We start from the raw sequence: 57,671 nt of genomic DNA, 5'->3' as shown, positions 1-57,671 counted from the left end.
CAGCAAAAATGAAAGCGGAATCAAAGACGTAATCACCCCCATCTTGGTCGCAGTCGTGCTATGCGCTACGTAATAAGCAAGGCACTGAAACAGCACCATCCCTAACAGGGCCAATACAAGAAATTTACCTAAATAAGGCCTAATAGCGCGCCGTTGTTACCAGAGAGTCTTAAAACAAAAAGGTGTTAACACTAGGGCCGCCAGAAGCCAGCGATAAAAAGAAATGGCGCCAGGATCAAGCACACCTGCTGCTTTAGAAACCACGGTATTAGTGGCCCAGATCATGACCGCAAGCAGGGGAAAAAGGATGGGCATAACGCTTTCTTTCTAAAAAAGATAAATGGCCGCCAGTATAAACTTGTCTTTTTGAATGCAAGCACAGCAAACCAGATATTACATCTTTGAAAGCAGGCAAGTTAAAGTGAAAACACCCAACACAGATTTAAGCCCGCCCACACAAATCCACGATATTTTCGCTACCAGCAGACCTTTCAAGAATCTTGTCTGGTCAGCCCCCCATCAGCGATCATACGATGAATCAGTTTGCCTCCCGAAACACAGCCGCCAGCAAAAACAAGGTGCCATTTTTATTCCTAAAGCATAAAAATCAACCGGACCTGCAATTAAAAACACCATTTTTTTCAATTACCCCATTATATGCATTACCCATGTACAGAAGATGGGGGAATTCATACAACCGGCATCAATAAGAAACGGCAATTGGCATTTGTAATTCATGCAGAAATAGGATAAAAACGAGGCTCAAGCGCTCATCGCCTGAATATAAAGAAGGAATGCTCATAAATGACGATGATTCACCTTGCCACCAGCCTTGCCTTGCTGTGGCTGCATCTGGCCGGGCTAACTTTAGTATTGGGCCACTGGCTGCCCTATCCGATAGCCAGAGCATCAGGCGTGCTCCTGATTACGCTTATGATGTTTTTTATTGAGCATTTTATAGGCCTGGGTAATCTAAATAGTATTTGGCCAATCACGACAATTCTTGCCACATCATCCCTTTATTTATTTAAACAAGAAGCCACAGGCAGCCGTTTTAAAGCGGCAGAAATTGCTTTTCTATTTGCACTGGCCTATGGGCTTATCTGGAAATTTATATTCCCGGCTATTTATCCTACATCCGAGCGTGTTACTGATCTTTATTTTATGGCCAATTATTATTCAGGCAGCCTTTTACCGCCGCCCGATCATTGGTTTGCAGGTCATCGCTTTGATTTTTACTATGCCTTTCAGCATTACGGTGCAGCGCTGATGGGGCGACTGTTTGGCTGGGATATTGGCTTTGCCTATAACCTCGCCTTTGTACTTCTAATGGCACTGGGCCTCAGCCTTGCCTGGGAGTTCACTACCCGCTTTGTTAGCGGCCACCTGCATCGCCTTGTCCTGATTATTGCCCTTGCTTTGGGAGGAACCGGCGTTTCACCCTTTTTAAATTTATTTGTTTCCCCCGCCAGTGATACCCCTGTCAGCTGGCAAGCCAATGATCAGATGTGGGCCAGTGCGCGTTTTATCGGCAGCTACGATGCACGGGTAAATACAGATCTTGGCCAGCGGCTTTTCCCCTTACTGACCCCAGAAACCAAGCCTGCACCAGATTTTGAAGCGCGCGATTTACCGCTGGAAAACTTTGGTTATCAGTTTTTCCTTGGCGATTATCATCCACCGCTGGGTGGCTTTTTTCTACTGTTTTTAGCACTGACACTGATTGCATGGCTGGAACAAAAACGCGGCGATCAGCCCGAAGAAATCCTCCATGCCCGCTTCGCCCAAGGCCTGCTGGCCCTTACGCTGCCGGTTATGCTGATCACCAATACCTGGATCACCCCCATGCTGGCCGTGCTGCTGTTTACATGGGCAGGCTGGCGGCATTACAACAAAAACCCGCCAGACTGGAGCGCCATTTTTACAGGCGGCATACTCGGATTTTTACTGATTTACCCTTTCCTCTCAGGCTTTGCCAGCCAGGCTATCGGCACGCCAATCCGTCTTGTGCACAGCATTGACCGAACACCGGTTAGCCGGTTTATATTACTACTCTGGCCGCTATTTACACTATTTGCCCTCGCCCTTACCGAAAAACGCCAGCGCCCGCTTGCCCTCGCCCTCGTCATTGCCTTTACCAGCATGCTGCTTCTGGGGGAATTTATCTTTGTTGACGACCCCAGTGCAGCTAAATTCGAGCGCACCAACACCACGATGAAATGGTGGGGCTGGATGTGGAGCGGAGCACTTCTGAGCACAGGTGCAATAGCTTTAGGATCAGGCAGACGCTGGGTACGCAATACCGCCGCCGCTGTTTTGCTACTGACCTGCAGCTATGCCATCAACACGGCACAATATATCTGGCATACGCCTAAGGGTGATCTGGGCAAGCTCGCTGGCACACATTGGTTTAGTAATGATGCACCGGTAAAAGACACCATCCGCTATCTAAGCCAGGCCCCCCAGGGCATCGTGCTGGAAAACTGGCTGGGCGATGCTTATACCAATCAAACATTATTCTCGCTGTATTCGCGGCAACCTTCTTTGCTCGGCTGGCCTAATCATGTCAGCTTGTGGCACGGCGCACCTCAGCAAGTCTGGCTGCTTAATCAGCAAATTAAAGATTTCTATTCAGGCGTGCAAAGCAATCCGCTCGCCTGGCTGCAACAAAACAAAGTGCAGTACGTGATCTGGGGCAGGCCTGAAAGTTCGTCGCCTGCCTGGCAAACAATTAATGCGGCCATTGCCCCTGGATATGACTGGCGGCCGTTCCTGGAAACACCCGAAGCCCGCATAGGGCTTTGGGTTAAGCGACAAAAATAATAATGAGCCCACATAAGCACGGCCCCAATGACCGAGGATAACGAGATGCTACTGTCAATTATCGTGCCCTGTTATAACGAGGAAGCAGTCATTGCTGAAACGCTCAAGCGGCTTAGCACCTTCAGCGAAGAAGTAAATGATCTGGATATAGAGTTTATTTTTATCGATGATGGCAGCAAAGACGCCACACGCAGTATCTTAAAACAGCACGCCGCCTACGATCATCGTATTCGCCTGATTGGTTTTTCACGTAATTTTGGCCACCAGATTGCAGTCACCGCAGGTATTGACGCTGCACGCGGTGATGCCGTTGTGCTAATTGATGCCGATCTACAAGACCCGCCCGAAGCCATCCACGGCATGCTGGAAAAATGGCAGGAAGGCTACGATGTGGTTTACGGCACCCGCACCGACAGACCCGGCGAAACAGCATTTAAACGCACCACGGCCAAAAAATTCTACCGGCTGCTAAATCGCCTCTCGGATGTTGCTATCCCGCTGGACACCGGTGATTTCAGGCTAATGAGCCGTGCCGTGGTTAACACACTCAAAGCCATGCCCGAGCGAGATCGTTTCGTGCGCGGCATGGTCAGCTGGGCAGGCTTTAAACAGGTTGCACTACCTTATCAGCGCTCCAAACGCTTTGCAGGCAAAAGTAAATATTCGCTGCCCAAAATGATTCGTTTTGCCAGCGATGGCATTATGTCTTTCTCTGCCAAACCTTTACAGCTGGCCATGGCAATGGGAATGGGAGCATCACTGCTGGCGCTGATTGGTATTTTTTATGCGCTCTTTTTGCGCATCTTCACCAATATCTGGGTAGAAGGCTGGACAGCCTTAATGATCGCCGTGTTGTTTCTGGGCGGGGTTCAACTGATTTGCATCGGCATTTTAGGCGAGTACATTGGGCGTATTTATAAAGAATCAAAACAAAGGCCACTCTATGTTGTGCAAGAGTATTGTGGCTTTAGTGAAGAAATCGCTTTTTCACGCAGCCCCATCGTTGATAGAAAATAACTGATGAATAACCATAAGCAGCAAGATTGCAGCCGCACCTTTTAAAGAACCTTTATGAAACGCCATATCCGTACCGTGATTGGACTCATCATTGCCATTATTTTGACTGGGCTGATTTTTCGGAAAACTGATGGCACCCAGCTTATCGCAGCCATAAAAAGCAGCAATCCGCTGTGGCTGCTTGCCGGATTAATCATTTTTTCGCTCGGGCTTATCGGCCGGGCAGCACGCTGGAGCAGCATGCTGCGTACCAGCAGCCCGAACGCCACACCGCGCGCCTGCTTACAACCCTTTTTAAGCAGCCTTGCACTCAACAATGTTTTACCTTTTCGAGCGGGTGATCTGGCCCGCGTTTTTGTATTTAACAAGACGCTCGGTACCGGCCCGGGCCAGATACTCGCTTCCTTATTTGTAGAAAGACTGCTCGATCTGGCCAGCCTGCTCTTATTTCTGGCACTCGGCCTGTGGGCCTTTGATATCCATAACCTGCCAACTTTGGGCAAAGTAGGCGCAAGTGGTACCGCGCTCATCGCCCTGCTGATTTTTGTGTTACTGGCTTTCCCCCGCTGGCTACAAATCTGTATTGATGGCGGCCTGCGGCTCATCCACAGGCTAACGCCCAATAGAGGACATCATCTGGCTGACGAAGCGGCAGACGCCATCAAACTGCTATCTGCCCTTGGCGGGAAACGCATTTTGCCGCTAATTACCATCAGCCTGATTGTATGGGGGTTAGAGGGAATCACTTTGTGGTGCGTCGCGCAAAGCATGCCGGGGCTAATCAATAGTGCGGGCGCATGGTTTGCCCTGCCGCTGGCCACACTGGCCACATTAATCCCAAGCACCCCCGGCTATGTGGGCACGTTTGATTACTTTGCCATCCTTGCCATGACACTAACGCAAAACGATACCGTACCTGCTACAGCTTTTGCCCTTATTGCCCACTTACTGATCTGGCTGCCCCCGACCTTAGCGGGTGGTATCTGGCTACTGATCACACGGAACAAAACATGACAAACCCGCCTACCCGAACTGCTATACAAACCCAGAACTTAACCCATCTTGCGGCTACCAGCGGACAGATTAATTCATGGAGTAAAATATGACGACCCCGCATACCCAAGTCGCCATCATCGGCGCAGGCTTTACCGGCCTCGCTGCTGCTTATGAATTAAGCCAGGCAGGCATCAGTGTTGTTGTTTTGGAAGCAGAAGCAGATATTGGCGGGCTGGCAGCCGCATTTGATATTGGCGAGCAATCGGAAAAGCTGGATCGCTTTTATCATCACTGGTTTACCAATGATCTGGAAGTTATACAGCTAATTAAAGAGCTTAACCTTTGCGACAAAGTAAAAATAAACCCTAGCAATACCGGTATGTATTTTGCCAACCAGTTTTTCAAGCTTTCCACCCCCTGGGATTTACTTAGATTTAAACCACTCGCATTCCCGGACCGAATTCATCTGGGACTACTCGCCTTAAAAGCCCGCAAAGTCGAAAACTGGCAGGAGCTGGAAAACAAAACTGCTGCTGAATGGTTACAGGAGTTAGGCGGAGAAAACGTTTATAAAATCGTTTGGGAACCATTATTACGCGGAAAATTTGGAGCAGTAGCCGATCAGGTTTCAGCGGTCTGGTTCTGGAACAAACTCAAACTGCGCGGCAGCAGCCGGGGTAAAGGCGGAGAAGAGCGGCTGGCTTACTTTAAAGGTGGATTTGTTGCTCTGGTTGAGGCACTTGCAGCCAAAGTTAAACAGCTTGGCGGCAAAATTCAAACCGGCAGCCCTGTTATCTCTATTGCACCGGCTAACGGCGGCTGGCTGATTAAAACAGCAAGCGGGGATATTCAGGCCGACAGAGTGATCTCTACGCCAGCCCTGCCACTATTAGCCAATATGATCGAAAACTGGGCAAGCCCGGAATATTTGACCAAGCTACGCCGCATTAACTACCTGGCCAATGTTTGTCTTGTGCTGGAGCTGGATCATTCCTTATCTGACACCTATTGGCTCAATGTAAACGACCCGAGCTTTCCCTTTGTAGGCGTAATTGAGCATACCAATTTCCAGAGCACTAAAGATTACGATGGCAAACACATTGTCTATCTCTCCAAATACCTGCCACACACCGATAAGCTTTATTTAATGAGTGATGACGAGCTGCTCGCCTTTGCCCTACCCCACCTAAAACGGATGTTCCCCAAATTTAAAGAGGCATGGATTAAAAAGCACCATGTATGGCATGCACGCTGGGCGCAGCCTGTAGTTGAAAAACACTACAGCCAGCTGATCCCGGCTTGCGAAAGCCCTAAACGCGGGCTGTTTTTAGCTTCAATGGCACAAATTTACCCGGAAGACCGGGGCACCAATTACGCGATTCGTGAAGGCCGCAGAATGGGACGACATTTAAGTGACTTAATCCAGCCCTGATTCAACCAAGATAAGCAGCCATTACAAAAGCCCTGAAAACTACACAGACCCAAATAAGTTGAACAGCATAAAAGTTAGGCACTCAAGGGCTGAGCTCTGCGCAGGGCTTAGCTCTTTTAATTTCAGCTTGATTCGGTCATGGTTGTAGTAGTGGATATACTCCACAATCCCTTTTTCCAGTTACTTAATGCTGCAAAATGTCTTCATTTCAACAAATCAGCCAATGAAGGCTGTGACCTTAATTCAAACACTATTTTTATGGCTTCTGCTACGCCGATTGGGCCTTGGCTTGAACTAAGGCATTGTGCTTTTTTATGTAGGCCACCTCTCTAAACGAAGGCGTTTGACTTATGCAATGAGTTTTTCACTACTGCGGGTTTCATCATCAATCGGCAGGGACTCAGTGTTATTCTTGGCGACGGGCATAGGTGATTTCTTTCGGCCTTTAGGCGCGGGTTCAAGGGCAACAATCCCGCCAGCGCGATACTGTGTAGTCCATTGGCTTAAGCAACCGGAGCCGCGGATATCAAAATAAGCGGCAGTTTCTTCCTTAGCAAGATGATTCTCTCACATGAGCTGGAACAGAGAGCTTGAATACGGCGTCGTAAGACTATGTTTGGGAGCTAAACCCGGTTCACCATGCTGGCAAAACGACATGACCCACCGGCAAAATAGGCTCGACCCAATGCCATATTACTTGGCCTGAACTACAAAAAGCTTGAATTGCGTTGTGTACCTGAATATAAAAACACCCCAAAAGTGCGGACGGGAATCCAACTTTTGGGGTGTAGTTCAGCATCCAACTCTTAGCCAAATAACTTGCCCTTTAGCATATCAAGTCCGGCCGCCAAAACATTATTACCTTCCGGCATTTCACCATTAGGTGTAAGTTTATCCACCAGCTGAGGCAGATATTCAGAAATTTTTCCGGCGGCATCAGTAGGATCAATTCCCAGCTTTTCTGCAACCGAAGCTACCATTTCGTTTCCAAGCACAGACTGAATTTGCTCACTGCTCACCTGTAAATTATCCCCAGTTCCTACCCAGGACTGAACCAGCTCGGATAAACCACCACTCTGAAATTTTTCCAGTAAACCGGAAACTCCACCCTGCTGCTCCAGAAGGCCTGATAAGGACTGCGCGAAGCCTTCCGGCAATTCTTTTCCACCTAATAATTGCCCAGCCAGCTGATCTATAAGTCCCATATGATTTACTCCATAAAATGTATAAACAGCTATTTTGCCCTAAAAAGGAAATAAGCAGTCAGGCCATAGTGAATCAAAACACCATTTTATCTAGAAGCCACAAGATCTAAGAAGTTTGTCCGGACAAATGTAAACACCCTACATTCATGTAAAAGCACTAATCACAGCGCCCTGACTCCGCAGACGGTGCAATAATCAACATTATCCCCTCTGTTGGTCCGACATTTTTACAGCAGCGTTGTCGTAGCAGGGCAGAACATGGGACAATTTGCGCATCTATTTTTTATTGCATTACCAAGGATTTAGCATCATGGCCCTAATCATTACCGATGAATGTATTAATTGCGACGTTTGCGAGCCGGAATGCCCGAACAGCGCCATCAGCCAAGGCGATGAAATTTATGTCATCGACCCCAACCTCTGTACCGAATGCGTCGGCCACTACGATGAGCCGCAGTGCCAGCAGGTATGCCCTGTAGACTGTATACCACTGGACCCTGAACACCAGGAAACCAAGGAAGAGTTACACAAAAAGTACCTGATTATCAGCGCATAAAGCATATTTCAAAGCGAAATGCACTGCTCCCGCTCCCGATAGCCTGGGGCTTGCGTTTCGCAAATATTGGCATCAACAGCAGCTTTTACATCTGCTCAAACCCTCCGAACGGCTTGGAGTCATTTAACCCACTGTCCCATTCCAGAGAATATTCAAATGAATCACCGCATTCTTTTTGTTGAAGATGATGCTGAACTGGCGGAACTGATTGGTAGTTATTTACGCTCGTTTGAATTTAATATTGAAGTATTGCCCGACGGCAGTAGCCTGGTTGAAGCAGTACGTGATAATCCGCCCTCCCTGGTTCTGCTCGATATTATGCTACCCGGTAAAGATGGCCTGACTCTTTGCCGCGAGCTGCGCGAATTCTGGACAGGGCCAGTTATTTTGCTCACCTCGCTCAATAGCGATATGAATCAGATTCTGGGCTTTGAAATTGGCGCTACTGATTATGTGGTAAAAACCACCCCTCCCTCGGTGCTGCTTGCCCGAATCCGGGCCCATCTGCGCAAAACGGCAGGCGGAACACCAATCGTATCGAATACCGCACCTGCCCCGGATCGCTCCACACTCAATTTTGGCCAGCTTTTAGTCGATTTGCGTAACCGTACGGCCAGTTATCGTGGTGAGGCGCTGGGCTTATCAACCGGTGATTTTGATTTACTCTGGGCTTTGGCCAGCCAGGCAGGTGATATTTTGTCGCGCGATCACTTGTTAAAGGTACTACGCGGGATTGAATATGACGGGATGGACAGAAGTATTGATGTAGCTATTTCCCGTTTACGCAAAAAACTGGATGACGATCCTAACGAGCCTCGCAAAATTAAAACAATTCGTCACAAAGGCTATTTATTTGCCACCGATATCTGGTGGCAGGAATAAACTTTTAGCCATCAAGCAAAGCACTTTTAACCTTTGATTTAGCCCGGATGCAGATCAAAGATCAAAAGTGCCAGATCCCCTTCCGCTCGCTAACAAACCCGATAGCTAAATATGCGCCAACTCTTTTTACGTTTTTATCTCACGGTGGTGGTTTGCTTTTTAGCCTCGTCCCTCGTTATTGATGAGATTTACACCAATGTGCTCGAAAGCAGTAATGAGCACTATCTCTCCGATATTTTCCAAACAACAATCAGCGTGATTGAATCCACCCTCGGAGATTTACCCCCGTCCATCTGGCATGATGAAGTAAAACGCCTCAAAAACAAGCTACCGCTGCCCGTAGAAATTGAAACACTCAACACCTACACGCTCAGCCCCAGTAATCAACAATCACTGGTAAATGGCGATATTATTTTTTTACAGAACCAGGATGTCTATCTGCACCGCATTCCCGGTACTGGCCTGATGGTTGTTCTCGGTCCTGTGCCCTATTTACAACGCCTGGATAGCTTTGCCTGGGCCGATCTAGTCGCCCTGCTTCTGATGTGCGCCGCCCTCGCCTTACCAACATGGCTATGGCTACGTCCACTCTGGCGCGATCTGCAGCACATGGCCAACAAAAGCCGTCAACTGGGAGAAGGTGACTTCACCACCCGTGTCACCTTAAATGAAAGCTCCACACTTAATTCGCTGGGAGTCACCTTTAACCGGATGGCTCACGATGTGGAAGAACTCACCGCTAGCCGTAAAGCCCTGATTGATGCGGTATCGCATGATTTACGCACTCCGCTGGCAAGACTGCGCTACCGGCTGGAAGCCATCAAAGGCGGGGCAGAAAGTGGCCAGCAAATCGTAGCGATCGAACGTGATTTAGGGCAGATCGACGAATTGATTGAAGAGTGGCTGACCATGTCGACACTGGATAAACCCCAGCTCAAGCTTGAAACCCAGCCCATTGAAATTCTGCCATGGCTTAAGCGCCAGATCAGTGAATTCAGCAGCCAGAACAAGATGACGCCCGAGCTGATTAATCTGTTACCCGGGAAAACACCTTTTCTAGAAGCAGATAATCACTACCTCACCCGGGCACTTGCTAATTTAATGAGCAATGCAAAGCGCTACGGCGGAACAAGCATCGTACTCACCATCGAATGGGTTAATGGTTTAGCCAAACTACATGTAGATGACAATGGTCAGGGAATCCCGGAATCCGAGCGGCAACGCCTCCTGCAGCCGTTCGAGCGGCTGGAAGTCAGCCGCAACCGCCAGACTGGCGGTTTTGGTCTGGGGCTAGCCATTGTGTCCATGATTATGCGTGGACATAACGGTGCCACCGTCATTAGCGACTCACCTTCTGGTGGGGCACGAGTCACACTATGCTGGCCATCTCCGCTCAGAAACACACCGTAAAACGGCACCTCGCCGTAAGACACGTACATAGTGTTACAGACTGCTACCAAGGGCTTATCGAGTTTTAAAGAAGAAGTGTTGATAATCTGTTTCATAGCAACGCCAATCACATACTTCCTCTAAGGACTAAACAAATGAACAAGCTTCTTGCCGTATTGCTCGCTACAGTTTTCGCTTCAGCTACTTCATTCGCTGCTGACGCTGCCGCTTCTACAGCGTCTACCGTTAAAACAGTTAAAGTAGAAAAGCACGCTAAGAAAGCTAAAGTAGCTCCAGCATCTGCTGCTTCAACCGTTCAAAAAGCTCAAGCCAAGAAAGTAGCTGCTTCTGCTGCTTCTACAGTACAAAAAGCTCAAGCGAAGAAAGCCGCTGCTTCTGCTGCTTCTACAGTACAAAAAGCTCAAGCTAAGAAAATGGCTGCTTCTGCCGCTTCTACCGTTCAAAAAGCTCAAGCTAAGAAAATGGCTGCTTCTGCCGCTTCTACCGTTCAAAAAGCTCAAGCGAAGAAAGCCGCTGCTTCTGCCGCTTCTACAGTACAAAAAGCTCAAGCTAAGAAAATGGCTGCTTCTGCCGCTTCTACAGTACAAAAAGCTCAAGCTAAGAAAATGGCTGCTTCTGCCGCTTCTACCGTTCAAAAAGCTCAAGCTAAGAAAATGGCTGCTTCTGCTGCTTCTACCGTTCAGAAAGCTCAAGCTAAGAAAATGGCTGCTTCTGCCGCTTCTACCGTTCAAAAAGCTCAAGCGAAGAAAATGGCTGCTTCTGCTGCTTCTACCGTTCAGAAAGCTCAAGCTAAGAAAATGGCTGCTTCTGCTGCTTCTACCGTTCAAAAAGCTCAAGCTAAAAAAGTTGCTGCTTCTGCCGCTTCTGCTGCTAAGTAATAGTACTTGCTGTACCAAAAACGGGGACCTAGGTCCCCGTTTTTGTTTTTCTGCAAAAGATTGATTTCGATAGGGAACAGATCATTTTATTTCCTATCCAAATCAACCTTCTCTCTTTTTAGAAAAAAAATTAATGAAACATATCCTCCTGATAGCCCTGGCGCTTGGCTTAGCTAATCATGCTTTTGCACTAAACAATACAGAAAAAAAAGCCCTATTCTTTGGTGCTGATAACCGTGTTTTTGTTGAAGCCCCCTACGCTGCGCCTTTTGCCGCCATTGGCCAACTGGAAACAATAGCAGCCAGCACCTGTACGGCCACCTTAGTTGCACCTGATTTAGCCATTACCGCTGCTCATTGTTTTTTAATGGAAGCAAAAAAGCTAGATGCAGGCCGCTGGTTTAAAACAGGCTTTCATAAGAGCGAATATCAGGCTCGCTATCAGGTCCTATCACAATCGTTTCATCCTCGCTTTAAAAAAGGCCTGGTTTATAAAGGCGAGGATGTTTATATCCAGGACTCTGCCGCCGCCTATGATATTGCCTGGCTAAAATTAAAATTAATCGATGGAAAAGCACCTCCCCCCCTGCCTTTATTTAAGGGCAGTAAAGCAGAATTAAAAGCCATTATCACAGCCAGCAAGTCCTTGGCAAACCAAGCCGGCTTTGCTGAAGATCACGACACCGAGTTAACTACACACACAGATTGTAAGATCACTCGCTTACGCCCAAACAATACAATTTATCATCGCTGCGACACATTATCCGGTGATTCAGGATCTCCCATTTGGCTTAATACCAGCGCTGGCCCACAGATTATTGCAGTTCAAAGCTCGGCTCCTGACTGGTTTAATCGTAAAAAAGCCGATAACGTCGGTGTAACAGTCTTGCAACTACCGCCTAAACCCTGATAATTACGACTCAAAGGCAAAAAGGTAGAGAAATGGATATCAAAGCTTATATGCAGCAAGTGGGCCGCGAGGCCCGTGCAGCCAGCCGCCATATGGCAAAAGCGGATACGCAGATTAAGAATCAGGCATTAAATGCAATTGCCGATGCACTGCTGCGCGATGCGAATGCTTTGCTCGCTGCTAATAATCGCGATATGGAGCAAGCCAAGCAAGATGGTTTAGAGCCCGCCATGCTGGATCGACTGCTGATTACGGCTAAGACAATTGAAAGTATGGCCGATGGCCTGCGTCAGATTGCCAGCCTGCCCGACCCGGTTGGCGAGATGGGCGATTTCAAATTTCGCCCATCCGGTATCCAGCTGGGCAAAATGCGCGTGCCTTTGGGTGTAATTGGCATTATTTACGAGGCCCGCCCAAATGTGACCGCTGATGCTGCCGGTCTCTGTATTAAATCGGGCAATGCCACTATTTTGCGCGGTGGCCGTGAAGCCTTTCATTGCAATCAAGCCATCGCTCTCTGTGTAAGCGAAGGCCTGAAAGTCGCAGGTTTACCAGGCACTGCCGTACAAATTATTGAAACACCCGATCGCGCCGCCGTAGGCGAGCTGATCACTATGAGCGAATTTGTTGATGTGATCGTGCCGCGCGGTGGTAAGGGCCTGATTGCCCGTATTGCTGCAGATGCCCGCGTGCCTGTTATTAAGCATTTAGACGGCATTTGCCATGTGTATATCGATGAGGAAGCCGACCCGGTAAAGGCAATTGCCATCAGCGACAATGCCAAAACACATCGTTATGGCACTTGCAATACCATGGAAACACTGCTGGTACATGAAACCGTTGCCGAACTGATTTTGCCGCCACTGGCCGAAATCTATGCAGCTAAAGGCGTTGAGCTGCGTGGCTGCGCCAAAACGCTGGCCGTATTGCCACAAATTAATGAGGCGACGGTTGAGGACTGGGCCACCGAATATCTCGCGCCTATTCTAGCCATTAAAATCGTCAGTAATTTAGACGAAGCCATTGAGCACATCAATACCTGGGGTAGCCATCATACCGATGCGATTGTTACCGAAAATTACACTAAATCACGGCAATTCTTGCGTGAAGTTGATTCATCCAGTGTAATGATTAATGCCTCCACCCGCTTTGCGGATGGCTTTGAATATGGCTTGGGGGCAGAAATTGGCATATCTACCGATAAAATTCATGCGCGTGGTCCGGTTGGACTTAATGGCTTAACCAGCGAAAAATGGATTGTTTTCGGCAACGGCGAAATTCGTAGCTGATGCAGCAGACGCTGGGCATTTATGGCGGCACTTTTAACCCGGTGCACTTTGGGCATTTAGCCTTAGCTCATACCTTGCAAGATACCTTTGCTTTGGGCGAAGTCCGGCTTATTCCAACGGGCGTACCACCACACCGGGCACCAGATGTAAGCGCTACGCAGCGTCTGGAATGGCTAAAGCTTTCTTTAATAGGCAAGAAAAACCTGGTTACTGATGACAGGGAAGTAAAAAAAGGGAAAGTTAGCTTTACTTTTGACACCCTGACAGAATTACAACAAGAGCAACCGCATAGCCTGTTGGTCTGGCTGATAGGAGGCGATTCATTCGCTCATCTGCCAAGCTGGTACCGATGGCAAGAGCTGCTGGAAATAGGGCATCTAGTCGTTGCCAATCGCCCCGGTTTTAACAAGCTTCCGGTAGAAATCGCAGGGGAATTTGCCAAACGCCAGGTAGAAGCTTCGCCACAGGCCCTGGCTCAGGGTAAAATCAGCGTTTTGCCTCTGCCACTAATGTCCGCGTCATCCACTTTGATTCGTGAGAAGCTTGCGCGCGGCGAAGATGTAAGCGATCTAAGCCCGATTGCCGCGATACTGCAACAATCGGGCCTTTACTATAAAAACACTTAATGTGTTTTTATACTTTGAAATGCCGTCTCGCCCCGCTGTTTATCAGCAAGGCAAAACAACACTGCTATTGCGGTATCTTGGCAATAGCCACTTTTTACTTTGGAAGCACATAATAATGGCAATGAACGAATACACTCAAGCAATGCGCGCACTTGCGATCACGGCACTGGAAGACATCAAGGGCAAAGACATTGTTGATATGGACACCACAGAGCTAACCGATCTGTTTGATTGCATGATTGTTTGTACTGGCGACTCAAACCGCCAAGTTCGCGCACTGGCTAATAATGTAGCCGTTGATCTGAAAGCAAAGGGCTTTGAGATCATGAGTACCGAAGGCCACGAGTCAGGTGAATGGGTACTGGTTGATGCAGGCTCCCTGATTGTTCACGTGATGTTACCTCCGGTACGTGATTACTACGATCTGGAACAACTCTGGGGAGGCCAGAAACCTACATTCAGTCCGCTCGGCAAGCCTTGGAGCGCTGTATAAAAAGGATATTTTCAGCCTTGGGGCCCTGTTTTAAGGGCCCTTCCCCTTGGCAATGGAGCCGCTTAAATGATTGTTTTATCGCTCTTGCGCCGCTATCCTGTGGCACTGCGAACGTTCCTTGCAGGGGTAGTGCTCACCGCTTGTGTACAGGTCTGGCTCAATTTCCAGCATCAGAACCATGCACAAACTCAGCTCAATCATCTTGCCCTCATTTATGCAGAGCGAATTGAATCCAAATTAGATGCAGAAATTAATATTCTGCGAGGAATACAAAACGCCTTTATTGCAAACACTAACCTAAATAAAAAAACGTTCTCCACCATTTTAAAACAGCAGAATATTCAAGGACGTTTCCCTGACTTTATCTCTGTACAGTTTATACGGGAAATTGCCTCATCCGATATAGATGTCTATATTCATCACCGCAAACTTGATAACCCTGCTTTTAATATCAGCCTCTCCTCCCCGCGTGCTGTTTACCAAATCATCGATTTTATTTTTCCAGAGCATGCTGTATTGCACGAGCCTGAAGGTTTTGAAATCAGCCATCAAACAGCCAATTTAATTGCAATAGAATATGCCAGAGATCAGGGCCGTGGCGTAGCATCACCGGCCTATGCCTTGCAGGGATATAAGAATGCCTCGCTTGGCTTTGCCATTCGCTTCCCCATTTACTCTCCCAACAAACCGCTCAATAATCAAAAAGAAAGGCGTTCAGCATTTATTGGCTCATTGGGTGCGACATTTACAATTGATAAAATGATTGCATGGCTTGGAAATGATGTAGAAAAAAATATTCGCCTTCAGCTGCAAGACACCGGAACGACATCCGGTTTAAATAAGACAGAAAAAAGTAAAATTATTTATAAAACAAAATCCCTTTCCAACCGCAATAATGAACTGAATGCAAATGCTTTAATTCAATTTCCCGGCAGGCAATGGAAACTAAGTCTATTTGCCCCTGCAAGTATTTTTCCAAGGTACAATGCTTTAGATTACTTTATCTGGATCCTTGGTTTTACACTGTCCATATTTATTGCAGTTCTCCTGCAAAGGCAACGTAACAACCGTGCATCAGCACTCGATCTGGCAGAACAAATCACTCAGGATTTACGCAAAAATAAACAACATTACCAACAAGTTGCCCAGCTTACTGAAGACGCTCATGATTTAATCATCAGCCGGGATTTAAACGGCAAAATTATTTATGCAAACCGTGCTGCCCGTATTTATTTTTCAGAAAGCACACCTGTTTTGCTGGGGAAAAACAAGCCACTTTTACTTTCTGCAGAATTGGCAATTAATGAAATACCAATCCGGCAAGAATGCCAGCACAGACATACGGATGGTGAATTGCATTTTCTGGAGTTAACACTTTTCCCACTTTACAACCAGGAAGCTGTCCATTCTGGATCGGCCATGTTTGTGCACAATATTACCCAGCACAAAGAACTCATGATCGAGTTACAAAAAAGCCGGGAACGTTTCTCGGCATTGCTAGAACTGGCTGCAGACTGGTATTGGGAGCAGGATAAAAATTTCCGATTTACTCAAGTATCAACCGGATTCTTTAATTTATACTCTCTGAATCAAACATCAGTCATTGGTCATCAGCGCTGGGAGTTAAGCGATGGTTGCCTGTCCGCAGAAGAATGGCGTGCTCACCAATCATTGCTAAAGACCCTCCGAAGCTTTCGTGATTTTATTTACACCTTAAAAGTGGGAGCCAGCAACATGATTGTCCGTGTTTCCGGACAACCTTTTTTTGACGAGCAAGGAGAGCTGCAGGGTTACCGTGGAATTGGTTATGACATTACTGCTAGCAAAAACAATGAACAGGCTATTCAGCTGGAACAGCAAAGAATTGCCTCAATATTAAACTCAATGGCTGATGGCGTCATTACTACTGCATTAAATGGTGATGTTGAATTCATTAATCCATCCGCCATTCAATTGCTCAATTGCCGCACAGCAACCAGTATAGGAAAGCACATCAATCATATTTATCAGGTTATTTCTCCAAAAGACCAGAATCCATTGATTCCACTTTTTTCAATGGCTTTAGATTCAATAGAAAAAAACACCCCATCAAGAACAGTATTGCTCAATACCCATAAGCAATCTTTGCTTATTCAAGAATCAATCATCCATTTAAAAAATAGCACAGGTACCCTTATCGGGTTTGCTTTAATTATCAGACAAATTTAAAACCGGATAATAGCTATAACAGCATATAGATAGAATAATTTTTAAATTTACTCATTTATCATTATAAAAGCAAGAAAGCATATGCCAAGGAATAAAAAATCACCGAATATATTTGAAATATTTTATAACCGGATTCGTGGGCATTTACACTTTAAAGACAAAGCATCAAGCCATATTTACAGCAATTTAAGCTGGTAGAATACATAAAGGATCCCCTGATTGATGCAGCCATCGCACCGGACAATATAAGCACCCAAAAACAGATAATCTCATATAAAAAAACCGCCCCCCAAGGCTTCTTACATATACCGGGGGTAAAATAAAGAGGGCAGCTACTCACTGGGATCTTGCAATAAATCCAAAGGCAGTAAGCCATCAGCCACAACATCATCCAAAGCTGCCACAATCTGCGGATCAAACTGAGTGCCAGAGCGCTCTCTTACGTAGGCCATCGTCTCGTCCAAGGTCCATGGCTCTTTATAAGGCCGCTTATGCAGCAACGCATCGAACACATCAACCAAGGCCACAATCCGGGCCGAAAGCGGAATCTCATCCCCTTTAATCCCTAAGGGGTAACCGTTACCATCAAAGTGCTCATGATGCCCGCCTGCTATTTCAGCACCCAGCGACAAATAGGTTGTCCCCTCAACCAGAGCAACGGTTCTGGCCAAAATCCCAGCGCCCATTGGGGAGTGCTGGTTCATAATTGCCCGCTCTTCCTCTGTCAGCCTGCCAGGCTTAAATAAAATATGATCCGGTGTGCCCACCTTACCTACATCGTGCAAAATACTGGCCATACCCACCATTTCTATGAATGCATTATCCATTTGTTCTGGAAAAGCATTTTTAATCTTTAATCTGCCGACAATAGCGTCGGTTAGCCTTTGTACTCGCTGCACATGATCACCAGTAGTCTGGTCTCGAAACTCACCTAAATCAGCCAATGCCATCACGGTGGCTTCCTGAGAGCGACGCAATTGCTGATACAGATAAATATTATCCATTGCAGCAGAAATACGCTCACAGAAGATGTCCAGTAAATTTCTATCTACAACTTCCAAAGGCCAGGGAGGCGAGAAATGCACAACAAAATCATAACTATTTCGGCCTGCAATATATAAAACTTCATAGGGGTAATCTGATTGACTGCATTTATTTTTTAATGCGGTATTCATAGCAAGTAATAAACGGCTGTCTTCCGGCAAGCCATTTCCATCTAAAAGCGGTGTAAACGGGCCAGTGGCAGCAAGCACTTCAAAATTTTGCTGATTATTTCTGGACTGGGCGCAAAGCATGCCGTATTCGCCCAAATTTAAAATAGCCCCCACCTGTTTTAATACTCCAGAGGCGAACTCTTTTAAAGACTGTAATTGATAAAGATTAGCTGCGCCTTCTAATATTTTAGCTAAGCCCTGGCTGCTTTTTTCTAAAGCATGCAAGCTTTCAAAACTGCGCAATGAAGCAATAACTGTTGTGAAGACTTTATTAGCAACCAGTTCAGTCTTGGTTTTGTAATCATTGATATCGTACTCAAGTACAACCTGTTGTTCCGGCGCGTGCCCGGGCTGGCCTGTACGTAAAACAATCCTTACTAGCTGATTGCCCAATTCACCCCGAATACGCCGTACTAAACGTAGGCCGGCATCATCGGTTTCCATCACCACATCCAATATTGCCAAAGCAATATCTGGATGCGCAGAAAAAGCATCAAAGCCCTCCTGTCCTGAATAGGCATGTAGTATCTCCAGGCTGCGCCCTTTAAATACTATGTTTTTTAAAGCCAAAAGAGTAGCGCGATGCACATCGGGCTCATCATCCACAATAAGCAGCTTCCACGACTGCCGGCCAAACGAACCAGCAGGCAATGAGTCTTGCTCATCATCTTCGAGCATCCAGTCTTCATCATTATCCAGTGCCATTTCTTTTCCCAGAGTTCAAACAACTGCATACGCGACGACACCACAAACTCAAACCGGTCTAACTTATTGTTCAATTTAAGAATAGAGCCCTTAACAAGCATTGCCAAGCCTTGATCATCACCATAATCCATTATTTCAATAAACATACATTTCACTGAATCAGCAGATAATGACAAAACGACGATTCACCTGAAAAACGGCGGATTAAATCATCATTCCCAAGTATTTTTCCTGCAGATACCGGGTTACTGCGTGCGCGAAAATACCGAAAAGCAATAAACCGAAGCCGCCCAATAAAATCTTTTACAAGAAATAAAACGCCAGTCACGCACCAGCAGTCACAAATTTTAATAAATCAAATCGTGGCAATCATGACATCTACGTCCGCCAACTTTTAGATTACGATTACAATAGAGGCTAAATTCATACCGAGTCTCTATCATGGCTGTTTACCAATTACTCACTTCCCGCTTTGCTGCTGCACTGGCCCAGGTTGGCGCTCCCGATGCCTCTCCTAATATTCAAGTGGCCTCCAAACCAGAATTTGGTGACTACCAGGCTAATGGAATTATGGGTGCTGCAAAGGCCCTAAAGACCAACCCACGCGCCCTGGCGGAGCAAGTGCTGGCCTGTGTTGATCTGGCAGGCATTGCTGATAAGCTGGAAATTGCAGGCCCCGGCTTTATTAATATCACGCTTAGTAATGAATTTCTGGCGCAAACCCTAAGCAGCCAGCAGGCCGATGCCCGGCTGGGCACGGGCGCCGCCCAAACAGAAACCGTGGTGATCGATTATTCCTCACCCAATTTAGCCAAAGAAATGCACGTAGGCCATTTGCGCTCCAGCATTATTGGCGATTCGCTGACACGTATTTACAGCTATCTGGGCCATAAAGTGATTCGCCAGAATCACGTTGGCGATTGGGGCACGCAATTTGGCATGCTGACTGCCTATATGCTGGAAAATGAAAACCAGGATAACGAACTAGCGCTGGGTGATCTGGAAAGCTTTTACCGCGCTGCCAAAGTACGCTTTGATGCCGATCCTGCCTTTGCCGATTTGTCCCGTGAATATGTAGTAAAACTACAATCGGGCGACGCTCAGGTGCGCGAACTATGGCAACGCTTCCTGAATATTTCCATGCAGCATTGCGAAGATGTTTACCAAAAACTAGGCCTGTTGCTGACCCGTGCAGATGTAAAAGGTGAATCCTCGTATAACGACGATTTGCCAGTGGTGATCAATGATCTACGTGCCCAAGGCTTACTCGTCGAGAGTCAGGGTGCACAAGTCGTATTCCTGGATGAATTCCGTAATAAAGACGGCGATGCGGCAGCCTTTATTGTACAAAAACAAGGCGGTGGTTTTCTTTACTCCACCTCTGACTTAGCCACCGCGCGCTATCGCACCGGCGTGCTGGGTGCCAGCCGCATTCTGTATGTGGTTGATGCCCGTCAGGGCCTGCATTTTCAGCAGCTGTTTACCGTGGCCCGCAAAGCAGGCTTTGTACCGGCCGACACGCATTTGGAACACGTCGCCTTCGGCACCATGATGGGCGACGACGGCAAGCCGTTTAAAACCCGCAGTGGCGAGCTGATCAAGCTGGTGGATTTACTCACCGAAGCAGAAAGCCGTGCTTTTGATCTGGTGAGCAGCAAAAATCCGACGATGGACGAAGCCACTCGTAAGCATATCGCCCATGCGGTCGGCATTGCGGCAGTGAAATACTCTGATCTATCCAAGCATCGCACCAGTGATTATGTATTCGATTGGAACAGCATGCTGAGCTTTGAAGGCAATACCGCGCCGTATCTGCAATATGCTTACACCCGTATCGCCAGCATCTTCCGTCAGGCTGGAACAGTTGATGCCAACGCCAAAATCGATTTAATCGAGCCAGCCGAGCACGCACTTGCGCTTACCCTGGTGCAATTCCCAGATATCTTGCAACAAGCCGCAAGCGACACCTGCCCGCATGTTTTATGCAGCTATCTGTACACCCTTGCCACCCGCTTCTCACGCTTTTACGACGCCTGCCCGGTACTTAAAGCCGAGGGTGAGATCCGCAGCAGCCGCTTAGCCCTTTGCCAGGCCGCAGCAAAAACCATGCAGACGGGTCTGGATTTACTGGGGATTGAAGTACTGCAAGAGATGTAAAATTTGCGGCACATCATCAGGACGCAGGAAAGAGAATCCTTCCGTGCAAAAAAAAAGCACAACTCAAATGAGTTGCGCTTTTTTTATATTCAAAACAGTAAAATCAACCGCGGCTATTTACAATCAAAAGGTGATAGCCAAATTGTGTTTTTACCGGGCCTTGCACTTCGTTCAATGGCGCACTGAAAACCACTTTATCAAATTCTGGCACCATCATGCCTGGACCAAACGAGCCCAGATCACCGCCTTGAGCAGATGAAGGGCAGCTTGAGTGCTTTTTAGCGACGGCAGCAAAATCAGCACCGGCCAGAATTTCTTGTTTTAATTCTTCGCATTTGGCTTCGCTGCTAACTAAAAGGTGGCTTGCTGTCGCTTGTACCATATCTAAAACTCCAAAAAAGATGACGCCACTTCAGGCATCATAAAAAAGCGCTAAGCGCGTAGGTTAGAGGCAGATATGATGCCTTTATGGTCAATTTCAAGTAAAAACATAAAGAAACATCGCAAAAAGTTATCATAACAAGGCTTTTACAAGATAAAAAACCAAGTGTCATAAAATAGCTTGCCCTTCCCCTCAATACACCGTGGCACCCCGATGAATAGCCAAAAAATCCGTTTTTTTCCGCCAAAAAATTCCCTCATTCGAATGCCTGCCCGATTGCCACGATTGCTGCGGCCCTGTCACGACATCCAGCGAAGAAATGGCCCGCCTGCCGCGTAAAAGTGTGGCAGAACAAACCCATGCACTAGAAAACCTAAGCTGCCCGCACCTCGCCGATAAAGGTTGCACAGTCTATTTAGAACGCCCGTTAATTTGCAGACTGTTTGGCACAACCCCAGCCCTTGCCTGCCCTCATGGCAAACAGCCAGAAATGATGATTGATAAGGCGATAGAACAACAGATTTATCAATTTTTCAAAGAAACCCGCCAAGTTCTTGTTTAGATAGATAAACAGTGGTAACTCACAGCAAAATCCACACCCAGGAACTATGCTGACATAGGCCCTGTACGAGGATTTTCCTTTTGATTAGCAAACTAAAAATCAAAGTCTTACGCCTTCTCGGCATCTCGCTATTAGTGGCCGTTGGCTTTGGCTCGTATTTTTCCTACCAGATACTCTCTGAAAAATTTACGCAATTTGAAAAAAGAAGCATTCGCAGCGACTTAGATGTCGCTAATTTATTGATCAACGAGCAATTAATCACCCATAAAAAATTTGTGAATGATTATTCCGTCTGGGATGATACCTATACTTTTATGGGCAATGGCAATACAAATTATATTACTTCGAATTACACATATGAAGCAATCAGCAACATGGGAAATGATTTCATATTATTAATTCACCCCGATGGAAAAGTTGCGCTTAGCGCAATTCTTAGTGATTTTCTCGGTCTTCCCCCTGGGCAATCAATCATTAACTCAGGCAGCAATGCAACCAACACGCTTTTAAAAAAATTAAATCTCAAGAAAGAAATGGCGGTTAACAAATCACGATCAGCAATATACTTTATAAATAATCAAGCTTTTATTATGGCATTTGCACCTATTATAAAAAGCAATGGCAGCGGCCCACCAGTAGGCATGAGTATTATGGGCAGGCATATTAATGCCAGCAGGCTGGCTCATATGCAGGAACTTAGCCGGACCCCGTTTAAAATCCTGCCGCCAAACGGCAGTGGAGAAAACATCATATTTGACCATCAAAGATACAGTGCAACACGGTTAACTAAAGATGCTATCCCATTTACTATCAGCATAGACAGCACACGCCCCTTATATAAAGAAGGACAATTTGCATATATCCTGCTACTCATTAATTTAATTTCCGTGTGGGCTATATCTTTAGTTCTGGTCATGCTTGGCCTGGGTTATTTAGTAATTAAACGTATTACGTTATACAGCCAGAAACTGCATAGAATTCGTTTGGGAGATTTCTCGGACGGACGCCTGCCACATTCAGGTATTGATGAAATAGATTTTCTTGCGCTCTCTGTTAATGAGTTACTTGATGAAATAGAAAACCAACATCATAAATTAATCAGAGACGCATTAAATGATCCGCTCACCTCGCTAGGCAACCGCAACCGTTTAAATGAGCAATTAAAATTATCACTAAGCTTATTACGCAGAAAATCAGTAAAATCCATTTGCCTATTATTAATTGATTTAGATGGCTTTAAAATGATTAATGATGTGCATGGACACCCTGCCGGAGATCAATTACTCATTGTACTTTCAAAAAGAATCATGGATACCATCCGTGAAAGTGACTGTGCAGTACGACTGGGGGGGGATGAATTTGCAATTCTGCTCACAAATCCACAAAACATCACACTTGCAGAACAAATCACCGAACGCATTCGCATACAGCTTTCTTTACCGGTTGAATTTGGTAATAAATTATTGCATGTATCTGCCAGTATTGGTCTGGTTTATTTAGAAGAAGATATTAGCCCGGATATGCTTCCTGAAAATTTATTAAAAAAAGCAGATATTGCGATGTACCAGGCCAAGCAGGCTGGCCGAGACAGAGTGGTTATTTTCGATCAGCAAATGGAATTTTTACTTGCCGAATACGAGAAAATAGAAAATGATTTGCGATCAAGTGTAAATGATGAATTAATTGACGTCTCATTTCAACCTATACTCTCTGCAGATGGAAAGAAGCTTGAATCCCTGGAAGTGCTAGGTCGCTGGTTTCACCCACAACTCGGGCTTATTAGCCCGGATCGCTTTATCCCTATTGCAGAAAATTCACGATTAATTCGGCGATATACTTTGGGGGTATTAAAAAAAGCCTGCATGGTTACAAAAATGGAATATGCTGTTTATCCTGATTTGCATTTATCGGTTAATATCAGCGTACAAGAAATACTGGAAAATGGTTTTTTTGATGATTTACATGCCATCCTGCTAGAAACAGACTATCCACCACACTTACTGAATCTAGAAGTAACCGAATCCCTGTTTGCTAAAAACGAAGCTGAATTAATAATACCTATGCAGCAGTGCTGCGAATTAGGAATTAAATTTCATATTGATGATTTTGGCACAGGTTATTCTTCTTTGGCTCGTTTACATACATTGCCAATAGATATGCTAAAAATAGACAGAACCTTTGTAAAAAGAATTGGTGAAGGTGGAGAAACACTCATCAGGGCTGTAATAGAAATGGCGCATGGTTTGAATATGAAAGTCATCTGCGAGGGCGTAGAAACTATCGAGCAAGCTCATTGCATTACCGAGCTGGGAGGAGATTATATTCAGGGTTATCTTTATTCAAGGCCGATGGCTATTGCGGAACTCTCAATGTGGCTATATAAATTTACACATAAAAAAACAGACCTAAAGAATCTTCCTTAAGTAAATGGCTAAATAGGTGGCAATTAAATAAAAAAACGGGCATAAATGCCCGTTTTTTTATGCCAAAACAATCAATCAGGCGATAATTGCTTTTGCCTTTGCCACTGCGTTTTCTACCGTAAAGCCAAAGTGTTTAAACAATTGGCCGGCAGGTGCAGATTCACCAAAAGTATCCATACCTATTACATCACCTTCCAGGCCCACGTATTTGCGCCAGAAATCAGATGTACCCGCTTCAATCGCCAGACGCGCAACGCCACGCGGCAAGACTGCAGCTTTATACGCTGCGTCCTGGGCATCAAACACATTAGTTGATGGCATAGACACCACACGGGCAGCGATGCCCTCTGCTGCCAATGCTTCGGCCGCTTTCACTGCCAGCTCCACTTCAGAGCCCGTTGCAATCAGAATGACAGCAGGATTAGCCACATCTTTTAAGATATAACCGCCTTTCCTGATATTGGCGATAGCGGCTTCATCACGCACCATAAACATCAAGTTTTGGCGGCTGAAAATCAGAGATGACGGTGTTGCCTTTTGCTCAATGGCGTGAGCCCAGGCCACCATCGATTCTACGGTATCGCATGGACGCCATACATGGTGATTAGGGATGCAGCGCAGGGTTTGCAGTTGCTCTACCGGCTGATGCGTTGGGCCATCTTCACCCAGACCAATCGAATCGTGGGTGTAAACGAAGAGATTGTTGGTCTTCATTAGGGAGGCCATACGCAGCGCGTTGAGCGCGTATTCGCAGAACATCAGGAAAGTTGCGCCATAGGGGCGGAAGCCGCCATGCAGCACCATACCGTTCATGATGGCGCTCATACCAAATTCACGCACGCCATAGCTGATATGGTTACCGATCAGCTCATTGCCTTCACGCTTCAGTGAAACGCAGCCTTTCCAGTTAGTCAGGTTGGAGCCGGTCAAATCAGCCGAGCCACCCAGTAATTCCGGCACTTGCGGCGCATAGGCATTCAGCGCGTTTTGGGATGCTTTACGTGAGGCGATTGTTTCTGCCTTGGTATTGGCATCGCTCACCGCAGCTTTCACCACATCTTGCCAATTTGCTGGCAATTCATTGCTCATACGGCGTTTGAATTCTGCAGCTTCCGCTGGGTAGGCTGCTGCGTACTTAGCAAACAGGGCATCCCAATCGGATTCTAAACGCGCGCCAGATTCTTTTTTGTCCCAGCCTGCGTACACATCGGCAGGGATTTCGAACGGGCCGTGGTTCCAGCCAATGGCAGCACGGGTTGCAGCGATTTCAGCATCGCCAAGTGGCGCGCCGTGGCAATCGTGGCTGGCCGCTTTATTTGGCGAGCCTTTACCAATAATGGTTTTGCAGCAAATCAGTGTTGGTTTGTCCGTTACCGCTTTAGCCGCAACAATAGCTGCATCCAGCGCATCTACATCGTGGCCGTCTACTGATAACACATGCCAGTTGTAAGCTTCGAAACGCTTAGGGGTATCGTCGGTAAACCAGCCTTCTACATGGCCATCGATAGAAATACCGTTGTCATCCCAGAATGCAATCAGCTTACCCAAGCCCCATGTACCAGCCAGTGCGCAGGCTTCATGGCTTACGCCTTCCATCAGACAACCATCGCCAAGAAATACATAGGTGTGGTGATCAACGATATCCAGACCCGGCTTGTTAAAATCGCGTGCCAGCAGCTTTTCTGCCAGTGCAAAACCAACCGCATTAGTAATACCTTGTCCCAGCGGGCCAGTCGTGGTTTCTACGCCCGGGGTGTAATGCACTTCAGGATGGCCCGGGGTTTTGGAATGAAACTGACGGAAGTTTTTCAGGTCATCCAGCGTTACATCGTAGCCAGTCAGGTGCAGCAAAGCGTATTGCAGCATGGAGCCGTGCCCGTTGGATAAGATAAAACGGTCACGATCAGCCCATTGTGGATTTACCGGGTTAAAACGCATATGGTTGCCCCACAGCGACAAGCCGATCTCCGCCATCCCCATAGGCATGCCCGGGTGGCCTGAATTCGCTTTTTGAACTGCATCCATTGCTAAAGCGCGGATTGCATTTGCCAGATCGTTACGCGTTGCCATATCTTTTCCTTGTGTGCATTAAGGGTGAAACGATGCAAAAGCGCGGCACGGCCCTTCCCCTGCCTGGGGATGGCTCGATGTGCCGTTTCATTTCTCAGGGAGTTAAACCTATCATCATTGAATCTTTTAGAGCGTTGCTGATCGTTAATAAGTATCAATCGCTACCGCTATTATCACCGGGTGGCTGTGTTCACAACAATATCAAAATACCGCATTGTTTTTAACACGAGATAACGCGCATAGCGTTGAGCTGGCTCAAAGTGTTAAGGCGGGCTTTCGCCCGCCTTAAATTAAACATCAAACGAATTAAAACCCGTAGCTAAACTCACCCAAAATCATACGGAGACAACCTCTCCGTATTTCAAAATTTGGGTTTTAAGCCACTATTCCAAAACATAAGTCCCAGGAGCCGCCCCTTGCTGCGGGTGAGCCCGGCTGGATAACTTAGGTTTTACCTGCTTCCCGCACTGCGGCCTGAGCCACTCTACCCAGTTTGGCCACCAGGACCCTGCTGCCTTTTTTTGTCGCGCTAAAAAGTTATCGGCACTTTCACCCGCTTCAGGCACGCCTTGCCAGTAGCTACGTTTGGATGTTGGGCCAGGCGCATTAACAATCCCAAGAATATGGCCAGATGTAGAAAGGGTGAAGGTAACATCTCCGCCGCTGCGATCAGCCAGAGTATAAGTCTGCCGCCAAGGGGCAATATGGTCCTCTTCTGCGCTCACCATAAAGAGCGGCTGTTTAATCTGGCCTAAATCGATTTTTTGCCCGGATATTTCTAAAGCATCCGGTTGAACGAGTTTATTTTTCCAATATAATTCGCGCAAATACGTGCGGTGCATTTTCATTGGCATCCGGGTGGAATCCATATTCCAATATAAAACATCGAATTCACTGGGCGTTTGGCCCAGCAAATAATTATCCACCCAGTAATTCCAGATCAGGCTATTAGAGCGCAGCATTCTGAATGAAGCCGCCATATCTTTGCCATCCAGATAACCTTTTTTCTCCATCACGCTATCAATAAAATCCAGGCCTTCTTCATCCAGAAAAACTTCGATATCGCCGGGATATTCAAAATCAGTCAGTGTAGTCAGTAAGGTGGCAGAAACCACAGGCACCTTGCCCGGCATCTGCCGGTTTGCCCAAGCCAGATAAGTTGCAGCCAGCGTGCCACCAAGGCAATAACCCAATAAATGCACCTGCTCACTGCCGCTGATTTCTTGCGCCACTTTAATAATTTGTGCCACACCATCGCTCAGATAATCATCAAAAGTCACATCTCGCATGCTGCTATCGGGGTTTTTCCAGCTGGTGATAAACACCGAGAAACCTTGGTCAACCAGATACTTCACCAGACTTTTTTTCTCATTGATATCAAGGATATAGTACTTATTGATCCAAGGAGAAACCAGAACCAGCGGTACGCTGTGCACCGTGGGTGTCGTGGCTTCATAGTGCAGCACTTCAAGCAAACGCCCGCGGTAAACGACCGAGCCCGCAGTTGTGGCCAGATTTTCACCCACTTTAAACGCATCCATATCAGTCATGCTGATATCACCACGCGCCTTATCTGCTTTAAAGTTTTTGAAACCTGCTACCAGACTTTGGCCATTCGTACTCAATGCCTTGGCAATCGCAACCGGGTTTGTTAACAAAAAATTGGTGGGGGCGACCGCATTCAGTACCTGCCTTAGCCAAAAAGCACTGCGGTTACGCTCGTGCTCGCACATATCCGGCGTGGCATAGAGGGTGTCTTGCAGCCAGTGGGTATTTAGCAAATACCATTCTTTAATGCCATCCCAATAAGGGTTATCGTTCCAGATCGGGTCAGCAAAGCGTACGTCTTCCGGGTGCGGCGAAAAAACATCGCTATCGGCCTCACCCCAGAAGCGCCGTGTCATAAAGGTTTGCCACTTGGTTACATCACTCACATAACGAAACAGTGCACTGGATAAAGCCTGTGGATTTTGCAACCAAGCTTGCTGGGCTTTGGCAGCGCTGGCCATTAAACCAAAGGGATCGGTAGATTGCCCTAATTTATGCTGTAAATCAGCGTAACGCTGTGATTGTTCTGCAAGAAAAGTAAACTCTGCCATTGCCATCCCCTTGAGATCGATCTTCCAGCTTAGGTTGCGCTGCAGCAGAACTCAATGAGTAAGATCAAAGAGCCTGCTGTTTCACCTGGGGCAAAAACATCACCACAATAAGGGTCAATTCACAATCACGCAAAAGCAGCATACCAACAGACCCTAAGCCCATACAAAAAATAGCATAACCCAGGCCCAGCCATATAAAGCCAGGCCCAAACCTGCCAGCACCAACGCGCCCAGGCGGGGCCACCATTGCATCGTGCGCTGGCCAGCCAGACGCCAGAACAGGCGAAGAGACCACACAAGTGCCAGACTCAGCAGCACTGCTCTGGCGGCAGGTGCCCATGCAGTTGCGACGCCTTCATGCTTCAATAAGTTAACAGTCAGCGCTGACAAACCTAAAAATACACCACAGGCTGCGGTAGGGATAAAGGATTGCGTCAGCTTATGCACACTTAGCGCATCACGCCCGGGCAGTATCCGATCTGCCAACTTTAAGCAAAGATAAAGGCTGCCGCCCAAGAGCAGCATGCTGCCACAGATATAGGCCACGATCAGGCCACCATCCAGCCAGGAAAAACTATCATTCACCTCGGGGTAATGAGTCAGAATCCACCAGGGCGCATTGTCTTGCAGGGGCCAGAAGATATCGCGATTCACCAGCCACTCCGCCATCATCTGCTTGGCCTCAACCAGCCACGGGCTGGCTGTCCACTGAAATGCCCCCACAGCCAGGCCCATCAGGCCAAATAAAATCAGCACCGTTTCCCAGCCGCTCCCCTTGGCAACCTGGGTAATTTCTGCCTCGGGCGAGCGCATGCTCAGAGTAATTGCACCGCGATAATCACTGCAACGCCCACACATATGGCATTCAGTCGCGCCCTGCATATTGCGCATCGGCACCAAAGGAGCGCAGTTAATCGGAACCACTTTGGCCTGCGGTGCCTTCCAGGCATCCACATCTACCCTGTAATGCCAAGGGGACAGCTTGGCCAGCAAGTTAAATACGCCGTTCACCGGGCAAAGATAGCGGCACCATACCCGCTTGCTGCGGCCATACCAGTAGCCCACCCCTAGCGCCGCCACGGTCGAGCCGCCCAGCACCAGCATTGCCGCCAGCGGGTATTGGTAAACACTCAGCAGCTGACCATAAATGGTGGTACAGGCAAAGGCCATAAAGGGCCAGCCCTGCCAGCGTACCCAGCGAGGAATAGGGTGATTGCGCCCGCGCTCACTCGCCCATTCTGTCAGCATGCCTTCCGGGCAAAACCAGCCACACCAGACGCGGCCCATCAGCAGCATGGAGATCAGCACAAACGGCCACCAGATCCCCCAGAACACAAACTGCGCAAAAACCACCAAGTGATTAAAAACCCGAGCGCTTTCATCAGGCAGATGGACAAAAGTGGGGACAATCAGCAGGAATAAATAGAAAAAAACGACCACCCATTGCAGCGTGCGCAGCCAATGAGCATGGCCCCGTAAAAAGTTGCCGAACTGAGCAATGCGTGAATTCAAAATCGTCATTGCCGGCTCACGCAGCGCAGCAGCCAGGTAGTTGCGATCCAGTAACTGCTCCAGATCACCAGCAAAGATAAAGCCGGGTGCGAGCGGTAACCCGCAAAATCGGCCAGCAATTTACCGATACTCGCACTCTCATCCAGCCAGGCCGAGCTATCCCAGAGCGGATCAATCATTGCAGGCAAAACACCCATACCGATCAAATGCTCTACACCGGAATTCAACATTGCCCCCGCCAGCAGCAGCAGCAAAATTTCGGTAACCTTAAAAAACCAGCGCCAGGAAATATATTTACCACCCAACTGCAAAAGCTGAAATGTAACCAGCGCCGCCAAAAAACCACCCAAGCCCGCCAGCGCCAATGAGCCGCCACGGCTGCTCCCTGCCACACTGCCATATAAAAACACCACAGTTTCACTGCCTTCACGCGCTACCGCGAGCGCTACCAAAAACAGCAAGCCCCACCAGTTTTTTTCGCTCGCATTACTGGCAAGGCCCCCTTCTAATTCACGTTTAAGGCTACGGCCATTTTTACGCATCCACACTACCATCTGCACAATCAGCGCAGCGGCCACCAAGGGCATGGCGGCCTGAAAATACTCCTGCGCCGTATCATCCAGCCAGCTGGAAACGCCCAATAGCGTCAGTGCCAGTAAACCCGATAGCAGCAAACCTAAACCCACACCGCCCCAGAGATAGGCCATACCGCGCTGGCCAGCAACTGGATTGGCGCGCAGCCAGGCGTATAAAATCCCAACCACCAGCAACGCCTCTACACTTTCACGCCAAACAATAAATGCGACTTGTTCCATAGCTCTGACCTTTAAAAAATTGCAACAACATATGAGACAAAACCTAAATCTTGAACCACGGAGGACACAGAGAAAAACAGGTTTTGAATTAAGACGTTTTTATAAAGTTTTGAGCATTCTCAAACCCTTAAGTAAGCTCTAGTTTTACCTCAATCGTGGCACGGGGCTTACCCCCCTAAAGCACACCGAAGCGAGGAACAAGCGGGGCGGGGTAATCGTTATGTCGTGTTGAGGACCCGAGTTGACACAACGACACTATCCGCAGCGGGGGGCTTTCGTGCTATTTGGGGCAGTCTTCTTTCGCTTCCTTTATTGACCACACATAGAAAGGAAAGTCCAGCGGGACGCCCGCACCTAAATTAACGTGCCGAAGGCACTAAAAAGATGGTCGTTGAGCAACACCCTTACTTCACCACAATCACGCCCCGCGCCTGCGGGTGGAAATCATCAAAGAAAATATATTCGCCAGCAGATACGCCCTGAATCACCACAAAGGATTCAACGCCGGGGGCAAGGACTTTTTCTTTGCGTAGCGGCAGGCTTTCAAATTCGGCAGGTGACTTGCCCTTATTCACCAAAATCAGCTTGAATTTAGTTTTTACCGGGGCCTCAATACGCGTTGGCGTAACCTTGCCATCATTGAGCTCCACCCTGAAAGTAAGCAAATCATCAGCGCCCGCCATTAAACTGCATGTGCTTATGACTAAAGCCACCACAATACGTCGCATAAAAACTCCATCCTAATAAACCGGCTACTCTGTTTAAGCCACTAGAAAGCACAAACCCCTCCGGGTGCGAGGGGCTCTGCCCGCCCTAAGAGCTAAGGGCGTTAATATCAGGCGATATTAATACCCGCCCTTCTTGCCGGTACCGGCATAGGTAAATTCATAATTCAGATCAAAAGGCTTAAACCAGGGAGCAACACCCGTTTCCTTGTCTACATGGCGGCCAAAATGAGCGTGCGGGTTTTCTGATGGTGGCAAAATGGTGTATTTGAGCTTGTATTTGCCAGGCCCTTCCAGCTTGATATTGTCGCCATAATGCGGACCATCGCTCGCCACCATCGCCATGAAGTCGCCCTTGATCACGTTCTTGCTGCCCACTTTTTGCAGCTCGTACTTAATCAATAAATATGGCACCCATTCACCCTCACCAAAACCATTGGGGTTGCCTTTAGCAGCGTGAATATCGGCTTCAAGATGGATATCCGAAGCTTCCGCCTTACGCATCATGCCATCCGGCTCCATTTTAACCGGCTGCAGATAAACCGCCGCCAGCTCCATGCCATTTTTAATGGTTGGTTTACCAATTGGATATTCTGCGGCGTAGGCTTGGGCAGACAGAGCCAAAGCAAAAACAGGAGCCAGGTATTTCATAAATAGGACCTTCTGATAAAAAGAGAGAACATGGCAAGCCGCTGTGCGACATATAATTACAAACAAGAACTGCTATCAATCTTATTCCGATTGTATCAATAATACAAATAGGTCTTATTTACTACTAAAAATGCAAATGACGTATTTTTTGACCCGAACCAAAAAAACAGCCCCTGTACCAAATGGTACAGGGGCAGAAATCCTGCCTAAAAAATACATCCTCAGCTGGCTAATAACCCGTCATTGCCTTCGGCATATGCCTTGTAACTAGCCATTTTTTCCTTATGTGCAATGGCAAATCAAATATCAGTATGCTCTGGCGTTGCGTCTAATCTGAAGGTTATACCCCCCCTACCGCTGGCCTACGGCCCAGCCATCTGCCTGATTAAGCCTTTCCACCGTTCCCACATCCAGCCACAATCCAGAAAATAACTCTGCCCGCAGCAAAGACCTTTCCATGCAGCGCATAAACGAGGGAAGTAGTGCAGCAGCTTGCCCGGCAGCGATATCTGCAAAAAATGCCGGGCGATAAACTGCAACACCCGCAAATGTCATGGCCTGATCGCCCTCTTCACATAGCCGCGCCTTGCCATTGGCATCAATCGCCAAATCACGACCAGTAGGATAATCCGCCTTTCTCACCATCACTAAATGACCCAGGTTTTCACCCAGGTTTTGAGCTGCAACAGTCAGGGCGGCAAAATCATAGTCTGTAAAAATATCGCCATTAATCACGGCAAACGGTTCATCCCCCAAAAGTGGCAATGCCTTTGCAATGCCACCAGCGGTCTCCAACGCGGTTTCTTCGGCTGAATACCGGATATTTACTCCGTAGCTGCGACCGTCGCCCAGGCGCTCTTCTATCATCGCCCCCAGCCAGGCGTGGTTAATGACCACGTCAGTGACCCCCGCAGCAGCAAGGCGGCGTAAATGCCAGACAATTAAGGGAGTACCGCCGACTTCCAGCAGAGGCTTTGGGCAGCTGTCGGTAAGGGGGCGCATGCGCTCGCCCCGCCCTGCGGCAAGAATCATGGCTTTCATCAGAAGGTGAATCCGGTTGCCACAGGCTCGCCGTGCAAATTAAGCAGCAAGCGGCCAAGTGGGGTTAATTCGCTATAACGCAGGCAAACTTTGCGCACATATTCAAAGACCCGAGGGATATCGGCCTGGTATTGCTCTTTACCATCACGATGCTTCAGGCGGGCAAACAGACCCAGGATTTTAAGATGGCGTTGCAGCCCTTGCCATTCAAATGCGCGATAAAAGTCGCCAAAGTCTTCGTGCACGGGCAGACCTGCTGCACGGGCTTGCTCCCAGTAGCGAATGGCTAAATCAAGCACAAAAGCCTCATCCCATTCCAGATAGGCGTCTTTAAGCAAAGAGACCAAATCGTAAGTAATCGGGCCGAACACGGCATCCTGAAAATCAATCAGACGCAGCACGCCGTCTTGTACCATGATGTTTCGGGAGTGAAAATCGCGATGCATATAGAGTGTCGGTTGCGCCAGATTGTGCGCAACGATCAGCGCACAGCTGCGCTCCCACACGCCCAGCTCTTTACCTTCCAACGTCACGCCATAGGCTTTGCCAAAATACCATTCGCGGCAAATATCCATTTCGCGTTGCATAAAAACACCATCAAAAGGCAGCAAGCCCTCCTGCGAAGCGCTTACCTGCATTTTCACCAGTAAAGAAATGGCCTGACGGTAATAATTGGCAGCATTGTCAGCATCAATCAGGCTGGCGAGTGTTTTTGTACCCAAATCTTCAAGCACAACCCAGCCCTGTTCAAGGTTTTGAGCAAACACGGCAGGCACCGGCAAGCCAGCACTGGCAAGGCGTTGCTGCTGCTGCAAAAAAGGCTGGCAATCAAAACCAGCCGGAATTGCATCCATAATAATCAGGCTGCGATCATCAAAAACGGCGCGCCAATATGAGCGAACGCTGGCATCTGCCGCCGCAATTGCTAGTGTTTTTGGGGCTTGACCGATGGTTTCGGTAAGCCAGGCATTCAAGGAATCTGTTCTAGTCATGGTCGTAAGTGCCAGCAATGCAGTAGAATCTGCAAATTCTATCAGCTCCTGATGGCCGCATGTCCGCGACCCGCACACCATTTCATTTCCGCCTCACCGCAATTGCCACGGCACTCTTTTGTGCGATGGCCCATTCGGCTGAGCCTCTTCCTATCAATGTGGAAGCCGACAGCGTGGTCGGCACACAGGGAAACACCGAGGCCAGAGGCGATGTTCAACTCCATAGAGGCGATCTTGATGTCAATGCCGAGTGGGCCACCTTCGATCAGAAATCGAACAAGGTAACTGCCGGCGATCAGGTCGAAATGACGCGCCAGGGGGATGTCTTAAAAGGCAACCGGCTCGATTATTTACTCGATACCAAATATGGCTCGCTCACCAATCCGGATTACGCCATTGCCCAGGGTCTGGGGCGCGGAGATGCGGTCAAGCTGTTATTCGAAGGCGATGATAAATATCGCCTGGAAGACGGCCGCTTTACCACCTGCAAGCCCGGTGACAATGCATGGTTTTTACATGCCAATGAGCTGGAGCTGGATTACGTTAGCAATAAAGGCATCGCCCGCCATGCCTGGCTGGAATTCCAGGGCGCGCCGATTCTGTATATGCCGTGGATGAATTTCCCGCTCAACAGCAATCGGCAAACCGGCTTTTTAGCCCCTTCGTTCAGCACCAATAACCGTAATGGTTTTGAATTCAGTACGCCTTTCTACTGGAATATCGCACCCAATTACGATTTCACCTTAACGCCACGCTATATGTCACGCCGTGGTGTGATGCTGGGCGGTGAGTTTCGCTATATGCAGCCTGATTATGCAGGCACGCTAAAGATTGAAGAGCTGGGCAACGATGCGGTTTCGACTACCCGCCGCAGCAGCCTTGTGTTTCAGCACCAACAAGCACTGACCGATCGCCTGTCGCTCAGTCTGAATGTGCAAAAAGTATCGGATGATGAATACTTTAACGATTTTGGTGATCGCTTAAGCGTGGCATCACAAACTAATTTACCCCGCGAAGCGGCACTGAGTTATCGCGGAGACAACTGGCAAACCTTTGGCCGCTGGCAGCGTTTTCAAACAATTCAGAGCACAACCAACCCGGTTGATGAGCCTTATGCTCGCGTGCCGCAAATTGGTTTTTCTGCAACGCCGGACTGGATCAAAGGCGTGCAGCTGAGTATTTCAACCGAAGCCACCGAGTTTAATCACTCAAATAAAATCAATGGCTCACGTTTCTGGGTAAAACCCGAAATGACGATGCCCTTTATTGGTTCTTACGGTTTTATTAAACCCAAGATCAGTGTACACGCCTCCAGCTACCAGCTACGCGCCAATAGCCCTGATCAAATCAGCAGCACTGAAAATCGTGTAGTCCCGATTTTCAATGTGGACAGCGGCCTGTATTTTGAGAAAGAAAGTAACTTTGCTGGTGAAGAATACACACAAACCTTAGAGCCACGGGCTTACTACGCCTATGTGCCTTACCGTGATCAATCCAAACTGCCTAACTTTGATTCGGCCGTTACAGATTTCTCATTTGCGCAGATGTTTTCTGAAAATCAGTTTTCAGGAAATGATCGTATTAACGACGCCAATCAGCTGACACTGGCGCTGTCATCCCGGCTGTATGAATCATCCACAGGGATAGAGCGCGTGCGTGCCACCATCGGCCAGCGCTACTACTTTACCGATCAAAAAGTCACCCTAGATGCGCCGGGCCGCCCGGATGAAGCAACTTCATCGGATTTATTACTCTCAGTCAGCGGGCAAGTCTGGCGTGATTTTATGGTAGGTTACAGCCTGCAATATAATGGCAAAAACGATAACACTATCCGCTCCGATATTAATTTAGGCTGGAGCCCCGGTGCTTTTCGCGCGCTGAATATGCGTTATGTACAAAGCCGTAATAATGATATCGAACAAATCGATTTCTCTGGCCAATGGCCACTTGGCGGAGGCTGGTACGCCATCGGGCGCGCCAACTATTCACTGCGTGACAACAAGGCTTTGGAAACTCTGGGTGGTGTTGAATATAATGCCGGCTGCTGGGCACTGCGCCTTGCCGCCCAGCGCTACATTACCAATGATGGCACCTTCAACACCAACTTCTTCGCCCTTCTTGAGCTGGGCGGTTTAGGCGGTTTAGGCAGCAATCCAATTGATGTACTGCGCCAAACTATCCCCGGTTATACCGATACCTACAGCAAGGTCCACTGATTATATGAAGCTGCGCCACATTTCCCGCGCCCTAGCGCTCGTTGCCCTGATCGGCACATCCCAACTTGCAAGTGCCTCAATTGAAACAATTGACCGCATTGTTGCGGTCGTCAACAAGAGTGTTGTGACCCAGCAAGAGCTTGATACACGGATCAGCAGCATCCGGAAAAATATGGAAAGCCAGCGCATCACACTGCCTCCCGCTGCCGTACTTAAACAACAGGTATTGGACCGGATGATTCTGGAGCTGGTGCAGGTGCAGTATGCAGATCAAATCGGAATTCGGATTGATGACAGTCAGCTGGAGCGTGCCATCGGCCGCATCGCAGAGCAAAATAAAATGTCCCTGCCCCAGTTTCGCGAAACGCTCGCCAAACAGGACATAAGCTGGAAATCGTTCCGTGAAGATATTCGCCGGGAAATCACCCTGACCCGCCTCAAAGAGCGCGAGATCGATAATCGCATCATCATCAGCGACAACGAGATTGACGAATACATCAGACTCAACACCGGCAAAGAGCAACAGGAATTCCGCCTTGCGCATATTCTGGTTTCACTGCCGGAAAATGCCAGCCCGGAGCAAATCACCGCCAAACGCACCCGCGCTCTGGCTGCAATTGAAGAAATCAAATCGGGTAAAGACTTTGCATCCATTGCAGCGGTCTACTCCAGTGCCCCCGATGCCACCAGCGGCGGCAGCTTAGGCTGGCGTGCAGCGGGCTCCTTACCACCTGCATTTACCCAGCTGCTGGAAAAACTAAACCCCGGTGAGATCACAGATCTGGTACGCAGCCCCGGTGGCTTTCATATTGTGAAGCTGCTGGAAAAACGCAACCAGGAACAAAAAACCGTCGTTGAGCAAACCCACGCACGCCATATTCTGATCCGCACCAATGAGCTGGTTTCAGAAGGCGATGCACGCCAGCGCCTGAATCAACTGCTTGATCGCCTGAAAAACGGCAGCAAATTTGAAGAGCTCGCGCGTCTTTATTCTGACGATGGCAGCGCCAGCAAAGGCGGTGATTTAGGCTGGCTCACACCTGGCGAAACCGTACCAGAGTTTGAAACCGCGATGAACGCACTCAAGCCAGGCGAAACCAGCCAGGTCATTCAATCGCCATTTGGTCTGCACATTATTCAGGTGCTGGAGCGCCGCTCGCAGGATATGACCAAAGAACGTGAGCGTTTCCGTGTAAGAAATGAATTAAAACAGCGCAAGAGTGAAGAGCAGTTTGAAGACTGGCTGCGCCAGCAAAGAGACCGCGCTTTTGTAGAATTACGTTTGAAAGACGAATAACACGCAATCAGCCGGGGGGGCACACCTGCCCGGCCTATCAATTCATCCCCCTTTAAGCCGTGTGATATTCATGAACAAACCCACACTGCCCCGTATCGCCCTCACCAGCGGCGAGCCTGCAGGTATTGGCCCTGAAATTAGCGCCATGCTGGCAGCAGGTGGGCCTCTGCCTTGCCAGCTGGTCATTCTCTGCGATAAAACCCTGCTAATCGAACGGGCAAAGCTCTGCCAGATTGATGCAAACTGGCCTGATTACTCGCCAGACAACCATGTACCGATCTCTATCTTGCATATCCCGCTCACCGCCCCTTGCACGGCAGGCCAGCTCAATACCGGCAATGCCCGCTATGTACTGGATTTGCTGGACAGAGCCACTGACGGCAGCCAAAGTGGCGAATTTGCAGCCATCGTAACCGCGCCCATTCATAAAGGGGTGATTAACGAAGGCGCAGCTTTAGGGCGTTTTTTTTACGGCCATACCGAATACCTTGCAGAACGCACCCAAACAAAACAGGTGGTCATGATGCTCGCTTGCAGCGAGATGCGCGTCGCGCTAGCGACCACTCATTTGCCACTGAAAGACGTTGCTGCGGCCATTACCGCCGAATCGCTCACCACCACGCTCAATATTTTACATCACGATTTGCAAACTAAATTCGGCATTGCCAAACCAAGAATTATTGTGGCGGGGCTTAATCCCCATGCCGGGGAATCCGGGCATTTGGGCAAAGAAGAAATAGAAATCATCACCCCTGCGCTTGAGGCCTTGCGCCAGAGTGGCATGACACTGATCGGGCCATTACCTGCTGACACCCTATTTAACCGTAATATCCTCGCCTCGGGCGATGCGGTACTGGCGATGTATCACGATCAGGGGCTACCGGTGCTCAAATATGCCAGTTTCGGCCACGGCATTAACATCACGCTGGGCCTGCCCATTATTCGCACATCCGTTGATCACGGCACCGCCATTGATCTGGCGGGTACGGGTAAAGCAGACGCAGGCAGCTTACTCGCGGCCACCCAACTTGCCATCGGGTTGGCAAAAAATACGATTTGAATACCACCAGCCGCATGCAACCGATCAACTTCAAGGCGTTGTGCCAGATATACCCGCACAGCGCACACATAATGACCGTGGCACACGCCACGACAGAACTTGCTGGAAATAAATAATGACTTCGCATATCCCTCGTAAGCGCTTTGGACAGAATTTTTTACAAGACCAGAGCGTGATTTCCGACATTATCAACTCGGTCAGCCCCAGAAAAGGCGATGTGCTGGTTGAAATTGGGCCGGGCCTTGCCGCGTTGACAATGCCGCTGATGGATCGCACCGAAACACTGCATGTAGTGGAAATCGACCGCGATATCGTGGCGCATTTATCCGAGAAGTTTTCAGCAGAAAAACTTGTTATCCACAATGTAGATGCGCTGAATTTTGATTTTGGCGCACTGGCCGCAGAGATTGCACCGGGCAGCAAAATTCGCCTGATCGGCAATCTACCTTATAATATTTCCACGCCACTTCTGTTTCATCTGGCAAGCTTTGGCAACTCGATTTTTGACATGCATTTTATGCTGCAAAAAGAAGTGGTTGACCGCATGGTGGCCGAGCCATCGACATCAGATTACGGCCGCCTGAGCATCATGCTGCAATACCGCTTTAATATGGAACGCGTGTTTGACGTGCCGCCCGAAGCGTTTTTCCCGCCACCCAAAGTTGATTCATCCATCGTACGTATGGTGCCCTGGGCAAGCCTGCCCGCCCCCGCCACCGACTATAACCACCTGCAAAAACTGGTTGCCCAAAGCTTTGGCCAACGCCGTAAAACTCTGCGTAATAATGTAAAAAGCCTGGTGAGCGATGCCGAGCTGGAAGCACTGGCTATCTCGCCTGCCTGCCGCCCGGAAAACGTTACGCTGGAGCAATACGTGGCACTTAGCAACTACCTTGTGGCCGTCGGCCGATAGTTTGCAGGGCGAATAAGCCTAGGGTTTCCCCGCCTTGCCAACATTGCACAATATTTAACAGAATCAGGTCTCTTGTCATGCCCCAATCCAAACCAATGATCAAATTTAATCACGTCAATAAATGGTATGGCCCAGACCATCATGTGCTGAAAGACATCTGTCTTGAAGTCAAACAAGGTGAAGTGGTCGTGGTTTGCGGGCCGTCAGGCTCGGGTAAATCCACCCTGATTCGCACCATCAATCAGCTGGAACCCGTTAACGATGGTGAAATCTGGATTGGTGACGTGCAGGTCAACAGCCCCAAAACAGATATCAACAAATTACGTGCCGAAGTAGGCTTTGTTTTCCAGCATTTCAACCTTTACCCGCATTTATCGGTGCTGGAAAACATCACACTGGCCCCGATCCGCGTCAAAGGCATCAAACAGGATGAAGCAGAAAAACTGGCTTTAACACTGCTCGAGCGAGTCGGCCTGGCTGACAAAAAAAATGCCTATCCGTCTAATTTATCTGGAGGCCAGCAGCAGCGGGTCGCCATTGCACGTGGCCTTGCCATGAACCCCGGCGTCATGCTGTTTGACGAACCCACCTCTGCACTTGACCCAGAAATGATTGGCGAAGTGTTGCAAGTGATGAAAACACTGGCTGAATCCGGCATGACCATGATGGTGGTCACCCACGAAATGGGCTTTGCCCGTGAAGTAGCAGACCGTGTGTTGTTTCTCGACCATGGTGTCATTTTAGAAGACGCTCACCCTGAAGACTTCTTTACTAATCCGCAGCACGATAGAGCAAAGCAATTTTTGCGTCAGATTCTGGCTCCTATGCAACAGTGACACTTGTAAGGTAATATAAAAAACGGCCCTCATGGGCCGTTTTTGTTTGAAATACTAGGGATTGTCCCACAGGTCTTATTTTTTCAGCATGCCTATACTCTTAAACTAAATATAGATCCCCCGTGATTTTAGGAGAACACCCGTGAAGAAATTGTTACTTGTTTTGGCTGTATCCTCTCTATTTACTGCAACTGCGCAAGCGGAAGAATTAAGCGGTACACTCAAAAAAATTCAAGAAACAAAAACCCTGGTATTAGGCCATCGTGATTCTTCCATTCCCTTCTCTTATCTGGATAACAGTCAGCGCCCGATTGGTTACTCTGTAGAAGTTGCAAATCACATTGCAGAAGCCATTAAGAAAAAGCTCAATATGCCATTTATTCAGGTGCGCTATAACCTGGTTACATCGCAAACGCGTATTCCACTGGTACAAAACGGTACAGTTGATCTGGAATGCGGTTCAACCACCAATAATGTCGAACGCCAGAAACAGGTTGCTTTTTCAAATGGCATTTTTGAAATCGGCACACGCCTGCTGACAAATAAAAAATCCGGCATTAAAGACTTTGCAGATTTAGCCGGTAAAAATATTGTTACTACCGCGGGCACAACTTCGGAACGTCTGATTAAAAAGATGAACGAAGAAAAGAAAATGAATATGAATATCATCAGCGCCAAAGATCATGGCGAATCTTTCCTGATGCTGGAATCAAATCGTGCCGCTGCCTTTATGATGGATGATGCTTTATTAGCCGGTGAAATTGCAAAAGCCAAATCACCGGCAGACTGGGCAATTGTCGGCACGCCGCAATCCAATGAAATTTATGGCTGCATGTTGCGAAAAGATGACGCCCAGTTTAAAAAGCTGGTTGACGATTCCATTGCTGATTTTTACAAGAGTGGCCGTATTAAAGCCGTATATACACGCTGGTTTACTCAGCCTATTCCACCTAAAGGCTTAAACCTGAATTTCCCAATGAGTGATGATCTGAAAAAACTGATTGCCAGCCCGACAGATAAATCAGCAGAACAGATGTAAAAGATCAGGTAATTAAGGTCTACAACATCGGGGAGGCTCTCATTGGGCCTCCCTAATACCTTCGGGGAAAAGATATGAATTACAACTGGGATTGGGGCGTTTTTTTCAAGTCCACCGGTATTGGCAGTGAAGTCTATTTGGACTGGTTTATTTCAGGGCTGGGTTGGACCCTTGCACTCGCTTTATCTGCCTGGATTATTGCGCTTATTTTAGGCACCATCATGGGGGTGGCGCGCACCTTGCCCAGTCGCTTTGTTTCTGGCTTTGCCAGTGCCTATGTAGAGCTGTTTCGCAATATTCCGCTATTGGTTCAATTATTTATCTGGTATTTTCTGGTACCTGATTTTTTACCTGAATCAATTGAGATCTGGTTTAAACAGGACATCAAACCTTCTACTTCGGCATTTATCAGTGTTGTTGTTTGTTTAGGCTTATTTACCTCAGCCCGTGTTTGCGAGCAGGTTCGTACCGGTATTCAGGCTCTGCCCAAAGGGCAAATTAACGCAGGCTATGCATTAGGGCTTAATATCGCCCAGACTTACCGCCACGTTTTATTACCACAGGCATTCCGGATTATTATTCCGCCCCTTACCTCTGAATTTTTAAATGTATTTAAAAATTCATCCGTTGCATCCTTAATTGGCCTGATGGAGCTGTTGGCACAAACCAAACAGACTGCAGAATTTACTGCTAATTTATTTGAAGCATTTACTCTTGCCACCATTATTTATTTCACACTCAATATGAGCCTGATGATGATTATGCGCTGGGTAGAAAAGAAAACCAGCGTGCCCGGTCTGATGTCGCTGGGAGGGAAATAATATGGATTTATCAAATATTGGCCCAGCCCTGCCAGGACTAATTGATGGCATGATCCTTACGCTTGAACTGCTGTTTTTTGCAGTAATTGGCGGCGTAGCATTGGGAACATTACTGGCACTTGCCCGAATGTCAAGTAATCCGGTGTTATCCAGATTGGCCGGTTTTTATGTTAATTATTTCCGATCTATTCCATTACTACTGGTCATCACCTGGTTTTACTTTATGGTGCCCTTTATTATTGGCTGGATAACAGGCCGCCCTACACCAATTGGTGCATTCACCTCATGTTTAATTGCTTTTATGATGTTTGAAGCGGCTTATTATTGCGAAATTGTGCGGGCAGGTATTCAATCCATTTCCAAGGGACAGGCAAATGCTGCCTATGCACTCGGCATGAATTACAGCCAGGCCATGCGTTTAATTATTTTGCCACAAGCATTTAGAAAAATGATGCCTTTACTCTTAATGCAAAGCATTATCCTGTTTCAGGATACATCTTTGGTTTATGCAGTTGGTATGATGGATTTTCTTAATACAGCCCGCTCAAAAGGCGATATTGTCGGCCAGCCCCATGAATTCTTACTACTGGCAGGCGCGGTGTATTTCCTGATCAGCTTCAGTGCTTCCATGCTGGTAAAGCGCTTACAAAAAAAACTGGCTGTGTAAGCTTTAAAAGAGCGCCTACACAACAGCTTTAACCAAACAATTTTGCGCAAAAGCACCACTTTAGCGCCGTTTGAAAAAGAGGTTAGCAGTATGATTTCGATCCAGAATGTCAATAAATGGTATGGCAGCTTTCAAGTTCTGACCGACTGCAGCACCGAAGTAAAAAAAGGCGAAGTGATTGTGGTATGCGGGCCGTCCGGCTCAGGTAAATCCACCCTGATCAAATGCGTAAATGGCCTGGAGCCATTTCAAAAAGGCACCATCCTGATTGGCGACACCTCGGTGGGTGATCCTAAAACCGATCTGCCCAAATTGCGCTCCAAAGTAGGCATGGTTTTCCAGAACTTTGAACTTTTCCCGCATTTATCCATCACCGACAACCTTTGTCTGGCCCAGCAACGCGTACTTGGCCGCAGCACGGATGAAGCCATGGAAAAAGGCTTAAAACTGCTTGACCGCGTTGGCCTTAAAGCTCATGCCAATAAATACCCCGGTCAGCTTTCCGGCGGCCAGCAGCAGCGCGTAGCCATTGCCCGCGCCCTGGCCATGGATCCGATCGCCATGCTGTTTGACGAGCCTACATCCGCACTTGATCCGGAAATGGTCAATGAAGTACTGGATGTAATGGTTGAGCTGGCTCAGGAAGGCATGACCATGATGTGTGTCACCCACGAAATGGGCTTTGCCCGCAAAGTGGCTACCCGCGTGATCTTTATGGATCAGGGCCATATCGTGGAAGACGCAAGCAAGGACGAATTCTTTAACCAGACCCGCTCTGAGCGCGCTCAGCAGTTTTTATCCAAAATTCTGCAGCACTAACCACACGCCCGACCCCGATCAACGCCACGCCCTTTGCGTGGCGTTTTTTTCACGCATGCGGGGTAAGAGCAAAGAGCCCTCGTCCTATTTGGAAACACCCCCACGGGCGTGGGGAAGACTTATTTTGCCAATATCATGTGCAGCGGCGATTAGCCCGGAGCCTGCGGGAAATAACGCTAGCCGCAGCCAATCCGGCATACGCTGCATGATGATGCGGGCCACTTCGCCCACAATTTAGCAATGGCTAAACACCACCTAACCTGAATAAATAAAAGCCCCTCATGGATCAGATATGTCCGTAAGGGGCCTGGCTTGATGCGGGATGAATTGCAGTGCCGTGCTTGGCTAACGCCCGCCGGGCAAGAGATGCTGACGGGAGTTCACCGAATAGTTTTTTAAAATCCTGAGAAAACTGGCTCATATGCCAAAACCCCAGCGCTGCTGCGGCTTGCTGCACGGAATCATACTGTGAATACGGAGCGAGCAGCTCTCGGCGTACAGCATTCAAGCGGATCGATTTCAAATAGGCGAGGGGACAAATATCTAAAGTTTGATGAAAAACATTCTGCAAAGTACGGCGGCTCATATCCAAGTGCTCGCAAAGCTCAACAATACTCGTCGGCTCTCCGGAGCGATCCAGCACATACTCGCGCGCCTTGGCAACCGCCTGCCAGGCACTATCAACCCGGCGAATATTTTGCCGGTTGGGCCTGGCATCATCGATCATGCCAGCAAGGCCATCTAGCAACTCATGCCGTAATTGCTTTCGGCAGCCTTGCTCAAGCAATTGCCCGGACCCATCGCCCGCAACTTGCAGCATGGTTCGCATAAAATGCGTAAATTTACGCATTCGCTCCGATCCCACATTCAGTACCATCGTGTTATCCAGATGCAAAAATTCCCCGTGCAAAATTGAGGTGCAGCTTTCCAGCTCGCCCCGGGCCAGCACCAGGCCCATGATATGAAAATTGTCTGGTGTGCCCAGCTCGAATTCCACCCCTCCCCCTCGTATGGCAACGGCATCGGCATCGATGGTTGTGGTGCCAATTCGCGCAAAATGCTCACTTGAAGCAGGAATTCCGATCCATACAGAACCGGGCCAGACCATACAGGACTGACGCAAAGCATGGCTGGTGTGCTCTTCAAAGCATTGCATTCCATCCAGCCAAATTTCAGCCAGATAGCCGTGAAACTGTCCCGGTTTCAGCTGATCATAAAGCTGCTGCCAGGCGGTAATACTACGGGCCTGCTGGCAGACATCAATGCTTTCTTCTATATGCAACCGGCCATCACGCCCCAGCGGGTCACGCTGCGGGCCTTGAGCCAGGCTCACCAGGTGATGCATGCCAGCGGGCTCTGCAACAGACCATCCCAGGCCCGGCAAAACCCCCGTCATCGCGAAGCACTCAGTACAGAAAATGCGAGATTGCAGGGGATTATTTTATGCGCCAATCCGCATAGAATCCCTGTATGGGCAGCGCTTAAAATCCCCTTCACTTTCCTCATCACATCCCCCTCAAACATCAGCCTAGCAGTTGATATACCGCCATCTGAGTAACCAGTTTTACTAGACGTTAACAATCACCGAATATAAATTTTTGATTAAAATCAAATACATACACAATGCACCATCTAATAACAAAGACAGAATTATGTCAACCACATTAAAGAGGTCTTCATTAAGAATGTAAACAGCACATCCGGTATATTTCTGTTCTCCATAAAACACCAAAAAACCGGCACAGAATTTAATCCTGTACCGGTTAAACTAAAGCAGGGAGCTATTTAAAATTAACCAGGCTTGCAATAGCGGCCCAATACCTTAGCGAGGCGTTTGGCCTTGCACAGATTCTCAAGTGCACGACGGGTCACCCCGGCTTCGGGCAACACGGCAAGCAGCTCTGCAAACGTTAAGCCATTTGCAGAAGCCGTCACAGCGGTCAGAACTGCCGCTTCATCAAAACGGACTTCCAGAGGTTTTTCATCAGGCAGCACAGGCTCATCAATGATGTCAGCGACGGGCGGCTGAACAGCGATGGCAACCTCCGCTTCAACTACAGTCTGGCAAAGCTTCGGAGTGCGTGGTTTTTTAGGTTTGGGTGCCAGCAAAGCCAGCACCATATGCTCGACATCAGGGTCAGGGCGGCCAATTTCTTGCCGGCTGACCACTTCACCCAGCCTTGCTGCAGCAGCAGCACCTGCATCAACTGCCGCACGGCAAGAGGCAATATCGCCCTCTACCACGAGTGAGATCCAACCTGGGCTCGTCTCATACTGGCGAATTAAACGCACGCTCGCCGACTTCAGCATGGCATCCGCCGCCTCAAGCGCGGTTACAAACCCACGGACTTCAAGTAAACCCAAGGAATTAATCATCACAACCTCTGTTAAATCCGGCCCATAGGCTGGCGTGCAACTTCTAATACGGCGGCAGTAAAGGCCTGGCAAGCCGCATCACAAGCCGCCTGGCTGCCCGTCAAAAATGCACCGGAATAATTAGTTTCTGATGGCGGAGCCACATAACTCACCAGCTCAACATCTGCGGCCTTCAGTGCAGCATCAATGCCATAAGTGGCTTCCAGTGGAGGTGCAATCAAATACGCCAGAGGATCCCCTAAGCGAATACCGGTTTGTGCAGATAAATAAGAGCCGCTACGGGACACCACGTGCGCCAGAAACGCGATGGTTTCATCATCATTTGCCCAGCGAAAAGCAGGTCCCGCCTCAATAGTTGCCACCATCGAATCCAGACCTGCACGCACTTCTGCAGGAGAGCTGCCACCCAGCATAATCAGGACCTCACCAGCAGTAGGTGAGGAGCTGTGCGCCGCACCGGCATAAAGTGAGCGGCCAAATACCACTTCAACCTGCGCCTGCTTGGTGGCCTCATCTGCAGCGATATAAGCCACATCATCCGAATCAGCAGTTAGCAAACCCAGACAATTAATATGATCGGGAAGTTTGAGTGTTTTTTTGAAATCGCTCTGAACCGACGCAATCAGACGCATCGCTTTCACACTAGGTTTAATAAGATCGAGCATTGCCATGATGTATTCCTTATGCAGAACGACTGAGAGACATACCAGATGCTTTCTTTGCCAGCATCTGCTTCGCTAAATCAACAATTACAGCGGCCGCTTCAACCGGTGGAGTACCACCACGGTGAATATTGGAAAAACAAGTACGGTCCGCTTCAACTGTTGCCGCCGTTGGGCTGTAAATCATGTAACAAGACATGCTTTCGGATTGCCCCAGGCCCGGGCGCTCACCCACCAGTAAAATCACCACTTTCGCGCCCAAAAGCTCCCCAACCTGGTCTTCCACCTTTACGCGGCCATAACGCACAAATAAAGGTGTTCCCACGTTCAGGTTTGCGCTCTCCAGGCCCTTTAACAGCGGAGGCAAAATTTCATCCAAATTAACGGTAATTGCATCGGTCGATAAACCATCCGAAATCACTACCTGCACATCCGGCTGCTGCTTGCAGCTGTTTTTCAGTAGCTCCAGCGATTCGGCGCAGAGACGACGGCCTAAATCCGGGCGGGTTAGATACTGATCTTTACTGCTGATTTCACTTTGCAGTGCCAATAAACCCTGTTTCTCTACCCATTCTTGCGGTACTTCTTTTAACACTGTGTCTTTTGAGCGGGAGTGATCTGCCAGAAAACGCAGCAGAGCCGTAGTCCGGGGGCGCGGCCCTGCACGGCCCGTATTCACCCGGGCTGCAGTGCAATTACGAAACTCTTGCAACACCTCCGGGCGATGGGCATTTTCTATGCCCATATAAGTGCGAAACTCTTCACCGCCCAAATCAGGCAGGCTCGCCTGATCCACATTGCCATGACACGCTTCATCAGCCACCACCGCACCGGAAGGCCCAGCAGCAAGCTGGCTCATTACGGCACGTACAATCTCATCAATTTGCATCTTGTCCATTTTTACACCCTGAAATTAAAAGAAGATTGACGAGTCACCAGCACGCGGAGTCAGTATGCCGTTTTCCATCAGGCCCATTTTCTCCATCCATGCTTCAAACTCTGGCGCGGGGCGTAAGTTAAGCAGCTGACGAATCGTGGCGGTATCATGAAATGCCATAGTCTGGTAATTGAGCATGATGTCGTCACCCATCGACATACCCATAATGAAATTACACCCTGCCGTAGCCAGTAAAATAGCGAGGGATTCGTTCGCACTCTGATTAGAATCAGCATGGTTGGTGTAACAGCAATCCACCCCCATCGAGATGCCGCTCAGTTTGCCCATAAAATGGTCTTCCAAACCGGCGCGCATAATCTGGCGATCGTTATAAAGATATTCAGGTCCGATAAAGCCCACGACTGTATTCACCAAGAAAGGATCGTAGTGACGGGCAAGGCCGTAATTACGTGCTTCCATCGTGACCTGATCTGCACCGTTATGAGCATTGGCTGAAAGCGCCGAGCCCTGCCCTGTTTCGAAATACAGGCAGTTTGGCCCCGCAAGACGGTTGTACTGACGGCCAACGGCCAGCGCCTCATCCATCAGATCAAGAGTTACACCAAACTCTTTTAAGCCTTTTTCGCTACCGCAAATGCTTTGGAAAATCAGCCCGCCCGGCGCTCCCTTGCGAATTGCCTCGATCTGGGTCGACATATGCGCCAGCACGCAACCCTGGGTTGGGATGGCAAACTTATCGATGGCCTCGTACACGGTATTAAGTATGCGGGTCACATTTTCAACATTGTCGGTAACAGGGTTAACCCCGATCACCGCGTCGCCCAGGCCGTAAGACAAACCTTCATACATCTGGGCAGCAATACTGCGCACATCATCACGCGTATCGTTTGGCTGCAAACGCGCACTAAAATGCCCTGGCAAACCAACAGTGCTATTAGCATGTTTAATCACCGGCATTTTCTTTGCGCCATAGATCAGGTCGGCATTGGAGCAAAGCTTGGCCACGGCTGCCACCGTCTCGGAGCTCAAACCTTTACGCATAAAATCAATGTCTGCCACGCTGGTGGTGTCCGACAAAATATATTCGCGCAACTCGGCAATGGTTTTACTGCGAATGCTGTCGTAGGCCGCAACATTAATGTCGTCTTGAATCACCCGCGTAACGCAGTCTTCCTCATAAGGAATAACAGGGTTATTGCGCAGATCGGCAACCGACATTTCAGAAAGTACATGCTTGGCCGCCACACGCTCCTGCGAGCTTGCCGCACTGACGCCAGCCAGAATATCGCCAGAGCGAGGATCATTGGCTTTCGCCAGCACATCTTTGACATCCCGAAACTGGTATGTCTTACCAAACAACTGGGTCTTCAATTTCATATCTATCACCTGAACTAAGAAGGAAATGCCAGAGATTTAATGGTGACCGGTACAATATCGCCGCCAAACAAGGGCTCTCCGATATCGATGTAATCACCATCACGAGTTTCCACTTCATCAATTACGGCCAATTCGCGGCCAACCAGATGCGGCTGCAACAGCATCCCCAAAACCTTGCCTAAATCCTGACGGGCAGTCACCAGCAGCGGGTGGTTTGCATTGGGATAACGCCGCCCGAATGCAGCTAATTCATCAACACACGCCTCAATTTGCAAATAGGTCACCGGCAAATCCCGCGGCAAAGATAAGGCAAACAAATCATGTTGCAGATCGATATCCATCAGCATGGCGACGTGTGCCCACTCGGTAGCCAGCGCCCCCGGTGTGACTTCGCTCCAGGCAATCAAAGGGTGAACCACAGGAATATTGCGCACCGGCAAATGCTGATGATTCAGCCAAATGGTGCTGCCTGATAAAGACAGGGTATGAGCACCAGCACCAATCACCGTCGCCCGGACTGTTTGCGCAGGCATCTGGATAGGCAGCCCGGATAAAGCCAGATGCCCGTGCATTGCCAGCGCTAATAAGGGACCAATATCGCCAAAAGCCAGCACATCGGCACCAGGATGGTAATAACACTCCCCCACACCGCCGGAAAACATCACTGTGTCATACGCTTTGCTCGGATGCAGGCAATCGGTCATCAAAAGAGCACGTGCCAAGGGAGAAGGCTCGCCGGTCAGAACTTCGAATAAAAGCTCCGCCATGCGCTGAACCACACGCTCCATACCCGCACGATCCAGTTGAAGAGGATCAAAGCCCTCACCAAAGAGCTCGGTACAAATCAGGCGTGCTGGCGCATGTACTTGCCGCACACGCCCCAGATCATCCAGCTCAACGAGACGCCCCCCTACATTAAGGCAGGCGCTATCAACTACTCTGCCCGCTTCAAACACCACATAGTTGGAAGTGCCACCACCAATATCAATATTGACGACACGGCTGGTTTCCCGGCGGGATAACTCTCCCGCGCCCGAGCCATGTCCTGCAATCACCGATTCAAGATGCGGGCCTGCACTTGCCACCACAAAATTACCCAGCTCCTCAGCCAGAGCCAGTACCGCAGCACGGGCATTCTTGGCTTTTGACGTTTCACCGGTGATGATGATCGCGCCGGACTCCACTTGCTGCTGATTCATCCCCGCCGCTAAATACTGCCCGCGGATAAAGGCTGCAAGCTCATCCTCACGAAGCCGCCCTTCGAAATCGATAGGGGTAAACACTACGGGGCTGACATACACGATGTCACGCTTGGAAAACTCATAACGCGGCACCTGAGAGACACCCGCCCGGTTAATCAGCTCGAGTCTCGAGAAAATCACTTGGGTGGTGGTGGTCCCGATATCAATACCCACGCTCTGAATTTGCCGGCATGACATATGCTGCTCCTTAAGCGTCTGGCGATTGACCCGCAGGCTTATCTGCCGGAGTCATATCGTTTTTAGGAGCCAGTTTCATGGCCAGAATCACGGCAGTAAAACCACCGAATAACTTACCGACCATCACCGGGAAAATCATGGCCGACATATTGCCGGCGGTAAAACCAAGGTGATCGCCAAAAGTAAATGCTGCCGATACGGCAAACGCCACGTTAATCACCTTGCCGCGGTTATCCATTTTCGCCAGCATGCCAAACATAGGGATCGAATTAGCCAGTGTCGCAACCAGACCAGCGGCAGCGGTATCATTCATTCCCAGAAAGCCACCAACCCGCATTAAAGGCTTGTTAAACCAACGGGTCAGCATAAAGACCATCGGGTACGCACCCAGCAAGACGCAGGAAATAAAACCAATATTTTCAATACCCAGCATTTGTCCGCCATGCCCTTCACTGGAAAATACCGGCGACATACCCGGAATAATGGTCCAGCCCACGGTGACATCCAGTACAGCCAACACCAAACCAAAAGTAATCACTACCACCAAGCATTTAGCAAAAATCTGAAAGCCAGCCACCATTTTTTCTTGCATAAAACGCAAGCCAAGGGCCAGAATACCCGCTACAATAATTACGGGAATCATATTTTTAAGCAGCATGACCACGGTGAAATTAACCGGCTGACCATCCACCATGACACCCATCGCCATCGCCACCAGACCACCGGCAATACAACCCAGCGGAATTGTGATCATGCCAGCCATAATGCCCAGCGCCAGAAAGCGGCGGTCTGCCTTATCAATAATCCCCAGCGCGACCGGAATATTAAAAACAACCGTTGCACCCATCATGGCACCCAGCAATAAGCCGGAATAAAGCCAGGCGGCTGAATCACCACCGGAGAGCTCTTTCGCTAAGAAAAAACCACCCATATCATTAGCCAGCAAAGTGCCGGCAAACATGGCCGGATTAGCGCCCACCGCTTCATACATAGGAATCACCACCGGGCCCAGCAAAGTTGCCAGCACCGGGGCCAGTGCAATCACCCCGATCATGGCCAGACCCAGCGCACCCATGGCCATAAAGCCTTCTTCAAACTGTGCACCCGAGCCGCCAATCTGCCGGCCCACCGCCCCCAGACCAATTTTCCCCAATACCGCTTCGGAGCCACCGAACTGCCCAAGCATCCGGTCAAAGGCCGCAATGACCATAAAGATCATCATGAACCACATGATAATTTCATTGATACCCATGTTTTTACTCCCCTTTGAATCAAAGCCCGGATGGCCACAATGGCCCCGATGCCTGCTTAATTGGTCTGCCGCTGCCAGGCATGCATATAAATTTCAATAATTTGGGCACGATTTGCGCTCCTTGGATTACTGGCGGTGCACACATCAATCAACGCGGCATCGGCCATTTTTTCAAAATCATCGATTTTTACGCAGGCAAGTTGTAAGTTGCCTGGAAGACCCACTTCAATAATGAGTTGCTGCACTGCAGCAATCAGCTCAATATCTGAAAGCGCGTGGCCAACCAGGGCGGTGCCCAATTCGCCATAAGATTTTTTGCACACCAAGCGGTTAAAATGCATAACCGAAGGCAACAGCAAGGCATTGGCCATACCATGAGCAATGCCATAACGTGCGCCAATCTGATGCGCCATCGCATGGGTTAAACCAAGGCCGGCATTAGAAAACGCCATACCCGCAAGGTAAGATCCCAGCATCATCGCTTCACGTGCGGCGGCATTACTTCCCTGCCCCACCGCAATCGGCAAAGCATGGCCAATTAAGCTAATTGCCCGATAGGCCAGGGCCTGTGTCAGTGGATTTGCCCCAAGCGCCACATAGGCTTCAATGGCGTGTGTCAGAGCATCCACACCAGTAGCTGCAGTCAGCGATGCAGGTACAGCACGCGTTAAGCTGGCATCGATAATCGCCAAATCAGGCAGCATGGTTTCATGTAAGATCAGCTGCTTGATATGGCTAATGGAATCCGTAACAACAGAAACATTGCTGGCTTCCGAGCCGGTACCTGCCGTCGTTGGAATCGCAACGAGTGGCAAGCGGCCACGGGTGATATTGGCAGGATCAACCAGCTGAGACACAACTAGCCCGGGATGTAATGCCAAAACAGCAATCGCTTTGGCTGTGTCCAGCACCGAGCCGCCGCCAAACGCAATGACCGCATCGCAAACACTGGCCCGTAATTGTGCGCATGCAGCTTCAACCTTTGCACTGTCTGGCTCGCCCTGCGGGTAAGCCATCATTTCATAAGCAATACCCTGCCGCTCCAGCGAGCGAAACATGCCATCGGCCAGGCCATTTTTTAATAAAAACTCATCAATCAGAACAAAAGCACGCACGATGCCACGACGGCTTAAAGCCTCACCTACTTTAGCAACCGCTCCGGCCCCCATTAAGGTGGCCGGTGGCACATTAAAAGCACTCACTGCCTGCGCATTAATCAAATCAACCGTTTGATAGATCGCGCTATTCATCTCATCTTGATTAAACATGGGTAGCTCCATCCTCTGCAGCGATGCGCAAGGCGTAGGCCGCAATCGCCAGCGGCGTCAAATAAATAGGGTGCCGGGGCAAATGAACGCGGTGATGAGGAAACTCCTGAGCAAAAAGCGGCTGCACACCCGCCATAGTGCAGGAGCCACCCGACAGATACAGATCCTCAACCTCATATCCGATCAAATGGTCACGCACGATATCGCTCATCTTTTCAAACACCGGCTTGACCACCGGCCATATTTCTTTACCCTGTGTTTTTTTGATGATGTCGACCTCTTCCAGAGGCATCCGCAAATTACCTGCAAGCGTCAGCGAAATATGATGGCCACCAGTGGGTTCGTCACCCGAGTAAATCACCTGTCCGCCTTCAACAACCGCAATCCCCGTCGTGCCACCGCCAATATCCACCACAGCGGCACGATCCAGCTGCAGCAGATGCGCCACCGCTGAGGGCTCATCGCAAACACCAACCACATTCAACCCGGCAGCTTCCAGTACATTGACCGAAATTCGCGGATCTGTGCCCGGAGGAAACGACGTAGCCGCATCGCTAAAACGCTGGCCAAAGATGGTTTCCAAGGTGTCCAGATGGCGGCGTAAAATAGTTACTGCACCAAAGAAATCCCAGACAATGCCATCCCGCACCACATCAGCCCAATCGAGGCACACGGCCAAAGGTTGGGCGTTTTGATCAACCACCATCGACACCACATCGCTGGTGCCTAAATCAATCCCTAGCGCCATCACGGATTCCGCCTCGGTAGGCGTTGCATCGTTCATCAGGGCATGCGCCAAATCCAAACGGGGCTGTAACCAGCTTTGAATATCACGAGGAGTCATGGTGCTCATCTCATCACACGATGCGGAAATTGCCAGCCATCACACAGCGGCGTAAACGAACAAAACTGCGCGCCGAGGTCACGCCTTCACCCGTTGGGGTAGAAATCGTCATCGTGGTCCAGCCTTCACCGCCAAACCCCAAACCGGCCAGATGCGGGCCATTTTTTACGAAAATGCTGGTGTTTACGGCATTTGCCATACGATCCAGATTATCGATATTGCGTGAATGCATCCCCGCTGTGTGGCAGCAGCCACCTTCCAGTTTCACAGCCAGATCAATTGCGACATTCACGTTTGGCGCGCGAATCACGGGCAGCACCGGCATCATCAGCTCGGTTACAGCAAAGGGGTGATTCGCGGGTGTTTCAACAAAGAGTAGGCGGGTATCGGCGGGCACATCCAGGCCAATTGCTGCGGCGATCTTGGTGGCATCACGACCAACCCAATCACGGCTGACTGTACCGTGACCGCTGTCATCGACCTTGGTTAACAATACTTTTTGCAAACGCTCGGCTTGCTCGGCCGTCAATTCAACAGCCTGATGTTTTTTCATCTCGTTTTTAAGCGCGTCACACACGCTATCCACCACGATCACTTCTTTTTCCAGTACACAGATCATGTTGTTATCAAACGAGGCTCCCCAGACAATACTCTGGCCTGCACGGGCAAGATCGGCCGTTTCATCGACCACAACAGGTGGATTACCTGCACCAGCTGCAATCAGGCGTTTATCGGTAATAGAGCGGGCAGCATCAACAACCGCCTCACCTCCGGTTACCACCAGTAAGTGAATGCCCGGGTATTTAAACAGGCGCTGGGCAGCTTCGAGTGTTGGTTTGGCAATGGTCACCAGCGTATTGGCCGGGCCGCCCGCAGCCACAATGGCTTCATTCAAAACAGTAATGGCACGCTGCGATGTTTTTTGGGCAGCCGGATGCGGCGCAAACACCACGGCATTGCCCGCAGCAATCATGCTGATCGCGTTATTGATCACGGTGGCCGCAGGGTTGGTGGATGGCGTTACGGAGGCAATCACCCCCCATGAGGCATTTTCAATAATGGTAAGGCCATCATCGCCGGTAAGCACTTTGGCTTCCAAGCACTCCACACCCGGAGTGAGGCGAGCCTGAGAAATATTCTTGGTAATTTTGTCATCGACACGACCCATGCCGGTTTCAGCCACAGCCATTTCGGCCAGCTCTTTTGCATAGGCCTCGCCAGCACTACGGATCGCAGCCACCGCCAGGCGGCGCATCGAAACGGTAGATAATGCTTTTTGGGCTTCGATTGCGGCGGCAACAGCATCATCAAGCTCAGCAAACACGCCAGCTGGCAGCTTTGCAGCAGAGGCCGCTACTAGGGCAGAGGCTGGCTGCATCGAGGCAATAACGGCACGAACAACCTCTTCTATTTCCTTCGCTTTCAAATCCACAATCTATCTCCTGTTCTGTGCTCAGGCACGGGCTTACTTGTGATAGGCCACGGCACCATCGAGTACGACTTCATCAATAATGCCCACAACACATAAATCGACCGGAGCACTCTCGCTGGTAGATTCACGAGCCGAGCTGCCAGAAACCAGCAGCACCCATTCACCATTGCCAGCACCAATACTGTCAGCCGCAACATGCATCTCGCCACTGGCTGTACCACTGGCATCAATCATCTTCACTAACAACAAACGCTCACGCGTTAAAGCCGCATGTTTAACAGTTGAAACAACCTGCCCAATAACCACACCAAGCCTCATAACGATCTCCAATTCATAAAAATCAGGCAAAGCACTTCCCTGCCTGCTATTTCGGCATTTCTAGAATTCAGGGGAAAATCGACAGCAAGGCGAGCCGACACGCCTTAGCGCACCGGCAGGGATATTTCTAGATCAGTCGAAATCCTTGCTATCCATTTTGATCGGAAAAATATCTTCCAAATCGGCATGCGGGCGTGGAATTACGTGTACGGAAACCAGCTCTCCGATACGCTGAGCCGCTGCCGCACCTGCATCTGTAGCGGCTTTACACGCAGCAACATCACCACGAACCATGGCAGTAACCAAGCCACCACCGATGCTTTTCACGCCAACTAGCTTTACACGAGCTGCCTTTACCATCGCATCGGAAGCTTCAATCAGAGCGACCATACCGCGTGTTTCAATCATGCCAAGTGCTTCCATTTTCAAACTCCTTAAGGGTGGTTAAATTTAAAACAAAGTTAACTTCGGGCAAGCTCAACCACAGCCAGACCTGGCTGCGATCGTGCATCACCCGATTGGGCCATCTTCATTGCCAGCAGGCTGACTTGCACCATATCTTCGGCAGTGCAGCCACGCGACAAATCGTGGTAAGGCAGGCGCAGCCCCTGAATCATCGGGCCCAGCGCCGTATACGCGCCCATACGCTGGGCAATTTTGTAGCCGATATTGCCCGCTTCCAGCGAAGGAAAAACCAGCACATTGGCGCGCCCGGCCACCAGACTGTCTTTCGCTTTTTGCGCGGCAACTTCAGGGACCATGGCAGCATCAAATTGCAGTTCGCCATCAACACTTAAATCGGGCCGGCGCTCACGCACCAAACGCGTGGCTTCCCGCACCGCATCAACCGAAGCATGACGCGCGCTACCCAGAGTCGAAAACGACAACATGGCAATATGCGGCTCCAGATCTGTAACGCGGCGATAACTGTCTGCAGCACCAATCGCAATATCAGAGAGCTGTGCCGGTGTCGGGTGCGGAACCACACCACAATCGGTAAAGATCAGAGGCTGGCCATGATCCGGTGGTAGCATAAAAAAGATCGACGACACCGTTTTATTGCCTTCAGCCAAACCCACTACCCGTAAGGCTGCCCGCAATACATTACTGGTCGGTGAATGATTCCCCCCCACCACACAATCCACGTCCCCCGCCGCGAGCATCGCTCCGGCAAACCACAATGGGTCTTTCAGTAAGGTGGCTAGCTCCTCTTCACTCTTGTCAGGCATACGCTCGGCAAGCGCTGCGATATAAACGGGCAATCTGGCCGATGTTTGCGGATCAATCATCGGCACTCGCCCAAGCGGAAGATGCTCCTGATGACAAAACGCCCGCATTTCAAAGGGGTTACCCAGTAATACGGGTTGCGCATAACCCGCTTCAGCTAAATAAAATGCCGCACGCACACTTCTGGCATCAAGGCTGTCGGGGAACACCAGACGTGCCGGACGAGCTAAAGCTGCTGCGCGGCATTGGTCTAACAAACTCATCAGTGGCCTCCCAAATCGGGCAAAGGTTTACCTGCTTCTTGCAGCAAAACCAAAATCATCAGTACATAAACTGCACTGGAAAGCCGGTTAAGTGCTTGCAAAATATCAGGCCGGGAAAGCTCAAAATCGCAATCAATATAAAGATCTGCCGCCAGGACTTCGCACTCACGAATCCGTGCGCGCAGTAAATTAAGCTTGGCAACACTTGCCCCATGCTCGAGCGCGGGAACGATATGATCGTGACCCAACTCTTTTAATGGCTGATGAGATAAAGCATGAATTCGCGCTTCATCCAGATCCCCCATCGAAATAGCGGGCATCGCCTCCCCTGTCACCTCAGCGCGCAACACACTACCCAGCCACGAACGAATATCAGCAAGCATATGCGCCAGCGCCTTGCGCCTGCCCTGAGGATCGAACTCTGTCTGTACCCAGATTGCCAGAGCGATAGTACTGTCAAGCAGGCCTCGCAAACGAATGCGCTCATCATTTTTGGCGACCATCGTGCTGGCATTCAAATGCGTCATCGCGGCAGATTTACGTGCTACAACTTGCTGGCACAGGATGCAATGCG

Annotated in this window: 50 protein-coding genes and 2 pseudogenes (2 of these 52 running past the window's edge); 25 read left to right on the top strand and 27 right to left on the bottom strand. The window is 49.1% G+C overall.

Annotated elements, in window-relative coordinates; translation table 11 throughout:
• A pseudogene (locus tag EJO50_RS14440) lies at positions 1 to 285 on the bottom strand (DMT family transporter) (it extends 321 nt beyond the left edge of the window).
• A 519-nt stretch (positions 286 to 804) separates the two neighbouring features.
• On the opposite strand from EJO50_RS14440, the gene EJO50_RS14435 reads away from it, so the two are divergent.
• The 4 genes from EJO50_RS14435 to EJO50_RS14420 all read left to right on the top strand — a co-directional run bounded on the left by EJO50_RS14435 (position 805) and on the right by EJO50_RS14420 (position 6,268).
• Positions 805 to 2,823, top strand: coding sequence for a DUF2298 domain-containing protein (locus EJO50_RS14435; RefSeq protein WP_125975324.1), 2,019 nt, complete (start codon positions 805 to 807; stop codon positions 2,821 to 2,823).
• 45 nt (positions 2,824 to 2,868) lie between these two features.
• Positions 2,869 to 3,840: a glycosyltransferase family 2 protein gene (locus EJO50_RS14430; RefSeq protein ID WP_125975322.1), complete on the top strand. Its 972-nt coding sequence runs from the start codon at positions 2,869 to 2,871 to the stop codon at positions 3,838 to 3,840.
• Positions 3,841 to 3,894: 54 nt separating this feature from the next.
• The gene (locus EJO50_RS14425) at positions 3,895 to 4,854 is read left to right on the top strand and encodes a lysylphosphatidylglycerol synthase transmembrane domain-containing protein (RefSeq protein WP_125975320.1); all 960 of its coding nucleotides are present in this window, start codon (positions 3,895 to 3,897) and stop codon (positions 4,852 to 4,854) included.
• Positions 4,855 to 4,942: 88 nt separating this feature from the next.
• Positions 4,943 to 6,268 (top strand): NAD(P)/FAD-dependent oxidoreductase, encoded by a 1,326-nt coding sequence (locus tag EJO50_RS14420; RefSeq protein ID WP_125975318.1) that lies wholly within the window; start codon positions 4,943 to 4,945, stop codon positions 6,266 to 6,268.
• 39 nt (positions 6,269 to 6,307) lie between these two features.
• Here EJO50_RS14420 and EJO50_RS14415 read toward each other — a convergent pair.
• Positions 6,308 to 6,445, bottom strand: a pseudogene (locus EJO50_RS14415) (IS3 family transposase); the annotation flags it as partial.
• Between the two features lie 629 nt (positions 6,446 to 7,074).
• Positions 7,075 to 7,473, bottom strand: coding sequence for a YidB family protein (locus EJO50_RS14410; RefSeq protein ID WP_125975316.1), 399 nt, complete (start codon positions 7,471 to 7,473; stop codon positions 7,075 to 7,077).
• Between the two features lie 310 nt (positions 7,474 to 7,783).
• On the opposite strand from EJO50_RS14410, the gene EJO50_RS14405 reads away from it, so the two are divergent.
• From EJO50_RS14405 to EJO50_RS14365, 9 genes are all read left to right on the top strand, one after another.
• Entirely contained in the window at positions 7,784 to 8,029 is a 246-nt protein-coding gene (locus EJO50_RS14405; protein ID WP_099399701.1) for a YfhL family 4Fe-4S dicluster ferredoxin, read from the top strand.
• Between the two features lie 156 nt (positions 8,030 to 8,185).
• A complete protein-coding gene (gene rstA, locus EJO50_RS14400; RefSeq protein ID WP_125975314.1) occupies positions 8,186 to 8,911 on the top strand; it encodes a two-component system response regulator RstA in 726 nt (241 codons plus the stop codon).
• Positions 8,912 to 9,022: 111 nt separating this feature from the next.
• Positions 9,023 to 10,321 (top strand): ATP-binding protein, encoded by a 1,299-nt coding sequence (locus EJO50_RS14395; RefSeq protein ID WP_125975312.1) that lies wholly within the window; start codon positions 9,023 to 9,025, stop codon positions 10,319 to 10,321.
• 134 nt (positions 10,322 to 10,455) lie between these two features.
• Entirely contained in the window at positions 10,456 to 11,199 is a 744-nt protein-coding gene (locus EJO50_RS14390; RefSeq protein WP_125975310.1) for a histone H1, read from the top strand.
• A gap of 133 nt (positions 11,200 to 11,332) precedes the next feature.
• The gene (locus tag EJO50_RS14385; RefSeq protein WP_125975308.1) at positions 11,333 to 12,109 is read left to right on the top strand and encodes a trypsin-like serine peptidase; all 777 of its coding nucleotides are present in this window, start codon (positions 11,333 to 11,335) and stop codon (positions 12,107 to 12,109) included.
• Positions 12,110 to 12,141: 32 nt separating this feature from the next.
• On the top strand, positions 12,142 to 13,398 hold the full coding sequence (locus tag EJO50_RS14380; RefSeq protein ID WP_125975306.1) for a glutamate-5-semialdehyde dehydrogenase: 1,257 nt from the start codon (positions 12,142 to 12,144) through the stop codon (positions 13,396 to 13,398).
• Positions 13,398 to 14,024 (top strand): nicotinate-nucleotide adenylyltransferase, encoded by a 627-nt coding sequence (gene nadD, locus EJO50_RS14375; RefSeq protein WP_125975304.1) that lies wholly within the window; start codon positions 13,398 to 13,400, stop codon positions 14,022 to 14,024. The genes EJO50_RS14380 and nadD overlap by 1 nt, the downstream gene beginning before the upstream one ends.
• A 121-nt stretch (positions 14,025 to 14,145) precedes the next feature.
• Positions 14,146 to 14,517: a ribosome silencing factor gene (gene rsfS / locus EJO50_RS14370; protein WP_373280534.1), complete on the top strand. Its 372-nt coding sequence runs from the start codon at positions 14,146 to 14,148 to the stop codon at positions 14,515 to 14,517.
• A gap of 66 nt (positions 14,518 to 14,583) precedes the next feature.
• Positions 14,584 to 16,725 (top strand): CHASE domain-containing protein, encoded by a 2,142-nt coding sequence (locus EJO50_RS14365; RefSeq protein ID WP_125975300.1) that lies wholly within the window; start codon positions 14,584 to 14,586, stop codon positions 16,723 to 16,725.
• Positions 16,726 to 17,057: 332 nt separating this feature from the next.
• On the opposite strand, the gene EJO50_RS14360 is transcribed toward EJO50_RS14365, so the two are convergent.
• A complete protein-coding gene (locus EJO50_RS14360) occupies positions 17,058 to 18,644 on the bottom strand; it encodes a response regulator (RefSeq protein ID WP_125975298.1) in 1,587 nt (528 codons plus the stop codon).
• A gap of 441 nt (positions 18,645 to 19,085) precedes the next feature.
• Between EJO50_RS14360 and argS the strand changes: the two genes are divergently transcribed.
• Positions 19,086 to 20,801 (top strand): arginine--tRNA ligase, encoded by a 1,716-nt coding sequence (gene argS, locus EJO50_RS14355; protein WP_125975296.1) that lies wholly within the window; start codon positions 19,086 to 19,088, stop codon positions 20,799 to 20,801.
• Between the two features lie 103 nt (positions 20,802 to 20,904).
• Here the strand turns inward: argS and EJO50_RS14350 are convergent, their stop codons facing one another.
• Positions 20,905 to 21,183 carry a peptidylprolyl isomerase gene (locus tag EJO50_RS14350; RefSeq protein ID WP_046350621.1) on the bottom strand — a complete coding sequence of 93 codons (279 nt, stop codon included), beginning with the start codon at positions 21,181 to 21,183 and terminating at the stop codon, positions 20,905 to 20,907.
• Between the two features lie 319 nt (positions 21,184 to 21,502).
• On the opposite strand from EJO50_RS14350, the gene EJO50_RS14345 reads away from it, so the two are divergent.
• Positions 21,503 to 21,745: a YkgJ family cysteine cluster protein gene (locus EJO50_RS14345; RefSeq protein ID WP_233702101.1), complete on the top strand. Its 243-nt coding sequence runs from the start codon at positions 21,503 to 21,505 to the stop codon at positions 21,743 to 21,745.
• Positions 21,746 to 21,825: 80 nt separating this feature from the next.
• On the top strand, positions 21,826 to 24,168 hold the full coding sequence (locus EJO50_RS14340) for a bifunctional diguanylate cyclase/phosphodiesterase (protein ID WP_125975292.1): 2,343 nt from the start codon (positions 21,826 to 21,828) through the stop codon (positions 24,166 to 24,168).
• A 75-nt stretch (positions 24,169 to 24,243) separates the two neighbouring features.
• Here EJO50_RS14340 and tkt read toward each other — a convergent pair whose 3' ends face one another.
• From tkt to EJO50_RS14300, 8 genes are all read right to left on the bottom strand, one after another.
• Positions 24,244 to 26,238 carry a transketolase gene (gene tkt / locus EJO50_RS14335; RefSeq protein WP_125975290.1) on the bottom strand — a complete coding sequence of 665 codons (1,995 nt, stop codon included), beginning with the start codon at positions 26,236 to 26,238 and terminating at the stop codon, positions 24,244 to 24,246.
• Positions 26,239 to 26,621: 383 nt separating this feature from the next.
• Positions 26,622 to 28,337: a PHA/PHB synthase family protein gene (locus EJO50_RS14330; protein WP_233702099.1), complete on the bottom strand. Its 1,716-nt coding sequence runs from the start codon at positions 28,335 to 28,337 to the stop codon at positions 26,622 to 26,624.
• A gap of 153 nt (positions 28,338 to 28,490) precedes the next feature.
• Positions 28,491 to 29,858 carry a 4Fe-4S binding protein gene (locus tag EJO50_RS14325; protein ID WP_125975287.1) on the bottom strand — a complete coding sequence of 456 codons (1,368 nt, stop codon included), beginning with the start codon at positions 29,856 to 29,858 and terminating at the stop codon, positions 28,491 to 28,493.
• Positions 29,855 to 30,664 (bottom strand): FTR1 family iron permease, encoded by an 810-nt coding sequence (locus EJO50_RS14320; RefSeq protein WP_125975285.1) that lies wholly within the window; start codon positions 30,662 to 30,664, stop codon positions 29,855 to 29,857. Before EJO50_RS14320 ends, EJO50_RS14325 begins: the two co-directional genes overlap by 4 nt.
• A 404-nt stretch (positions 30,665 to 31,068) precedes the next feature.
• On the bottom strand, positions 31,069 to 31,392 hold the full coding sequence (locus EJO50_RS14315; protein WP_125975283.1) for a cupredoxin domain-containing protein: 324 nt from the start codon (positions 31,390 to 31,392) through the stop codon (positions 31,069 to 31,071).
• Positions 31,393 to 31,509: 117 nt separating this feature from the next.
• On the bottom strand, positions 31,510 to 32,040 hold the full coding sequence (locus tag EJO50_RS14310) for an iron transporter (protein ID WP_125975281.1): 531 nt from the start codon (positions 32,038 to 32,040) through the stop codon (positions 31,510 to 31,512).
• 351 nt (positions 32,041 to 32,391) lie between these two features.
• Positions 32,392 to 33,081: an N-acetylmuramate alpha-1-phosphate uridylyltransferase MurU gene (gene murU, locus EJO50_RS14305; protein ID WP_125975279.1), complete on the bottom strand. Its 690-nt coding sequence runs from the start codon at positions 33,079 to 33,081 to the stop codon at positions 32,392 to 32,394.
• The gene (locus EJO50_RS14300; protein WP_125975277.1) at positions 33,081 to 34,073 is read right to left on the bottom strand and encodes an aminoglycoside phosphotransferase family protein; all 993 of its coding nucleotides are present in this window, start codon (positions 34,071 to 34,073) and stop codon (positions 33,081 to 33,083) included. Before EJO50_RS14300 ends, murU begins: the two co-directional genes overlap by 1 nt.
• 59 nt (positions 34,074 to 34,132) lie before the next feature.
• On the opposite strand from EJO50_RS14300, the gene EJO50_RS14295 reads away from it, so the two are divergent.
• From EJO50_RS14295 to EJO50_RS14255, 9 genes are all read left to right on the top strand, one after another.
• Positions 34,133 to 36,289: an LPS-assembly protein LptD gene (locus EJO50_RS14295; protein WP_125975275.1), complete on the top strand. Its 2,157-nt coding sequence runs from the start codon at positions 34,133 to 34,135 to the stop codon at positions 36,287 to 36,289.
• A gap of 4 nt (positions 36,290 to 36,293) precedes the next feature.
• Positions 36,294 to 37,586, top strand: a complete 1,293-nt coding sequence (locus tag EJO50_RS14290) for a peptidylprolyl isomerase (protein ID WP_125975273.1) — start codon at positions 36,294 to 36,296, stop codon at positions 37,584 to 37,586.
• A gap of 70 nt (positions 37,587 to 37,656) precedes the next feature.
• Positions 37,657 to 38,646, top strand: coding sequence for a 4-hydroxythreonine-4-phosphate dehydrogenase PdxA (gene pdxA, locus EJO50_RS14285; RefSeq protein ID WP_125975271.1), 990 nt, complete (start codon positions 37,657 to 37,659; stop codon positions 38,644 to 38,646).
• Positions 38,647 to 38,761: 115 nt separating this feature from the next.
• Complete coding sequence (gene rsmA, locus EJO50_RS14280; protein WP_125975269.1) at positions 38,762 to 39,559, top strand: 16S rRNA (adenine(1518)-N(6)/adenine(1519)-N(6))-dimethyltransferase RsmA; 798 nt, start codon at positions 38,762 to 38,764, stop codon at positions 39,557 to 39,559.
• Between the two features lie 95 nt (positions 39,560 to 39,654).
• Positions 39,655 to 40,395 (top strand): amino acid ABC transporter ATP-binding protein, encoded by a 741-nt coding sequence (locus EJO50_RS14275; protein WP_125976540.1) that lies wholly within the window; start codon positions 39,655 to 39,657, stop codon positions 40,393 to 40,395.
• A 142-nt stretch (positions 40,396 to 40,537) separates the two neighbouring features.
• Positions 40,538 to 41,434: a glutamate/aspartate ABC transporter substrate-binding protein gene (locus EJO50_RS14270; protein WP_125975267.1), complete on the top strand. Its 897-nt coding sequence runs from the start codon at positions 40,538 to 40,540 to the stop codon at positions 41,432 to 41,434.
• A 74-nt stretch (positions 41,435 to 41,508) separates the two neighbouring features.
• Complete coding sequence (locus EJO50_RS14265) at positions 41,509 to 42,255, top strand: amino acid ABC transporter permease (RefSeq protein WP_125975265.1); 747 nt, start codon at positions 41,509 to 41,511, stop codon at positions 42,253 to 42,255.
• A gap of 1 nt (position 42,256) precedes the next feature.
• A complete protein-coding gene (locus tag EJO50_RS14260; RefSeq protein ID WP_125975263.1) occupies positions 42,257 to 42,922 on the top strand; it encodes an amino acid ABC transporter permease in 666 nt (221 codons plus the stop codon).
• A gap of 90 nt (positions 42,923 to 43,012) precedes the next feature.
• Positions 43,013 to 43,741, top strand: coding sequence for an amino acid ABC transporter ATP-binding protein (locus tag EJO50_RS14255; RefSeq protein ID WP_125975261.1), 729 nt, complete (start codon positions 43,013 to 43,015; stop codon positions 43,739 to 43,741).
• 286 nt (positions 43,742 to 44,027) lie between these two features.
• Here the strand turns inward: EJO50_RS14255 and EJO50_RS14250 are convergent, their stop codons facing one another.
• From EJO50_RS14250 to eutT, 14 genes are all read right to left on the bottom strand, one after another.
• Entirely contained in the window at positions 44,028 to 45,137 is a 1,110-nt protein-coding gene (locus tag EJO50_RS14250; RefSeq protein WP_125975259.1) for a helix-turn-helix domain-containing protein, read from the bottom strand.
• A 395-nt stretch (positions 45,138 to 45,532) separates the two neighbouring features.
• Positions 45,533 to 46,117 (bottom strand): BMC domain-containing protein, encoded by a 585-nt coding sequence (locus EJO50_RS14245; RefSeq protein WP_125975257.1) that lies wholly within the window; start codon positions 46,115 to 46,117, stop codon positions 45,533 to 45,535.
• Positions 46,118 to 46,128: 11 nt separating this feature from the next.
• Complete coding sequence (gene eutL / locus EJO50_RS14240) at positions 46,129 to 46,788, bottom strand: ethanolamine utilization microcompartment protein EutL (RefSeq protein WP_125975255.1); 660 nt, start codon at positions 46,786 to 46,788, stop codon at positions 46,129 to 46,131.
• 10 nt (positions 46,789 to 46,798) lie between these two features.
• A complete protein-coding gene (gene eutC, locus EJO50_RS14235) occupies positions 46,799 to 47,677 on the bottom strand; it encodes an ethanolamine ammonia-lyase subunit EutC (protein ID WP_125975253.1) in 879 nt (292 codons plus the stop codon).
• 15 nt (positions 47,678 to 47,692) lie between these two features.
• A complete protein-coding gene (locus EJO50_RS14230) occupies positions 47,693 to 49,054 on the bottom strand; it encodes an ethanolamine ammonia-lyase subunit EutB (RefSeq protein ID WP_125975251.1) in 1,362 nt (453 codons plus the stop codon).
• Between the two features lie 14 nt (positions 49,055 to 49,068).
• Positions 49,069 to 50,493: an ethanolamine ammonia-lyase reactivating factor EutA gene (locus EJO50_RS14225; RefSeq protein ID WP_125975249.1), complete on the bottom strand. Its 1,425-nt coding sequence runs from the start codon at positions 50,491 to 50,493 to the stop codon at positions 49,069 to 49,071.
• A 10-nt stretch (positions 50,494 to 50,503) separates the two neighbouring features.
• The gene (gene eutH / locus EJO50_RS14220; protein WP_125975247.1) at positions 50,504 to 51,745 is read right to left on the bottom strand and encodes an ethanolamine utilization protein EutH; all 1,242 of its coding nucleotides are present in this window, start codon (positions 51,743 to 51,745) and stop codon (positions 50,504 to 50,506) included.
• Positions 51,746 to 51,801: 56 nt separating this feature from the next.
• Positions 51,802 to 53,013: an iron-containing alcohol dehydrogenase family protein gene (locus EJO50_RS14215; protein WP_125975245.1), complete on the bottom strand. Its 1,212-nt coding sequence runs from the start codon at positions 53,011 to 53,013 to the stop codon at positions 51,802 to 51,804.
• Positions 53,006 to 53,857, bottom strand: coding sequence for an ethanolamine utilization protein EutJ (eutJ, locus tag EJO50_RS14210; RefSeq protein WP_125975243.1), 852 nt, complete (start codon positions 53,855 to 53,857; stop codon positions 53,006 to 53,008). The genes EJO50_RS14215 and eutJ overlap by 8 nt, the downstream gene beginning before the upstream one ends.
• A gap of 13 nt (positions 53,858 to 53,870) precedes the next feature.
• The gene (locus EJO50_RS14205) at positions 53,871 to 55,289 is read right to left on the bottom strand and encodes an aldehyde dehydrogenase family protein (protein ID WP_206434403.1); all 1,419 of its coding nucleotides are present in this window, start codon (positions 55,287 to 55,289) and stop codon (positions 53,871 to 53,873) included.
• Positions 55,290 to 55,322: 33 nt separating this feature from the next.
• Entirely contained in the window at positions 55,323 to 55,637 is a 315-nt protein-coding gene (gene eutN / locus EJO50_RS14200) for an ethanolamine utilization microcompartment protein EutN (RefSeq protein ID WP_373280518.1), read from the bottom strand.
• Positions 55,638 to 55,739: 102 nt separating this feature from the next.
• The gene (gene eutM / locus EJO50_RS14195) at positions 55,740 to 56,030 is read right to left on the bottom strand and encodes an ethanolamine utilization microcompartment protein EutM (RefSeq protein WP_125975239.1); all 291 of its coding nucleotides are present in this window, start codon (positions 56,028 to 56,030) and stop codon (positions 55,740 to 55,742) included.
• A gap of 38 nt (positions 56,031 to 56,068) precedes the next feature.
• Positions 56,069 to 57,097, bottom strand: coding sequence for a phosphate acetyltransferase (gene pta, locus EJO50_RS14190; protein WP_125975237.1), 1,029 nt, complete (start codon positions 57,095 to 57,097; stop codon positions 56,069 to 56,071).
• Positions 57,097 to 57,671, bottom strand: the 3' portion of a protein-coding gene (gene eutT, locus EJO50_RS14185; protein WP_125975235.1) for an ethanolamine utilization cob(I)yrinic acid a,c-diamide adenosyltransferase EutT. 244 nt of this gene lie beyond the right edge of the window; 575 of the gene's 819 nt are visible here — the last part of the coding sequence; its start codon lies off the right edge, out of view — the gene reads right to left on this strand; it ends in the stop codon at positions 57,097 to 57,099. Before eutT ends, pta begins: the two co-directional genes overlap by 1 nt.

The sequence above is a fragment of the Iodobacter ciconiae genome, from assembly GCF_003952345.1.
Classification (GTDB): domain Bacteria; phylum Pseudomonadota; class Gammaproteobacteria; order Burkholderiales; family Chitinibacteraceae; genus Iodobacter; species Iodobacter ciconiae.
This window is presented reverse-complemented; position numbering and strand designations above follow the sequence as displayed.

Coding starts and splice junctions, on each gene's coding strand:
- rsfS (WP_373280534.1), top strand. CDS start 14,146: ATGAACGAATACACTCAAGCAATGCGCGCACTTGCGATCACGGCACTG.
- EJO50_RS14260 (WP_125975263.1), top strand. CDS start 42,257: ATGGATTTATCAAATATTGGCCCAGCCCTGCCAGGACTAATTGATGGC.
- rsmA (WP_125975269.1), top strand. CDS start 38,762: ATGACTTCGCATATCCCTCGTAAGCGCTTTGGACAGAATTTTTTACAA.
- tkt (WP_125975290.1), bottom strand. CDS start 26,238: ATGGCAACGCGTAACGATCTGGCAAATGCAATCCGCGCTTTAGCAATG.
- eutC (WP_125975253.1), bottom strand. CDS start 47,677: ATGGACAAGATGCAAATTGATGAGATTGTACGTGCCGTAATGAGCCAG.
- EJO50_RS14390 (WP_125975310.1), top strand. CDS start 10,456: ATGAACAAGCTTCTTGCCGTATTGCTCGCTACAGTTTTCGCTTCAGCT.
- argS (WP_125975296.1), top strand. CDS start 19,086: ATGGCTGTTTACCAATTACTCACTTCCCGCTTTGCTGCTGCACTGGCC.
- EJO50_RS14265 (WP_125975265.1), top strand. CDS start 41,509: ATGAATTACAACTGGGATTGGGGCGTTTTTTTCAAGTCCACCGGTATT.
- EJO50_RS14345 (WP_233702101.1), top strand. CDS start 21,503: ATGGCCCGCCTGCCGCGTAAAAGTGTGGCAGAACAAACCCATGCACTA.
- eutM (WP_125975239.1), bottom strand. CDS start 56,030: ATGGAAGCACTTGGCATGATTGAAACACGCGGTATGGTCGCTCTGATT.
- nadD (WP_125975304.1), top strand. CDS start 13,398: ATGCAGCAGACGCTGGGCATTTATGGCGGCACTTTTAACCCGGTGCAC.
- EJO50_RS14385 (WP_125975308.1), top strand. CDS start 11,333: ATGAAACATATCCTCCTGATAGCCCTGGCGCTTGGCTTAGCTAATCAT.
- EJO50_RS14405 (WP_099399701.1), top strand. CDS start 7,784: ATGGCCCTAATCATTACCGATGAATGTATTAATTGCGACGTTTGCGAG.
- EJO50_RS14275 (WP_125976540.1), top strand. CDS start 39,655: ATGATCAAATTTAATCACGTCAATAAATGGTATGGCCCAGACCATCAT.
- EJO50_RS14300 (WP_125975277.1), bottom strand. CDS start 34,073: ATGACTAGAACAGATTCCTTGAATGCCTGGCTTACCGAAACCATCGGT.
- EJO50_RS14430 (WP_125975322.1), top strand. CDS start 2,869: ATGCTACTGTCAATTATCGTGCCCTGTTATAACGAGGAAGCAGTCATT.
- EJO50_RS14350 (WP_046350621.1), bottom strand. CDS start 21,183: ATGGTACAAGCGACAGCAAGCCACCTTTTAGTTAGCAGCGAAGCCAAA.
- EJO50_RS14410 (WP_125975316.1), bottom strand. CDS start 7,473: ATGGGACTTATAGATCAGCTGGCTGGGCAATTATTAGGTGGAAAAGAA.
- pdxA (WP_125975271.1), top strand. CDS start 37,657: ATGAACAAACCCACACTGCCCCGTATCGCCCTCACCAGCGGCGAGCCT.
- rstA (WP_125975314.1), top strand. CDS start 8,186: ATGAATCACCGCATTCTTTTTGTTGAAGATGATGCTGAACTGGCGGAA.
- pta (WP_125975237.1), bottom strand. CDS start 57,097: ATGAGTTTGTTAGACCAATGCCGCGCAGCAGCTTTAGCTCGTCCGGCA.
- eutL (WP_125975255.1), bottom strand. CDS start 46,788: ATGGCAATGCTCGATCTTATTAAACCTAGTGTGAAAGCGATGCGTCTG.
- EJO50_RS14290 (WP_125975273.1), top strand. CDS start 36,294: ATGAAGCTGCGCCACATTTCCCGCGCCCTAGCGCTCGTTGCCCTGATC.
- EJO50_RS14425 (WP_125975320.1), top strand. CDS start 3,895: ATGAAACGCCATATCCGTACCGTGATTGGACTCATCATTGCCATTATT.
- EJO50_RS14435 (WP_125975324.1), top strand. CDS start 805: ATGACGATGATTCACCTTGCCACCAGCCTTGCCTTGCTGTGGCTGCAT.
- EJO50_RS14330 (WP_233702099.1), bottom strand. CDS start 28,337: ATGGCAGAGTTTACTTTTCTTGCAGAACAATCACAGCGTTACGCTGAT.
- eutH (WP_125975247.1), bottom strand. CDS start 51,745: ATGGGTATCAATGAAATTATCATGTGGTTCATGATGATCTTTATGGTC.
- EJO50_RS14310 (WP_125975281.1), bottom strand. CDS start 32,040: ATGAAATACCTGGCTCCTGTTTTTGCTTTGGCTCTGTCTGCCCAAGCC.
- EJO50_RS14295 (WP_125975275.1), top strand. CDS start 34,133: ATGTCCGCGACCCGCACACCATTTCATTTCCGCCTCACCGCAATTGCC.
- EJO50_RS14365 (WP_125975300.1), top strand. CDS start 14,584: ATGATTGTTTTATCGCTCTTGCGCCGCTATCCTGTGGCACTGCGAACG.
- murU (WP_125975279.1), bottom strand. CDS start 33,081: ATGAAAGCCATGATTCTTGCCGCAGGGCGGGGCGAGCGCATGCGCCCC.
- EJO50_RS14255 (WP_125975261.1), top strand. CDS start 43,013: ATGATTTCGATCCAGAATGTCAATAAATGGTATGGCAGCTTTCAAGTT.
- EJO50_RS14380 (WP_125975306.1), top strand. CDS start 12,142: ATGGATATCAAAGCTTATATGCAGCAAGTGGGCCGCGAGGCCCGTGCA.
- EJO50_RS14325 (WP_125975287.1), bottom strand. CDS start 29,858: ATGACGATTTTGAATTCACGCATTGCTCAGTTCGGCAACTTTTTACGG.
- EJO50_RS14245 (WP_125975257.1), bottom strand. CDS start 46,117: ATGATTAATTCCTTGGGTTTACTTGAAGTCCGTGGGTTTGTAACCGCG.
- eutJ (WP_125975243.1), bottom strand. CDS start 53,857: ATGACTCCTCGTGATATTCAAAGCTGGTTACAGCCCCGTTTGGATTTG.
- EJO50_RS14315 (WP_125975283.1), bottom strand. CDS start 31,392: ATGCGACGTATTGTGGTGGCTTTAGTCATAAGCACATGCAGTTTAATG.
- EJO50_RS14225 (WP_125975249.1), bottom strand. CDS start 50,493: ATGTCATGCCGGCAAATTCAGAGCGTGGGTATTGATATCGGGACCACC.
- EJO50_RS14420 (WP_125975318.1), top strand. CDS start 4,943: ATGACGACCCCGCATACCCAAGTCGCCATCATCGGCGCAGGCTTTACC.
- EJO50_RS14395 (WP_125975312.1), top strand. CDS start 9,023: ATGCGCCAACTCTTTTTACGTTTTTATCTCACGGTGGTGGTTTGCTTT.
- EJO50_RS14320 (WP_125975285.1), bottom strand. CDS start 30,664: ATGGAACAAGTCGCATTTATTGTTTGGCGTGAAAGTGTAGAGGCGTTG.
- EJO50_RS14250 (WP_125975259.1), bottom strand. CDS start 45,137: ATGACGGGGGTTTTGCCGGGCCTGGGATGGTCTGTTGCAGAGCCCGCT.
- EJO50_RS14360 (WP_125975298.1), bottom strand. CDS start 18,644: ATGGCACTGGATAATGATGAAGACTGGATGCTCGAAGATGATGAGCAA.
- EJO50_RS14215 (WP_125975245.1), bottom strand. CDS start 53,013: ATGTTTAATCAAGATGAGATGAATAGCGCGATCTATCAAACGGTTGAT.
- EJO50_RS14230 (WP_125975251.1), bottom strand. CDS start 49,054: ATGAAATTGAAGACCCAGTTGTTTGGTAAGACATACCAGTTTCGGGAT.